Annotated in this window: 47 protein-coding genes and 2 pseudogenes (2 of these 49 running past the window's edge); 9 read left to right on the forward strand and 40 right to left on the reverse strand. The window is 41.5% G+C overall.

All coding sequences use genetic code 11. The features are described 5' to 3' along the window. Positions 1-3,435, forward strand: the 3' portion of a protein-coding gene (locus SNAG_RS08230) for a G5 domain-containing protein (protein ID WP_096408336.1). It extends 2,151 nt beyond the left edge of the window; the window shows 3,435 of its 5,586 coding nt (coding positions 2,152-5,586); its start codon lies beyond the left edge, outside the window; its stop codon occupies positions 3,433-3,435. Between the two features lie 251 nt (positions 3,436-3,686). On the opposite strand, the gene pflB is transcribed toward SNAG_RS08230, so the two are convergent. Continuing rightward, the gene (gene pflB, locus SNAG_RS08235; protein ID WP_096408339.1) at positions 3,687-6,002 is read right to left on the reverse strand and encodes a formate C-acetyltransferase; all 2,316 of its coding nucleotides are present in this window, start codon (positions 6,000-6,002) and stop codon (positions 3,687-3,689) included. A 236-nt stretch (positions 6,003-6,238) separates the two neighbouring features. Here pflB and dinB point away from each other — a divergent pair, with 236 nt between their 5' ends. From dinB to SNAG_RS08250, 3 genes are all read left to right on the forward strand, one after another. Beyond that, complete coding sequence (dinB, locus tag SNAG_RS08240) at positions 6,239-7,300, forward strand: DNA polymerase IV (RefSeq protein WP_096408342.1); 1,062 nt, start codon at positions 6,239-6,241, stop codon at positions 7,298-7,300. A 424-nt stretch (positions 7,301-7,724) separates the two neighbouring features. Continuing rightward, positions 7,725-7,853, forward strand: coding sequence for a hypothetical protein (locus tag SNAG_RS09975; RefSeq protein WP_269456854.1), 129 nt, complete (start codon positions 7,725-7,727; stop codon positions 7,851-7,853). A gap of 296 nt (positions 7,854-8,149) precedes the next feature. Further along, complete coding sequence (locus SNAG_RS08250) at positions 8,150-8,782, forward strand: TetR/AcrR family transcriptional regulator (protein WP_096408344.1); 633 nt, start codon at positions 8,150-8,152, stop codon at positions 8,780-8,782. A gap of 155 nt (positions 8,783-8,937) precedes the next feature. Here the strand turns inward: SNAG_RS08250 and SNAG_RS08255 are convergent, their stop codons facing one another. Both SNAG_RS08255 and SNAG_RS08260 read right to left on the reverse strand, forming a co-directional pair. Further along, a complete protein-coding gene (locus SNAG_RS08255) occupies positions 8,938-9,783 on the reverse strand; it encodes an undecaprenyl-diphosphate phosphatase (protein ID WP_096408346.1) in 846 nt (281 codons plus the stop codon). Between the two features lie 59 nt (positions 9,784-9,842). After that, positions 9,843-11,738 (reverse strand): DUF2207 domain-containing protein, encoded by a 1,896-nt coding sequence (locus SNAG_RS08260; RefSeq protein WP_096408349.1) that lies wholly within the window; start codon positions 11,736-11,738, stop codon positions 9,843-9,845. A gap of 130 nt (positions 11,739-11,868) precedes the next feature. On the opposite strand from SNAG_RS08260, the gene SNAG_RS08265 reads away from it, so the two are divergent. Both SNAG_RS08265 and SNAG_RS08270 read left to right on the forward strand, forming a co-directional pair. Next, complete coding sequence (locus SNAG_RS08265) at positions 11,869-13,431, forward strand: ABC transporter substrate-binding protein/permease (RefSeq protein ID WP_096408351.1); 1,563 nt, start codon at positions 11,869-11,871, stop codon at positions 13,429-13,431. Continuing rightward, the gene (locus SNAG_RS08270) at positions 13,431-14,171 is read left to right on the forward strand and encodes an amino acid ABC transporter ATP-binding protein (RefSeq protein ID WP_096408354.1); all 741 of its coding nucleotides are present in this window, start codon (positions 13,431-13,433) and stop codon (positions 14,169-14,171) included. The genes SNAG_RS08265 and SNAG_RS08270 overlap by 1 nt, the downstream gene beginning before the upstream one ends. Positions 14,172-14,261: 90 nt before the next feature. Here the strand turns inward: SNAG_RS08270 and SNAG_RS08275 are convergent, their stop codons facing one another. From SNAG_RS08275 to SNAG_RS10065, 17 genes and pseudogenes are all read right to left on the reverse strand, one after another. Then, a complete protein-coding gene (locus SNAG_RS08275) occupies positions 14,262-14,477 on the reverse strand; it encodes a capsule biosynthesis transcriptional regulator (RefSeq protein WP_001130031.1) in 216 nt (71 codons plus the stop codon). A 106-nt stretch (positions 14,478-14,583) separates the two neighbouring features. Continuing rightward, the gene (locus tag SNAG_RS08280) at positions 14,584-15,480 is read right to left on the reverse strand and encodes an SPFH domain-containing protein (protein WP_000242872.1); all 897 of its coding nucleotides are present in this window, start codon (positions 15,478-15,480) and stop codon (positions 14,584-14,586) included. A 77-nt stretch (positions 15,481-15,557) separates the two neighbouring features. Continuing rightward, positions 15,558-16,808, reverse strand: coding sequence for a threonine ammonia-lyase IlvA (gene ilvA, locus SNAG_RS08285; RefSeq protein WP_096408356.1), 1,251 nt, complete (start codon positions 16,806-16,808; stop codon positions 15,558-15,560). Between the two features lie 78 nt (positions 16,809-16,886). Then, entirely contained in the window at positions 16,887-17,909 is a 1,023-nt protein-coding gene (ilvC, locus tag SNAG_RS08290; protein ID WP_000290689.1) for a ketol-acid reductoisomerase, read from the reverse strand. Positions 17,910-18,000: 91 nt separating this feature from the next. Further along, positions 18,001-18,477: an acetolactate synthase small subunit gene (gene ilvN, locus SNAG_RS08295; protein WP_001253812.1), complete on the reverse strand. Its 477-nt coding sequence runs from the start codon at positions 18,475-18,477 to the stop codon at positions 18,001-18,003. After that, positions 18,470-20,170: an acetolactate synthase large subunit gene (locus SNAG_RS08300; RefSeq protein WP_049536788.1), complete on the reverse strand. Its 1,701-nt coding sequence runs from the start codon at positions 20,168-20,170 to the stop codon at positions 18,470-18,472. Before SNAG_RS08300 ends, ilvN begins: the two co-directional genes overlap by 8 nt. A gap of 322 nt (positions 20,171-20,492) precedes the next feature. Then, positions 20,493-22,574 carry an elongation factor G gene (fusA, locus tag SNAG_RS08305; RefSeq protein ID WP_075565740.1) on the reverse strand — a complete coding sequence of 694 codons (2,082 nt, stop codon included), beginning with the start codon at positions 22,572-22,574 and terminating at the stop codon, positions 20,493-20,495. Between the two features lie 277 nt (positions 22,575-22,851). Continuing rightward, the gene (rpsG, locus tag SNAG_RS08310) at positions 22,852-23,322 is read right to left on the reverse strand and encodes a 30S ribosomal protein S7 (protein WP_004250722.1); all 471 of its coding nucleotides are present in this window, start codon (positions 23,320-23,322) and stop codon (positions 22,852-22,854) included. 19 nt (positions 23,323-23,341) lie between these two features. Further along, entirely contained in the window at positions 23,342-23,758 is a 417-nt protein-coding gene (gene rpsL / locus SNAG_RS08315; protein WP_001142333.1) for a 30S ribosomal protein S12, read from the reverse strand. A gap of 317 nt (positions 23,759-24,075) precedes the next feature. Further along, positions 24,076-24,675 carry a response regulator transcription factor gene (locus SNAG_RS08325; RefSeq protein WP_096408359.1) on the reverse strand — a complete coding sequence of 200 codons (600 nt, stop codon included), beginning with the start codon at positions 24,673-24,675 and terminating at the stop codon, positions 24,076-24,078. A gap of 1 nt (position 24,676) precedes the next feature. Next, complete coding sequence (locus SNAG_RS08330; RefSeq protein WP_096408361.1) at positions 24,677-25,774, reverse strand: sensor histidine kinase; 1,098 nt, start codon at positions 25,772-25,774, stop codon at positions 24,677-24,679. A 4-nt stretch (positions 25,775-25,778) separates the two neighbouring features. After that, the gene (locus tag SNAG_RS08335) at positions 25,779-26,513 is read right to left on the reverse strand and encodes an ABC transporter permease (RefSeq protein ID WP_096408364.1); all 735 of its coding nucleotides are present in this window, start codon (positions 26,511-26,513) and stop codon (positions 25,779-25,781) included. Between the two features lie 12 nt (positions 26,514-26,525). Continuing rightward, positions 26,526-27,401 carry an ABC transporter ATP-binding protein gene (locus SNAG_RS08340; RefSeq protein WP_096408366.1) on the reverse strand — a complete coding sequence of 292 codons (876 nt, stop codon included), beginning with the start codon at positions 27,399-27,401 and terminating at the stop codon, positions 26,526-26,528. Beyond that, positions 27,388-27,582, reverse strand: coding sequence for a hypothetical protein (locus tag SNAG_RS08345; protein ID WP_096408369.1), 195 nt, complete (start codon positions 27,580-27,582; stop codon positions 27,388-27,390). The genes SNAG_RS08340 and SNAG_RS08345 overlap by 14 nt, the downstream gene beginning before the upstream one ends. Next, the gene (locus SNAG_RS08350) at positions 27,579-27,785 is read right to left on the reverse strand and encodes a hypothetical protein (RefSeq protein ID WP_096408371.1); all 207 of its coding nucleotides are present in this window, start codon (positions 27,783-27,785) and stop codon (positions 27,579-27,581) included. The genes SNAG_RS08345 and SNAG_RS08350 overlap by 4 nt, the downstream gene beginning before the upstream one ends. Positions 27,786-27,896: 111 nt before the next feature. Beyond that, complete coding sequence (locus SNAG_RS10060; RefSeq protein WP_443031043.1) at positions 27,897-32,375, reverse strand: hypothetical protein; 4,479 nt, start codon at positions 32,373-32,375, stop codon at positions 27,897-27,899. Positions 32,376-32,387: 12 nt separating this feature from the next. Continuing rightward, a pseudogene (locus SNAG_RS10065) lies at positions 32,388-38,165 on the reverse strand (YSIRK-type signal peptide-containing protein); the annotation flags it as partial. A 283-nt stretch (positions 38,166-38,448) separates the two neighbouring features. Here SNAG_RS10065 and SNAG_RS08360 point away from each other — a divergent pair. Continuing rightward, positions 38,449-38,733, forward strand: a pseudogene (locus SNAG_RS08360) (transposase family protein); the annotation flags it as partial. Positions 38,734-38,816: 83 nt separating this feature from the next. On the opposite strand, the gene SNAG_RS08365 reads toward SNAG_RS08360, so the two are convergent. The 10 genes from SNAG_RS08365 to SNAG_RS08410 all read right to left on the reverse strand — a co-directional run bounded on the left by SNAG_RS08365 (position 38,817) and on the right by SNAG_RS08410 (position 47,661). Beyond that, a complete protein-coding gene (locus SNAG_RS08365; RefSeq protein WP_096408376.1) occupies positions 38,817-39,368 on the reverse strand; it encodes an SP0191 family lipoprotein in 552 nt (183 codons plus the stop codon). 10 nt (positions 39,369-39,378) lie between these two features. Continuing rightward, on the reverse strand, positions 39,379-41,043 hold the full coding sequence (locus SNAG_RS08370) for a DAK2 domain-containing protein (RefSeq protein WP_096408379.1): 1,665 nt from the start codon (positions 41,041-41,043) through the stop codon (positions 39,379-39,381). A gap of 2 nt (positions 41,044-41,045) precedes the next feature. Then, positions 41,046-41,411 carry an Asp23/Gls24 family envelope stress response protein gene (locus SNAG_RS08375; protein ID WP_000216432.1) on the reverse strand — a complete coding sequence of 122 codons (366 nt, stop codon included), beginning with the start codon at positions 41,409-41,411 and terminating at the stop codon, positions 41,046-41,048. A 152-nt stretch (positions 41,412-41,563) separates the two neighbouring features. Beyond that, positions 41,564-41,752, reverse strand: a complete 189-nt coding sequence (rpmB, locus tag SNAG_RS08380) for a 50S ribosomal protein L28 (protein WP_001140948.1) — start codon at positions 41,750-41,752, stop codon at positions 41,564-41,566. Between the two features lie 105 nt (positions 41,753-41,857). Next, the gene (locus SNAG_RS08385; protein WP_061407284.1) at positions 41,858-42,532 is read right to left on the reverse strand and encodes a LiaF transmembrane domain-containing protein; all 675 of its coding nucleotides are present in this window, start codon (positions 42,530-42,532) and stop codon (positions 41,858-41,860) included. A gap of 5 nt (positions 42,533-42,537) precedes the next feature. Then, positions 42,538-42,984, reverse strand: coding sequence for a LytTR family DNA-binding domain-containing protein (locus SNAG_RS08390; RefSeq protein WP_096408382.1), 447 nt, complete (start codon positions 42,982-42,984; stop codon positions 42,538-42,540). A gap of 113 nt (positions 42,985-43,097) precedes the next feature. Further along, positions 43,098-43,601: a phosphatase PAP2 family protein gene (locus SNAG_RS08395; RefSeq protein WP_096408384.1), complete on the reverse strand. Its 504-nt coding sequence runs from the start codon at positions 43,599-43,601 to the stop codon at positions 43,098-43,100. Positions 43,602-43,696: 95 nt separating this feature from the next. Then, a complete protein-coding gene (locus SNAG_RS08400) occupies positions 43,697-45,457 on the reverse strand; it encodes an ABC transporter ATP-binding protein (RefSeq protein WP_096408387.1) in 1,761 nt (586 codons plus the stop codon). Further along, a complete protein-coding gene (locus SNAG_RS08405; RefSeq protein ID WP_096408389.1) occupies positions 45,447-47,216 on the reverse strand; it encodes an ABC transporter ATP-binding protein in 1,770 nt (589 codons plus the stop codon). The genes SNAG_RS08400 and SNAG_RS08405 overlap by 11 nt, the downstream gene beginning before the upstream one ends. Then, entirely contained in the window at positions 47,200-47,661 is a 462-nt protein-coding gene (locus SNAG_RS08410; RefSeq protein WP_096408392.1) for a MarR family winged helix-turn-helix transcriptional regulator, read from the reverse strand. Before SNAG_RS08410 ends, SNAG_RS08405 begins: the two co-directional genes overlap by 17 nt. A gap of 190 nt (positions 47,662-47,851) precedes the next feature. On the opposite strand from SNAG_RS08410, the gene SNAG_RS08415 reads away from it, so the two are divergent. Then, entirely contained in the window at positions 47,852-48,556 is a 705-nt protein-coding gene (locus SNAG_RS08415; protein WP_096408394.1) for a CD20-like domain-containing protein, read from the forward strand. A 47-nt stretch (positions 48,557-48,603) separates the two neighbouring features. Here SNAG_RS08415 and SNAG_RS08420 read toward each other — a convergent pair whose 3' ends face one another. Then, positions 48,604-49,320, reverse strand: coding sequence for a YebC/PmpR family DNA-binding transcriptional regulator (locus tag SNAG_RS08420; protein ID WP_096408397.1), 717 nt, complete (start codon positions 49,318-49,320; stop codon positions 48,604-48,606). Between the two features lie 96 nt (positions 49,321-49,416). Further along, positions 49,417-50,787 (reverse strand): MATE family efflux transporter, encoded by a 1,371-nt coding sequence (locus SNAG_RS08425; RefSeq protein ID WP_096408399.1) that lies wholly within the window; start codon positions 50,785-50,787, stop codon positions 49,417-49,419. Between the two features lie 109 nt (positions 50,788-50,896). Between SNAG_RS08425 and SNAG_RS08430 the strand changes: the two genes are divergently transcribed. After that, positions 50,897-51,451 (forward strand): GNAT family N-acetyltransferase, encoded by a 555-nt coding sequence (locus SNAG_RS08430; RefSeq protein WP_096408402.1) that lies wholly within the window; start codon positions 50,897-50,899, stop codon positions 51,449-51,451. Between the two features lie 49 nt (positions 51,452-51,500). Here SNAG_RS08430 and recA read toward each other — a convergent pair whose 3' ends face one another. The 8 genes from recA to rpoC form a co-directional block, all read right to left on the reverse strand. Then, a complete protein-coding gene (recA, locus tag SNAG_RS08435) occupies positions 51,501-52,649 on the reverse strand; it encodes a recombinase RecA (protein WP_096408404.1) in 1,149 nt (382 codons plus the stop codon). Between the two features lie 54 nt (positions 52,650-52,703). Further along, the gene (locus SNAG_RS08440) at positions 52,704-53,960 is read right to left on the reverse strand and encodes a competence/damage-inducible protein A (protein ID WP_096408407.1); all 1,257 of its coding nucleotides are present in this window, start codon (positions 53,958-53,960) and stop codon (positions 52,704-52,706) included. A 71-nt stretch (positions 53,961-54,031) separates the two neighbouring features. After that, the gene (gene lytR / locus SNAG_RS08445) at positions 54,032-55,072 is read right to left on the reverse strand and encodes a glycopolymer--peptidoglycan transferase LytR (RefSeq protein ID WP_096408897.1); all 1,041 of its coding nucleotides are present in this window, start codon (positions 55,070-55,072) and stop codon (positions 54,032-54,034) included. Positions 55,073-55,076: 4 nt separating this feature from the next. After that, positions 55,077-55,598: a GNAT family N-acetyltransferase gene (locus SNAG_RS08450; RefSeq protein ID WP_096408409.1), complete on the reverse strand. Its 522-nt coding sequence runs from the start codon at positions 55,596-55,598 to the stop codon at positions 55,077-55,079. Further along, positions 55,588-56,031: a tRNA (adenosine(37)-N6)-threonylcarbamoyltransferase complex ATPase subunit type 1 TsaE gene (tsaE, locus tag SNAG_RS08455; protein WP_096408412.1), complete on the reverse strand. Its 444-nt coding sequence runs from the start codon at positions 56,029-56,031 to the stop codon at positions 55,588-55,590. Before tsaE ends, SNAG_RS08450 begins: the two co-directional genes overlap by 11 nt. A gap of 83 nt (positions 56,032-56,114) precedes the next feature. Beyond that, a complete protein-coding gene (locus tag SNAG_RS08460) occupies positions 56,115-56,738 on the reverse strand; it encodes a hypothetical protein (RefSeq protein ID WP_096408900.1) in 624 nt (207 codons plus the stop codon). A 134-nt stretch (positions 56,739-56,872) separates the two neighbouring features. Continuing rightward, positions 56,873-57,292 carry a nucleoside-diphosphate kinase gene (gene ndk / locus SNAG_RS08465; protein WP_096408414.1) on the reverse strand — a complete coding sequence of 140 codons (420 nt, stop codon included), beginning with the start codon at positions 57,290-57,292 and terminating at the stop codon, positions 56,873-56,875. A 110-nt stretch (positions 57,293-57,402) separates the two neighbouring features. Then, positions 57,403-57,671, reverse strand: the 3' end of a protein-coding gene (rpoC, locus tag SNAG_RS08470; protein ID WP_172842404.1) for a DNA-directed RNA polymerase subunit beta'. Its footprint extends 3,397 nt past the window's final position; 269 of the gene's 3,666 nt are visible here — the last part of the coding sequence; its start codon lies off the right edge, out of view; it ends in the stop codon at positions 57,403-57,405.

Consider the following 57,671-nt stretch of genomic DNA (forward strand, 5'->3'; position numbering starts at 1 on the left):
TTGATTAAGATGATTAACTCTTCTAATGACAATATTAAGGGAACAGCTACATTATCTGATACAAGTAAATTTGCAAACGGATTGGGATATGGTTCTGGTTCCATCAACATTAGTAATAATAAAGTCGAGCTTGAAGAACTTTACGGTGATCCAAATAAAGATTTATCTGCTATTACAATCGCTGAATCGACTAGTAATTTTAATGTCGCAGATAAAAATATTCGAGCTAACCAAGATAAGTTCCGCGGATCTGTTGTTTTCCAAAACAATGACATTAAAGTCAAAAAAACTTTCATGAGTACTAGACCTGGCATCATCGGAAAACAAAAGACAATGCCTATTATTTCTATTACAACAAATGCGGAGGGCGTTCTTTTTAAAGACAATAATCTTGACTTTGGGGAAATCACACAATCTTTAGCTAAAAATGCTGCAACACAAACACCATTAATTAGCTTAAACGGAAATAACGGAACTTTAGTGCAACCAGGATTAGGATTTGGTATTAATACAACTCGTACTCCAAGTAACCTCCCAAATACACTGAGTCGAACTCAACCTCTAGCTTTTATTGGTAATGATATTAAAATTTCTAATATTAGTTATGCTAACAATGTCGATTTACCAATTCGTGTATTAGAAACGAACAATCTCGTCCGATATACTGAAAATAATACCTTCACTTCTGACTCAGAAATTACAGTTTCTACTACCGATACAAAAACCGATCCACTTGGCAATGCGATCTATAAGCCTACAACCGAACGCCTCACTCCAAACAAGGAAAAGAATAACGCTCAATTCAATATGGGAGTCAGCCGTTTTTCAACAAGTTCTCCTAGCTTAGTCAATAGTTCAGAAGAGACTGTTCCATATGAAACAATCTACGTTAATGACAAGACCATCGCTGCTGGAACAAGTATTGAAAAAACTCCTGGGGTAACTGGGAAGAAAATTGTAAATACCTATGCAACTAGCGTTGATAACTCTGCTTATGAGAAAACAAGTGGAACCAATATCATGAACTACGGTCTCAGAAATTACTACGAGACAACAAATATTCGGGAAGCGACTGATAATGATCGCATTCCGGGATTGCTTCGAGCAGACTATACAACGACAGATGGCAAAATTATGACAGCCACTAAAACTTATAGTTACACTGATACTAAAAAACAAACTCAAACAACTGAGATGACTTATCGCTACGAAAACCTTCCAATTGGTTTGAAGAACGATACGCAGTATACATTTACTGATGAAAATGTAACTACGGCACCGCAAAATCGTGTTGTCCATGTAGGTACACGAACTTCCAAAGCTATTGGAGCATTTGATCAGTTTGATGTCGATTTCGAAACAGAATATGTAAACGATGATACTATTCTAGTCGGTGATACTGTCATCAAAACTCCTGGTGTCAAAGGAATCCGTACTGTTTCTTATCGAGAAACCCGTGATAATGATACAAATGATCTAATTTCAAGAGAACAAGTTTCTGATAGTATCACTACTAAACCTATTAAGCAAGTCGTACTTGTGGGAACAAAACCACTTACTAGAACTGCTCAAAGAACTGAGAAACAGGATATTGATTTTGAGATCGTTAAAGTTCCTTCTGACAAGCTATTTGTTGGTGAAGAAGAGATTCAAACCCCTGGTGTTAAAGGTACTAGAACTATTGTTCATGAAGATACTATTGACAACCGAAACAATACTGTGATCTCGTCTCGTGTTATCTCTGACGAACAAACCGAACCTGTTAAACAGATCGTACTTGTGGGAACAAAACCACTTACTGTAACTACTCAAAGAACTGAGAAACAGGATATTGATTTTGAGATCGTTAAAGTTCCTTCTGACAAGCTATTTGTTGGTGAAGAAGAGATTCAAACCCCTGGTGTTAAAGGTACTAGAACTATTGTTCATGAAGATACCATTGACAACCGAAACAATACTGTGATCTCGTCTCGTGTTATCTCTGACGAACAAACCGAACCTGTTAAACAGATCGTACTTGTGGGAACAAAACCACTTACTGTAACTACTCAAAGAACTGAGAAACAGGATATTGATTTTGAGATCGTTAAAGTTCCTTCTGACAAGCTATTTGTTGGTGAAGAAGAGATTCAAACCCCTGGTGTTAAAGGTACTAGAACTATTGTTCATGAAGATACTATTGACAACCGAAACAATACTGTGATCTCGTCTCGTGTTATCTCTGACGAACAAACCGAACCTGTTAAACAGATCGTACTTGTGGGAACAAAACCACTTACTGTAACTACTCAAAGAACTGAGAAACAGGATATTGATTTTGAGATCGTTAAAGTTCCTTCTGACAAGCTATTTGTTGGTGAAGAAGAGATTCAAACCCCTGGTGTTAAAGGTACTAGAACTATTGTTCATGAAGATACTATTGACAACCGAAACAATACTGTGATCTCGTCTCGTGTTATCTCTGACGAACAAACCGAACCTGTTAAACAGATCGTACTTGTGGGAACAAAACCACTTACTGTAACTACTCAAAGAACTGAGAAACAGGATATTGATTTTGAGATCGTTAAAGTTCCTTCTGACAAGCTATTTGTTGGTGAAGAAGAGATTCAAACCCCTGGTGTTAAAGGTACTAGAACTATTGTTCATGAAGATACCATTGACAACCGAAACAATACTGTGATCTCGTCTCGCGTCATCTCTGACGAACAAACCGAACCTGTTAAACAGATCGTACTTGTGGGAACAAAACCACTTACTGTAACTACTCAAAGAACTGAGAAACAGGATATTGATTTTGAGATCGTTAAAGTTCCTTCTGACAAGCTATTTGTTGGTGAAGAAGAGATTCAAACCCCTGGTGTTAAAGGTACTAGAACTATTGTTCACGAAGATACTATTGACAATCGAAACAATACTGTGATCTCGTCTCGTGTTATCTCTGATGAACAAACCGAACCTGTTAAACAGATCGTACTTGTGGGAACAAAACCACTCAATCGAACAGTTCAGAGAACTATTGAACTTTCTATCCCTTATGGTATTCAATCTATTTATGATGATACATTAGCCAATGGAACAAAAATGATTGTAGCCCCAGGAAAAGCTGGTCTTCGTACAATCATTATCGAAGAAGTTTTTGATGATAAAGGACAGATTATTTCTAGCAACATTCTCTCTTCTACAGTTACAATTACACCTACTGATGAAATTGTAAGAGTAGGAACAGCTGCTACTACTCCAAATAATACTGACAAATTAAGTCAAGATAGTCAACAAAACCATGCAAATACTGGACAATCTACTGTTGATAATTCCAAAGTATTACCAAATACAGGAACAGAAAACAATCACTCTGTAGCAGTAACTGGTGCGTTAGCTCTATTTGCAGCCTTAGGTCTTACACTATTCAAACGTAAAGAAGATAACGACTAAAGTATATGTCATTTACTCTTCAAGCTAGATAGTATATTTAAAAAAAGGATTGAAGTCTATATTTTGTAGAATTCAATCCTTTTTAGTCAATTCTATGACACCAGCAGTAAGGCAGAAAAAGCCATACTTTATATAGAAGTAATTTGTCTCTTCTCTCTGAGAATAAAAACTATAATATTCCTTGTTTTAAAATTATCAAAACCTCAGTAACAAAAAAAACTAGCCCTATGGCTAGTTTTTTTTATACTATCTTAGAGCAATGCATCATCCATTGAAAGAACTTCGTGGAAGACACGTTGTGTCAATTCAGTTTTTTGTTCTGGAGTGAGGTATTTAGTGTTTACACAGTATCCAGAGATACGTACGATAACGTCTTCACCTGACATGATTTTTTCGTAAACATCGTTCAAGTCCATAACGTTCAAGTTAACGTGTTGTCCACCGTTTTCGAAGTAACCATCAAGGATTGTTACCAAGTTATCCACTTGTTCGTCACGAGTCTTACCAAGAGCACGAGGTGAAACTTGAGTTGTCAATGAAATACCGTCAGCTGCGTAACCAAAGTCAAGGCTAGCAAGTGAGTTCAAGTTTTGCAACCATCCACCTTTAGCTTTGTTAGATGGGTTAGCACCTGGTGAGAAGAATTCAAGTTTAGACAAGTTCACAGAACCATCTTCGTTGAGGTATACACCTTTGTGGACTGGTGAGTTACCAGTTTGTTTAGAGTAAGCAACGTTAGATGTGATAGTCAAGAGTGATACTGTAGCTTCAGCGTCTTTGTATAGCTTGTGGCTACGTAGACGAGTTGTGTAAGCTTCGATCAACCATTCTGCCAATTCGTTTGAACGTGGGTCATCTTCACCCCAACGTGGGTATTCACCGATTGTTTCATAATCGTAGATGTAGCCATTTTCGTCACGGATTGGTTTAACTGTAGCGTACTTAATAGCTGACAATGTATCAACTGTGTTAGCAAATCCACAGATACCGAATCCCATGTTAGCACGTTGTTTAGTTGGCAAGAAGGCCATTTGAACAGCTTCATAGTTGTACTTGTCAGTCATGTAGTGGATGATGTTCAAAGCATCTACGTAAGTGTCAGTCAACCAGTCAAGAGATTTTTCGAAGTTGGCTTTAACTGATTCGAATTCAAGAACTTCGTCACGGATAGGATCGATGTCAAATACTTTGTAGTCTTTGTGAACATCGTCGTAACCACCGTTCAAACCAGTAAGAAGGGCTTTAAGAACGTTTACACGAGCACCGAAGTACTGGATGTTATGGCGTTGATCTTCATTTTCTGGGTCAAGTGGAGATACACAACATGAGATACAGCTCATTTCACCGTATCCGTCTTTAGCCATTGTTGTTACACCTTCGTATTGGATAGAAGAGTGTTTGTGGCTCATGTGCATACAGTAGCGACGGAAGTTGTAAGGCAATTTGTCAGTCCAAAGAACTGTCAAGTTTGGTTCTGGTGAGTTACCGATGTTGTCAAGAGTGTTCAAGAAACGGTAGTCCATCTTAGTAACACGGTGACGACCGTCGTTACCCATACCAGCCATAGAAGTTGTGATGAAGGTTGGGTCACCTGAGTACAATTGGTCATAAGCTTTTGTACGAGCAAATTTAACTGTACGAAGTTTCATAACGAAATCATCAACGAACTCTTGGATTTCTGATTCAGTAAATGTACCACGAGCAAGGTCACGTTCTGCAAAGATGTCCAATACGATTGGCACACGACCTAGAGATGTAGCGGCACCATTAATCACACGGCAGACAGCCATGAAAGCGATATTAACCCATTGGATTGCTTCTTTCACGTTCATCGCTGGTTTGCGAACATCAACCCCGTAAAGGTCACCCAAGCGAACAACTTGTTGCAATGCTTGGTATTGAAGGTTGATTTCTTCACGAAGACGGATTGTTTCTTCATCGATTTCTTCGATTGAGTTCCAATCGTTTACTTTTTCTTGCATCAAGTAGTCTGCACCATAAAGAGCAAGACGTGCGTAAACACCGATGATACGTCCACGTGAGTATGCATCTGGAAGTCCCGTTACAGTGTGAGCGTGGCGAGCACGACGGATGTTTGAAGTGTAGGCACGGAAGATACCGTCGTTAACTGTTGTTACATATTTAGTGAAGATTTCGTGAACAGCTGGATCTGGTTCGTATCCATTTTCTTTCAAAGTAGTTTCAGCCATACGGATACCACCTCTTGGCATGAAGTTCAATTTGAAGAGTTCATCGTTTTGGATACCGAAGATAACTTCGTTTTCTTTGTCGATAAATCCAGCAGGAATATCAGCAATAGATGTTGGACGAGTGTCCATTGGGAAACGAGTTTCTTCGTAGTGAGCCTTAGTTTCTTCTACAATCTTTTTGATGTGAAGTGAACGTTCTGTTGGTCCAGCAAGGAAGCTTTCATCACCATCATAAGGTGTGTAGTTAGCTTGAACGAAGCGAGAAACGCTTGCTTTTTCTTTCCAATCTACGCCTTTGAAGCCTTCCCAAGCTTTATCAAAAATGTCTTGTGCTTCAACAACTGTCTTAACAACCATGTTAATGTCCTCATTTATCTTTCTAGTAACAGCCATCTGTTACATTCATGAGTCAAGTATACCATACAGTAACCGATTTCAACAAGGGAAATCAGGCTTTTATGTTACTTTCTTTTCTAATACAGTCTATTTTTAGACACAATCTGTATTATATTTTTGAAAACAGGATTACTCTTTTCCATTTTTTCAGAAAAAAAGGTATAATGAATAGAAAATGACGCTAGAAAGGTGCAATAATGCTCATATTTCCATTGATCAATGATTTGTCAAGAAAAATCATCCACATCGACATGGATGCCTTTTTTGCTGCGGTGGAAATACGAGACAATCCTAAATTAAAAGGAAAACCTGTCATCATTGGAAGCGACCCTAGACAAACTGGCGGTCGAGGAGTCGTTTCTACCTGTAGCTATGAGGCACGAGCCTTTGGTATTCACTCTGCCATGAGTTCTAAAGAAGCTTATGAGCGTTGTCCCCAAGCCGTCTTTATCTCCGGGAATTATGAGAAGTATAAGGCAGTTGGACTTGAGATTCGAGCTATTTTTAAACGCTACACTGATTTGATTGAACCCATGAGTATCGACGAAGCCTACTTGGATGTGACAGAAAATAAACTCGGTATCAAGTCAGCTGTTAAAATAGCTCGCCTCATCCAACAAGATATCTGGCAGGAACTGCACTTGACTGCTTCTGCTGGCGTTTCCTACAATAAATTTCTAGCTAAAATGGCTAGTGATTATCAAAAGCCACATGGTTTGACAGTGATCCTCCCAGATCAGGCTGAGGATTTTCTCAAACAAATGGACATTGCTAAATTTCACGGTGTGGGCAAAAAAACAGTTGAACGCCTTCATGAAATGGGCATTTATACTGGTGCAGACTTATTGGATGTCTCAGAAGTTACTTTAATTGATCGCTTTGGCAGACTTGGTTATGATCTTTATAGAAAAGCTCGTGGTATTCACAATTCTCCAGTCAAGTCCAATCGCATCCGCAAATCAATCGGGAAGGAGAAAACCTATAGTAAGATTCTCCAGGATGAAGAAGATATCAAAAAAGAGCTGACTCTTCTCTCTGAAAAAGTAGCTCACAATCTCAGCAAGCAGGACAAAGCTGGAAAAATCATTATCCTAAAGATTCGTTACACCGACTTCTCCACCCTGACTAGACGAAAAAGCCTTCCACAAGCAACACAGGACGCTAGTCAGATTTCTCAAACTGCCCTTCAACTCTACGAAGAGCTAGCTGAAAAAGAAAAAGGTATCCGTTTACTAGGAATTACAGTGACAGGATTTTAAATCCTTGAGGGGATTCATTGGTTTAAATCAAATGAGGTTGGAACAAAAGTGTTTCAGCCTCATTCTGTTTTAAAAATAATTCCTAATTCAAGAAAGTCTCTTCCTCTTATTCCCTCTCTCTTTTATTAGAAAACTGAATGCTTTTAGGAGTTATAGTTTAGTTTGATGTCCTACCGCATTTGTCCAAGGATATATACTTGGACTACAATATTTTTTGACTTTATTAATGAAAAGGGGCAGTTGGTTTTAATTAAGTATTAACTCAAACACTTAAAACTAAAAATGTGAGATAGATTTCAAATAGTTCCTAGTAAAAAAACTTTTTCTCATAAGTGTTAGCTATTGACACCTTCATTTTTATTTGTTAAACTAGAAAATATAAAAAATACCGTCTGGTCGGTTTTTTTAAAAGAAAGGACTTAACATGAAAAAAACTATGCTAGAAAAAACAATCGATTCTATTGAAAAACAAAATCAACGAGTACGTCAACAACAAATACGTCATCACGAAACCATTCAAAAGCAAATAAAACTGCAAAAAAAAACGGTTTGATCGATTATCACAAGGAGAGAGTGGTATCCGACATTCTCGTTTGGGAGTGAAATGTGGGTATGCTACAATCACTGGTGGGCTCATCACTACTTTGTTTAGTCCTTGGAATGGTTTAGGAATAATGACCATCGGTGGGATTACAGTCCTCTCAAACTTGTATCACATCAAACGCATAGAAGCAAAATTAAAAAAGTAGAGTGGTTTTCTTAAGAATGAGACTTGTTAGACTGCTCAAATATTACCTTTTCTTCTTTTTTTGATAAAATAAATCTAATATAACAGAGAGAAGGAACCCAATGGTCGCAAAAACAGAAAAATCTCAAGCAATGATTGAAAAAATTTTATCAACGGCTACACAGCTTTTTATTCACAACGGCTATGAAAAAACAAGTGTACAAAATATAGCGCAAACAGCTAGTATTTCAAAAGGAGCTATTTATCACCATTTTCAATCAAAAGATGAAATTTTTTTTGCAGTTTTAAAACAGCGTTATCAATTGATGGAAAAGGAATTGCTAGACTGGCTTGAATCCACCAGTCATTTAACTGGAAGAGAACAGCTCAAAGAAATCTTTCAGTTTTGTTTAAAAAGTCAGAAAACTAACTACGAAATGTTGAATCACGCGCCTCTTGATGCAGAGTTCATGCTGACTATTATCCGTTACAATCTGCGTATAGGAACTCCCCTTATTGCAGATATTATAAAAAAAGGAATAGAAGATCAGTCCATTCAACCCATCCCCTTCCCTAATGAAGCGGCCGAGACAATCTTGCTTTTGACTAACTTTTGGGTAGAAGGAAGTATTTTTGAAAATTCTTCCGAAAAAATTGTCGATCGGATCTATTTTTTACAATTTATGCTTCAATCCATCGGACTGGATATTTTTGATGAATCTTTGATCCAAGAAATTTTAAGTCAATCAAATTAAATACAATCTTTTCGTTTACTTTTAAAACCGTAGACAAACGTCGGGCAAGGCGACATAATAAGGTAATATAAAATAAACTAAACGATTATAAAAAATAGGATAGTTCCCCAAATGTTTTTTTTTGGCGAACTATCCTATTTTATTCTATTTTCAACTTATACAAACAAACGCACAAAACTATAGAGCAACAAGACACTACCGAGTACAATACGGTATTTCCCAAAGAGTGTAAAGTCGTGCTTCTTCACATAGCTGGTCAAGAAACGAATAGCAACCATGCTGACCGCAAAGGCTACTCCCATAGCAACCAAGAGCAAGAATAGTTGACCAAAACTCAAAAGTTGACCTGCTTTAATAAATTTGAAAATCTTTAAAGCACTGGCTCCGAACATAACAGGAATTCCGAGATAGAAGGTAAACTCTGTTACGACAGAGCGACTTGTTCCATTCAACAAACCACCGACGATAGTGGCTCCAGAACGGCTTGTCCCTGGGAAAAGGGCAAGGACTTGGAAGAGTCCAATGTAAAGAGCTGTTTTATAAGGCAACTTGTCTAACTCTGTTACTGTTGGTTCAATAGCTTGCGCCTTATTTCGTTTTTCAAGATAGATAAAGGCAACCCCAAAGATAATCAACATGATTGCAACTGAAACCATGTTATGGAAGTTGGCATCAAACCAATCATCTAGTTTAAAGACCAATAGCAAAGGCAAGGTCGCAACGAAAACTTTTGACCATAATTGCCAAGTTCGACGAACTTCGACCTTGGTTTTACCAGGTTTGAAAGGATTGAGCTTGTTAAAGTAGATTACCACAACTGCTAAAATAGCACCGAGCTGAATGACAACATTAAACATGGACATGAAGGCTTCATTTTGGTCTTTAAACTGGATAAACTCTTGCGCTAGGATTAAGTGACCAGTACTTGAAATTGGCAACCATTCTGTAATCCCTTCAACAATCCCAAAAAAGATGGACTTCAAAATTTCAATAAAATACATGCATTACTCCTTTTTCTGTCCTCTATTATAACATAATTTCGGATCTTGCGATACATTTTTTAGAAGGCGCCAATACTACCACCGCCTCCGCCTCCTGAGAATCCTCCGCCTGAAGAACCACTTCCAGAAGATACAGAATAATTGCTCGCTGTATTTGCGACAGTTGTGTATTGCTTGATTTGTGCAGTTGAGGCATGGAACTGTGCGTGCCAACCATAGGCTATATATAGATTCAAATCTTGATTTTCTAGTTGAATATGACGTACTTTCATTAACTTGCTCACCTTCTTGGCATAACCAAAGAGAGTCGCATAGACCAGTAGACGATTCCAAACAACGATACTCTCCAGCTCTGCCTGATCCAGATGGGCAATATCACGAAGCATATTTTCAAAACTCGTCCAAAGATAGAAAATCTCCGCCCCTTCTTCTGTTAGAACTCCATCACGATAAGTTCCTCGCATCGCAAAATGAACCCAGAAACTGGTCCCTAATCCTGTCAAACCTAAGATTAGAAACGGAACTGAAAAGAAGCCATGTGTTTGCCAGCTATAGTAAAAGAAAAGCAATCCACCTAGAGCCGTTATGGCTGAACAAACTCGCATCCCGAGAGCAAGACGGCGTTCCTCACTTGTCAAGGGACGATAGTAGCTTGGGATACGAAGTACATGAACCTTATCCTTGACACAAGACTGAATGCGTTGAAGTCTTCTTTCAAAGGAACGTTTGAGGCGCAATCCTGTTTCTCGGATATGTTTTTCATCTGACTTTTTAGCTCCATGGTACAAGCCAGATGAGACTTGGTAATCAGGGAACAAATCCGAAATAGCTAATTCCTTCTTATTCGATAGGGTCATGCGCAGGCATTCCTTCTCAAAATTGGATAAGCCTTTTTCACTGATAATTCGTAGATAAGGTTCCTCGTCACCTTGGAAAATAGATAAATGACCTCGATCTACTAAATCCAACAAGGTTGCCTGAATCAGACGTTCAAAAGTAAATTTGCCAAAACCTGATTTGTTTAGGGGATTGACTTCCTCTAAGGAAGTTGAATACACTACTTCTGCTAGAACCATTGGAGGCAAATCCATCGGCGGCTCATAAAGCCTGTGGTCTTTTGGAAAGACCTTTTTAATGGTCGTACTTTGACGAAACATTCTATAAAAGATCGGAATTGGAAGTAAGAGACTCATAAAAATGACTGGGAAGACCCATTTCATCATAATCTCACTTTGCGCTTTTTCTGTCGCTATATTGCTTTCAATTCGATTAAAATCCGTTAAACGTTCTTCCTCTAATCCTTGATCTGGAGCTCCTGCAAAAGCACTTCTCGGCCAGTAAGCATGTAATTCGATCTGTCGCTTTCTAGGAAGGTCTTTCATTTTGATATGATAGAGATTATTAACTTTTTCAACACTAGAGTCCCTTAGGAGTTGGCCTGCATGAAAATAGAGTTTCTCCGCTGGATGGTCCGAGCTGACCTTGAACTCAATCTCTTTGATGTCTCCAGTACTATCTGTCAAGGGTTGCCAATTTAGCTCTGCGATATCCTTATATAAGAAGAGAAGGTTTGATAGTTTCCAGGTAACCGTCACCCGAACCGTATCCCCAGCATAGCCAGCATTGTAAATTTTTACCTTGTAGCCATCCTCTTCCTCCATAGTATAGTAGGAAATATTTTGCACAATTTTTCCATTTTTAGAGACCTGAACGGTCGGGTCAGGATCAATAGCAAATCCTTTTGGCATTTTCCCAGCTTTGCCGAGTCCAACTAACTGACCATTATAATCGTCTCCAAAGCGGTAGGTGATTGTTTCCTTAAAAATTGCAGTATTATCTGCATGAATATTCAAATCACCCTGGTAGGATAAGACATCAAAGTCTACCGCAAAAACCAAACTTGGAATAAATAATAAACAAGTAAGTAGCAGAGTCAGTAGCCATCTTTTCTTCATAACAATTTCCCTTTCAATCTTTTCCCTATTATATCATTTTTTATAAGTAAAGGCTTACTTGTATTGAAAATCTCACTATTTTTAGATACAATAGAGAGAAGTCATTTTTAGACTAGAAATAGGAGAAAACATGAAAAAATTATGCTTATCTGTGCTTGCTAGCCTAGCCCTCACACTGGGACTAGTTAGCCAGGTCCAAGCCGATGAATATCTACGCATCGGGATGGAGGCAGCTTACGCCCCTTTTAACTGGACCCAAGACGATGATAGTAATGGCGCTGTCAAAATTGATGGTACCAACCAATATGCCAATGGCTACGATGTCCAAATCGCTAAAAAGATTGCCAAAGACTTAGGTAAGGAGCCTTTGGTCGTTAAAACCAAGTGGGAAGGACTTGTCCCAGCCCTTACTTCTGGCAAGATCGATATGATTATTGCAGGTATGAGCCCAACGGCTGAACGCAAACAAGAAATTGCCTTTTCAAGCAGTTACTATACCAGTGAACCTGTTCTATTGGTCAAAAAAGACTCTGCCTATGCCAATGCCAAATCTTTGGAAGACTTTAACGGAGCAAAAATCACTTCTCAACAAGGTGTTTACCTTTATGATCTCATTTCACAAATCCCAGGCGCTAAAAAAGAAACTGCTATGGGCGACTTCGCTCAGATGCGCCAAGCTCTGGAAGCCGGTGTCATTGATTCCTATGTTTCTGAACGACCTGAAGCACTGACCGCTGAGTCTGCCAACGCTAAGTTCAAAATGATCCAACCCCAACCAGGTTTCAAAACTGGCGAAGAAGATACAGCTATTGCCATTGGTCTTCGCAAAGACGATAGTCGCATCAGCCAAATCAATGCCAGCATCGAAACCATTTCTAAGGACGAACAAGTAGCTCTCATGGATCGGATGATCAAAGAGCAGCCAGTAGAGGCGACAACAACAGAGGAAGAAAGTAGTTTCTTTAGCCAAGTCGCTAAGATCCTTTCTGAAAACTGGCAACAACTCTTGCGTGGTGCTGGTATCACACTCTTAATCTCCATTATCGGAACCATCACAGGGCTCATTATCGGGCTTGCAATCGGAGTCTTCCGTACAGCACCTCTATCTGAAAACAAAGCCATCTATGGCTTGCAAAAGCTACTTGGCTGGATCCTCAATGTCTATATTGAAATTTTCCGTGGTACACCAATGATTGTTCAATCTATGGTTATCTACTACGGTACAGCGCAAGCTTTCGGTATCAACCTTGACCGCACACTAGCTGCTATCTTTATCGTTTCAATCAATACGGGTGCCTACATGACAGAAATCGTCCGTGGAGGTATCCTAGCAGTTGACAAGGGACAACTTGAAGCCGCAACCGCTCTTGGTATGACCCATAATCAGACCATGCGCAAGGTTGTCCTACCTCAGGTCGTTCGCAATATCTTACCTGCTACGGGTAATGAGTTTGTCATCAATATCAAAGATACCTCTGTACTGAATGTTATCTCTGTGGTAGAACTCTACTTCTCTGGTAATACTGTGGCCACCCAAACTTATCAATACTTCCAGACATTTACAATCATTGCCGTGATTTACTTTGTCCTCACCTTCACAGTGACCCGTATTCTACGCTTCATCGAAAGACGTATGGACATGGATACCTACACTACAGGTGCTAATCAAATGCAAACGGAGGACTTGAAATAATGACTCAACCCATTCTTGAAATTAAACACCTCAAAAAATCCTATGGACAAAACGAAGTCTTAAAAGACATCTCTCTGTCAGTCCACAAAGGAGAGGTTATCTCCATCATCGGGAGCTCAGGAAGCGGAAAATCAACCTTCCTACGTTCGATCAATCTACTTGAAACACCTACTGAGGGGGAAATTCTCTACCGAGGAGAAAACGTCCTTGCAAAAGGCTATGACCTTACTCACTATCGTGAAAAACTCGGTATGGTTTTCCAGTCCTTTAACCTCTTTGAAAACCTCGATGTCCTCGAAAACACTATTGTCGCCCAAACGACTGTCCTCAAACGAGAACGCTCTGAAGCTGAAAAAATTGCCAAAGAAAATCTTGAAAAAGTTGGCATGGGTGAACGCTATTGGCAAGCCAAACCAAAACAACTCTCTGGGGGCCAGAAGCAACGTGTAGCCATCGCTCGCGCCCTCTCCATGAATCCTGATGCCATCCTCTTTGATGAGCCAACATCTGCTCTGGATCCAGAAATGGTCGGTGAAGTCCTTAAAATCATGCAAGACCTGGCTCAGGAAGGATTGACCATGATTGTCGTAACCCACGAAATGGAATTCGCCCGCGATGTTTCTCACCGTGTCATCTTTATGGATAAGGGCGTCATTGCTGAAGAAGGCAAACCAGAAGACCTCTTCACGAACCCTAAAGAAGAACGGACGCGCGAGTTTCTTCAGCGCTATCTCAAATAAGATAAAAGACTGCATAAAGAATGCAGTCTTTTTTAGTAATTAGGAAAAAGAAAGACAGATCCGCTTTAAGAATCTGCCTGTAAGCGTGGTTTAATCTTCAAATTTTTCATGATTTTTTTCATAGAAATCAATTAAACCTAGGGCTGTTTCAAATGAAATATTTTTAACTTTTGCGCGACCTTGTGCTAGAGCAATGATAGACATTTCACGAGCGTTAGTTTCCTTAGAGATACGGTAGCCTGTGATTTTCTTATCACGAACCCAGCCAACAACTGCTTCTACTTTTTCAAAGTTTGACTTAGCCATGTTCTTCTCCTAAATTATTCTTTACAATACTTAATTGTATACGTTTTTATTTTGTTTGTCAATAAAAAAACATATATTCGTCCAAACTATAATATTCTGCATATTTTTATTTGGCTTTTAAAGCCGATAATATATGAGTTCTTATGTCCTCAACTCCATTAGGATTCGCTGGTAGGAAGATTGTATTATTACCCTCTTTATCTGCAAAATTATTCAACGTATCTAAGTACTGGTTCGTTAATAGGATCGACATGATTTGTTCTTCAGTTAGTTCGACATTGGCTCCTTTTAACTCTTGGATAGAATCAGCAAGTCCGTCAACAATCGCTTTACGCTGCTCTGCAATCCCTACCCCATGTAGGCGATCTTTTTCTGCTTCTGCTTCTGCTGCGGTCACGATCTTAATCTTATCTGCTTCAGCAAGTTCTTGCGCTGCAACTCTTTTACGTTGTGCAGCATTGATTTCATTCATTGATTGTTTTACTTCAGCATCAGGTTCAACCTTAGTAATCAGCGTTTTGACAATGATATACCCATATGTAGACATTTCTTCTGCTACTTGTTTTTGAACTTCTAATGCAATTTCATCTTTCTTCTCAAATAACTCATCTAAAGTTAACTTAGGTACAGATGAACGTAAAGCATCTTCGATATAGGATTTAATCTGAGCTTCTGGACGCATCAATTTATAATAAGCATCCGTAACGTTGTTTTCATTAACTCGATATTGAGTAGCAACATTCATCGTCACAAATACATTATCCTGCGTCTTAGTTTCTACAACGATTTCACTTTGCAACAATCGTAGTTGGACTCTAGCCGCAATCCTATCAATTCCAAAAGGAGCTCGTACATGAATACCACTATTACTCAACTTTTGGTATTTACCAAAGCGTTCAATAATAGCGACAGATTGTTGCCGTACTACATATACAGAACTAATTACAATCGCTGATACTATCAGCACTAGAAAAAATAGAACAAGTAAAACATGTAAAACCATGGGAATCTCCCCCTTTCATCACCCTCATTATAGCACCATCATATTAATTACGCAAATAATATGATAATAATTTTATTTTACACTAACATATTATACAAAGTCTCATTCCCATTCAAATTAATATAAGATGGGTCAAACTTTTCCATCCGATGAATCAAGCCATTATAATCATGCTTATCCGCAAGAGCAATCCCAATCAAGACTGGCCCTGTCCCCTTGCTGGCCCGTTTGATATACTCAAAACGAGTAATATCATCATGTGGTCCCAAGATATCATTTACAAACTCTCGGAGAGCTCCTGGACGTTGTGGGAAATTGACTACAAAGTAATGCTTGATGCCATCATAAATCAAGGCACGCTCTTCCATTTCTGGCATACGGTTAATATCGTTATTGCCTCCAGAAATGATACAACAGATTGTTTTGTCTTTGATATAGTCTGATAAAACTTCCAAGGCTGCAACGCTGGCAGCACCGGCTGGTTCGGCGACAATCCCTTGCTTGGAATAAAGATCAATCAAGGTCTCAGAAATCAAGCCTTCATCCACTCCTATAAGAGTTTCAACATTCTGACGTGTCGCTTCATAGGTCAACTGTCCAACTTTCTGTACAGCTATACCATCAGCAAACTTGTCGATTTCTTTTAATTTAACTGGCTCTCCAGCTTCAAAAGCAGCCTTCATCGAACGGGCACCATTGGCTTCAACACCAATGACTTCCATTTCCGGATTTGTTTCCTTGATATAGGTAGAAACTCCCGCAATCAGACCTCCACCACCGACTGGAACGAGAACAGTGTCAAAGTCGATTGACTCTTTCCGAGCATCTTCTAAAATTTCATAGGCAACTGTTCCTTGCCCTGCCTGAACTTGGACATCATCAAAAGGATCGATAAAGGTTCTATTTTCTGAAACAGTGAACTCTTGGGCTGCCTTTGCCGAAGCGTCGAAAGTATCTCCGACCAATTTGATCGTCACATAGTCACCTCCAAAGAAGCGAACTTGCCCAATCTTTTGTTGAGGCGTTGTGATGGGCATAAAAATTGTCGCAGGAATTTTCATCTCCTTACAAGTGTATGCGACACCTTGAGCGTGATTCCCCGCCGATGCACAGACCACACCACGCCCACGTTCTTCTTTTGTCAACTGTGAAATGGCATAATAAGCTCCACGAATTTTAAAAGAGCGAACTCGTTGCGCATTTTCCTTTTTCAGATAGATCTTAGCTCCATACTTTTCTGATAAATAATGATCATATTCCAGTGGTGTATTCACTACTACACCACTTAAAACTTTGTGGGCTTTCACCACATCTTTTGCACTTAGCATGTCTCCTCCTCAAATACTTCACAAGGTAAAAAGCGAGTCAGGTACCCCCCAACTCGCCTTCTGTCTTTATTCTAAGAATTAGTTATAGATTTTGAAAGCATCATCATCGTTTTTACCAACGAATGGCATTGCTTTACGTAGTTCTACACCAACTTTTTCAATTTCAAGATCTGCAGCTTGCTCACGGTAAGCAGTCAATTTTGGACGACCAGCCTTGTAGTCATTGACAAAGTCATTGGCAAACTTGCCATTTTGAATATCTGCAAGAACAGCCTTCATGTTTTCTTTGACTTGGTCAGTAATGACACGTGGACCTGATACGTAGTCACCAAACTCAGCAGTGTTTGAGATAGATTGACGCATTTTCTTAAATCCACCCTCATAGATCAAATCAACGATGAGTTTCATTTCGTGAAGAACTTCAAAGTAAGCCAATTCTGGTGCATAGCCAGCTTCTGTCAAGACTTCGAAACCAGCTTCCATCAAAGCAGTCAAACCACCGCAAAGAACCGCTTGTTCACCAAAGAGATCTTCTTCTGTTTCTTCCTTGAAGCTTGTTTCAAGAAGACCAACGCGTGCTGAACCAACACCCTTAGCCCAATCCATAGCGATATCTTTGGCATTTCCAGTAGCATCTTGGTAAACTGCGTAAAGGGCTGGAACACCAAAACCTTCTTCAAAGGTACGACGTACCAAGTGACCTGGTCCCTTAGGCGCACACATAAAGACGTCTACACTCTCTGGCGCTTTGATAAATTTGAAGTGAATGTTAAAGCCATGAGCAAATCCAAGTGCGTTACCAGCTTCCAAGTTTGGAGCTACTTCTTCAGCATAAAGGTCTGCTTGGATTTCGTCTGGTGCCAAAATCATAATCACATCAGCCAACTTAGTCGCTTCTGCTACTGTATAAGTGTCAAAACCGTCTTCTTTGGCTTTATCAAAAGATTTACCCGGGCGCACACCGATGATCACATCGTGTCCTGTATCACGCAAGTTTTGCGCATGAGCATGACCTTGTGATCCATACCCAATTACGGCGATTTTTTTACCGTCAAGTGCTGCTACTTTTACATCTTTTTCGTATTCCATTTGTACTGCCATAGTTTTTCTCTCTTTTCTATTATTTATTGCCTTTTAGACTTGTTTAACAAATTTAAGTTGTTTTCTTATACTCAATGAAAATCAAAGAGTATTAGTCGCGGGTAAATCCAGTTGCTCCCGTACGAGCAATATTCCTAATTCCATAAGGACGGATTACTCGCAAGAGTGCCTCACTCTTTTCAGCATTTCCCGTCATCTGGATCGTAATCGAGCTTGGAGCCACATCCACCACCGTTGCACGGAATGGTTGAATAATAGCCAAGATTTCTGCACGCTTTTCAGCAGGCGCAGACACCTTCACCAAGATAACTTCTCTTTCCAAGTGAGGTTTATCTGTAATATCCCGAATGCGAATCACATCGATCTGGCGGTTGAGCTGCTTGATGATTTGCTCGACCTCATCATGAGAAGCCACATCAATGATGATGGTAATCCGTGAAACGTTTGGATCCTCTGTTGCACCGACCGAGATACTCTCAATATTGACCTGACGGCGAGAAAGGACACCCGTAAAACGGTTGAGTACTCCTGAGCGGTTTTGTAGTCTTGCTGTTAACATTCTACGCATGGAACTTCACCCCCAACATCTCATGATTGCTCTTCCCAGCAGGTACCATCGGTAAAACCTGTTCCTTACGAGAAATATCCACCTCGATAAACATCGGCACATCCTCCAGAATGACCTCTAGATCCTTCTCTATCGTCTCTGGATTATCAAACTTGTAGTTTTTGATTCCGTAAGCTTGTGCCATTAGCTGGAAGTCAGGAAGAGTATCAAAGACTGACTCGGAAGTTCTACCCTCATAGAAGGATTCCTGCCACTGACGAACCATTCCTAGTGAGTGGTTATTTAGCATCACGACCTTAATAGGTACCTTGTAAATGTTTAGGATGGCTAGTTCCTGGTTGGTCATTTGGAAGCCACCATCACCGACAAAAAGAACTACTTCTTTTTCCGGATTGGCAATCTTAGCTCCGATAGCTGCAGGAACTCCAAATCCCATGGTACCCAAGCCACCAGATGTGACCAATTGGCGTTCATTCTGATATGGGTAATACTGGGCTGTCCACATTTGGTGTTGGCCAACGTCAGTAACGACAATAGCATCGCCATTCGTCAACTCACCGATGCGTTCAATGACTGCCTGCGGTTGAACCACACGTTCTTTCTTATCATAAGAACGAACACGGTTCTTGTCCTTGGTGACTTTGTCAATCCACTTTTCAGTATTGTTATGAACAGTTGGTTCTGCTAGTAGCATCTGCAAGGCTTTCTTTGCGTCCCCAACCACTGGAATGTCTGCACTAATAATCTTACCAATCTCTGCTGGATCAATATCGATATGAGCAACCTTGGCATTTTTAGCAAAGGTCTTAGGATTTCCAGTCAGGCGGTCATCGAAACGGCAACCAATACTAATCATAAAATCTGCCTCGGTCATGGCAATATTAGCTGCGAAAGAACCATGCATGCCTCCCATTCCGAGGAAGAGTGGATGACTTGTTGCAATTGTACCTTGTCCCAAAAGACTGGTAACAACTGGAATTTGATAGCGTTCAGCAAATTCATTCAGTTCTTTAGAAGCTTCTGCATAGCTGATACCGCCACCTGCCAACAAAACAGGTTTCTTAGCCTTAGACAATTGTTTCAAGATTTTCTTGATTTGCATGTCATTTGGTTCTATCGTCGGTTGATAACTTGGTAAATGCACTTCGGGCGAATAGATGAAGTCTGTTTCAAGAGCCGATACATCCTTAGGCAAGTCAATCACGACTGGACCTGGACGACCTGTGGTCGCGATATGAACAGCTTCCGTAATGATACGAGGAATGTCAGCCGTCTCACGAACTTGGTAATTGTACTTGGTAATGGGCATAGTAATACCGACAATATCCGCCTCCTGAAAGGCATCCTTCCCAATTCCCGCTCGAGCGACTTGTCCAGTAAAGACCAAAAGGGGAACGCTATCGCTCATGGCATCCGCAATCCCTGTAATGGCATTTGTTGCTCCTGGTCCACTTGTGACGACTGCGACACCCAACTTTCCAGTTGATTTGGCATAACCTTCAGCTTCGTGCAAACAGCCTTGCTCATGACGACCTAAAATGTGACGAATACCTTTGAAATTATAAATCGCATCATATAAAGGCAAGACAGCCCCACCAGGATAACCAAATATGGTATCAATTCCTAAATCATGGAGGGTTTCCAAAACTAGGTCCGATCCCGTCTTAGGAGCGTCTAAACTGATTTTCTCCATTGTTCCCCTTTCTCTTCTCTTAAAAATAGCTTGTTACTATCATACCATTTTTTCAAATATTTTCAAGACAAAAGTATCAATTTTCTGAATTTTCTATCTAAGAGTGTATTTATGAATGTTTTTCTAATTTTTATTAACAATTTAAACAAAATCGGATTCTTTATTAACTTTCATTTATTAACTTTCTCTATTTTCTTAGTAAATAGACTTTCTAAAATCCTTACTAGATTTCTTTCATTTTGCAAATATAGACATACAAGATGCTTGAGAAAGGCATAAAAAAGGAAGCCAGCAAGTGACTTCCTTCTAGAGCGAGGACTGATTAGTCTTCACCTTTGTTTTTCTTAATGATTTCTTCTTGTACTGACTTAGGTACATCTTCGTAGTGGTCGAATACCATCATGAAAGTACCACGTCCTTGTGATGCAGAACGAAGAACTGTTGCGTAACCGAACATTTCAGCAAGTGGAACGTAAGCACGAACGATTTGGCTGTTACCGTGTGCTTCCATACCATCTACACGTCCACGACGAGCAGTTACGTGACCCATAACATCACCAAGGTTTTCTTCTGGAACAGTGATTGTTACAAGCATCATTGGTTCAAGGATAGCTGGTTGTGCAGTCTTAGCAGCTTCTTTAAGTGCAAGAGATGCAGCGATCTTGAAGGCAGTTTCAGATGAGTCGACATCGTGGTATGAACCATCGTAAAGCTTAGCTTTAACGTCAACCATTGGGTAACCAGCAAGAACACCGTTAGCCATAGATTCTACCAAACCTTTTTCTACCGCTGGGATAAATTCACGAGGAACGACACCACCGACGATTGCGTTTTCGAATTCGAACCCTTTACCTTCTTCGTTTGGAGTAAATTCAATCCATACATCACCGAATTGACCTTTACCACCAGACTGACGTTTGAAGAATCCACGTGCTTGAGTAGAAGCGCGGAATGTTTCACGGTAAGATACTTGAGGAGCACCTACGTTCGCTTCAACTTTGAACTCACGACGCATACGGTCAACAAGGACGTCAAGGTGAAGCTCACCCATACCAGAGATAACTGTTTCACCAGTTTCAACGTTAGTTTCAACGCGGAATGTTGGATCTTCTTCAGCCAATTTTTGAAGGGCGATACCCATCTTGTCTTGGTCTGCTTTAGATTTTGGTTCAACCATCAATTGGATAACTGGTTCTGGAACGTTGATTGACTCAAGAATGATTTTGGCTTTTTCATCTGTCAATGAGTCACCAGTTGTAGTGTCTTTCAAACCAACGGCAGCAGCGATATCACCTGAGTATACAGTGTCGATTTCTTGACGGCTGTTAGCGTGCATTTGAAGGATACGTCCGATACGTTCACGTTTACCTTTAGATGTGTTCAATACGTATGAACCTGACTGAAGAACACCTGAGTAAACACGGAAGAATGTCAAACGACCTACGAATGGGTCAGTCATGATCTTGAAGGCAAGAGCTGAAAATGGCTCTTCATCAGATGCTGGACGAGTTTCTTCTTCTTCAGTATCTGGGTTGATACCCTTGATCGCTGGGATATCAAGTGGGCTTGGAAGGTAGTCGATAACCGCATCAAGCATCAATTGAACACCTTTGTTCTTGAAGGCTGAACCACACAATACTGGGAAGAATTCAACGTTGATAGTCGCTTTACGGATACCAGCTTTCAATTCTTCGTTAGTGATTTCTTCACCTTCGAGGTATTTCATCATCAATTCTTCGTCAGTTTCAGCAACTGCTTCAACCAATTTTTCACGGTATTCTTGTGCTTGGTCAAGGTATTCAGCTGGAATATCTTCTTCAAGGATATCTGTACCAAGGTCGTTAGTATAGATTTCAGCTTTCATCTTGATCAAGTCGATGATTCCACGGAAGTCATCTTCAGCACCGATTGGCAATTGAATTGGGTGTGCATTTGCTTGAAGACGGTCATGAAGTGTGCTTACTGAGTAAAGGAAGTCAGCACCGATTTTGTCCATTTTGTTGGCAAATACGATACGTGGAACTCCGTATTCAGTTGCTTGACGCCAAACAGTTTCAGTTTGAGGCTCAACACCTGATTGTGAGTCAAGAACTGTAACCGCACCGTCCAATACACGAAGAGAACGTTGTACTTCGATTGTGAAGTCCACGTGTCCTGGTGTGTCGATGATGTTTACGCGGTGGTTGTTCCATTGAGCTGTTGTCGCAGCAGATGTGATAGTGATACCACGTTCTTGCTCTTGCTCCATCCAGTCCATTTGTGACGCACCTTCGTGAGTTTCACCGATTTTGTGGATTTTACCAGTGTAGTAAAGGATACGCTCAGTTGTAGTTGTTTTACCGGCGTCGACGTGAGCCATGATACCGATATTACGAGTTTTTTCAAGTGAAAATTCGCGTGCCATGAGGTTTTTTTCTCCTATTTTTTTAATTTCTAATCTATTATAACACGATTTTAATAAAAACGGATAGGCAGGACCTACCCGTTCTCAATGTTTATCTCGTTTTTGTTGGTTTCAACTTGTATACAAGTTGAATTGAACTCGGGCTAAAAGCTCAAGTTAACTGATTCGAACTCGAGCGAGGCCCGGTGCAAAAAAGATAAACTGCTTTGTGTTCACGGAACACTGCATCAGTTTCCTATTTTTGCCTTGGGCCTTTGCCGCTCTTAGTATCATTTTATTACCAACGGAAGTGTGCGAAGGCACGGTTAGCTTCAGCCATACGGTGAGTGTCTTCACGTTTCTTAACTGCTGCACCAGTGTTGTTCGCAGCGTCCAAGATTTCTTTCGCAAGACGGTCTTGCATTGTGTGTTCACCACGAAGGCGAGCGATGGTTACCAACCAACGAAGTCCAAGTGTTGTACGACGTTCTGGACGAACTTCAACTGGGACTTGGTAGTTAGATCCACCAACACGACGTGCACGTACTTCAAGTACAGGCATGATGTTTTCCATAGCTGTTTCAAATACTTCAAGTGCATCGTTACCAGTAGCTTCTTTGATTTGCTCAAAAGCACCGTAAACGATTGAAGCAGCTGTACCACGTTTACCGTCAAGCATAACGCGGTTGATAAGACGAGTAACTAATTGTGAATTGTAAAGCGGATCTGGCAATACTTCACGTTTTGGAGCTCTATTTTTACGACTCATTTCTCTTTATCCCCTTTCCTTATGCTTTTTTCGGACGTTTAGTACCGTATTTAGAACGGCCTTGTTTACGATCGTTAACACCTGCAGTATCAAGTGCACCACGGACGATATGGTAACGTACCCCTGGAAGGTCTTTTACACGTCCACCGCGAAGAAGCACCACGCTGTGTTCTTGCAAGTTGTGTCCGATACCTGGGATGTAGGCAGTAACTTCGATAAGGTTGCTCAAACGTACACGAGCGAATTTACGAAGGGCAGAGTTAGGTTTTTTAGGTGTCATTGTTCCAACACGAGTTGCTACACCACGTTTTTGTGGTGAAGAAACGTTTGTTTGAACTTTTTTATGACTGTTGTAACCAACGTTCAAAGCTGGTGATTTAGATTTTTCTACTTTTGATTTACGCGGTTTGCGAACCAATTGGTTAATTGTAGGCATCTACATTCTCCTGTGTTTTTTTATTTTTGGTGATGATACACTTGGTGACAGCTATCATCTGTGTGTACTTTTGCAACATTTGTCAGCACGTCCCTGTACACTTTTGAGAGACCAAAAGTAAAAAGTACCGTCTAATATTGTAACACATTTTTTCTATCCTTGTCAATATTTTTTTCGTTTTTATTCTGATCTTTTATCTCTTTGACACTAGTTCTAACCGCTTTTCTAAACCAAAAAGGAGGCAAAATTGCCTCCTCCTTTCTTGTATGGATTTCCTTCAATTTAGCAATCATTTGAGTTGTTTTTTATCTTTCTTATCAAAGCCAACCAGATTCTTTTGCAATGTTGGCTGCATCTGTTCGATTGCCTGCATCTAGTTTGGAAAGAATATTGGTAACATAGTTTCGGACGGTTCCATTTGATAGATAAAGCTGATCTGCGATTTCTTGGTTAGACAAGCCCTGAGCGATTCCTTTTAAAACAGCGATTTCTTGCTCTGTTAACGGATTGGGGTGCGTCATCACCACTTCCATCAATTCAGGTGAATATTCCTTACGTCCTTCAAGAACAGTGTGCAAGGTTTGCATGAGGTCTGCAATGCTTCTTTCTTTCAAGACATAGGCATCCACACCAGCCTTAATCGCGCGTTCAAAATAGCCAGGGCGCTTGAAGGTTGTCACCACAACTACTTTTGTTTCTATCTTTTCTGCTCGAATCCACTCCAAGACTTCGAGGCCTGTCTTAGCAGGCATTTCTACGTCAAGGATAGCGATATCTACAGACTCCTTTTCTAAGAGTTGGATTGCTTCTTGCCCATTCTTGGCTTGTAGGACAGACTCCACATCCGCTTGAAAGGCTAACAACTGGCACATGGCATCTCGCAACATACTTTGGTCTTCTGCAACAAGTAGTTTCATCTTAGTTTCTCTCCTTATAAGGTAGTCTAACCTGCACTTCAGTCGGATGTTTCTGACTGATCACCTTTACTTCTCCTGAAAAAGGAAGGACACGGTCTCGAACGGTATGGAGCTCATCCCCTTTTAGAGAAGCAAAGCCACAGCCATCGTCTCTCACTGTTAGAATGAGTTCTTTCCCAGTTCGTTCTAATTTCAAGTAAGCTTTGGATGCTTTGGCATGTTTGATGATGTTGGTCACTAACTCAAGTAAAATCATGGAGGCCGTTGATTCTAATTCCTGAGTTAGGCTAGCTGTATCTAGTTGGTGATCGATTTCTGTTTCAATTCCTGCAATTTCCAGCATTTTTTTAACAGTCGTAAATTCGGAAGCAAGGGTTCTAGTTTTAAGATTTTCAATGATGGTACGGACTTCATTCATGGATTCCTTACTGATCTGATGAATTTCTTTTAATTCTTTTTCCACTTGAGGATAGGCCTGCATTTGAAGAAGTTGGAGGGCAAGATCCGTCTTCACACTCAACATAGCAAAGGTATGCCCCAGACTGTCATGGAGATCCTGACCAATACGACTGCGTTCATTTTCAGCCAAGAAAAGACTGAGCTTGGCATTTTGTTTCATCTTTTCTTCTTTTATCTGTTCAGATACCTGAATCCGATAAAGACCAAAGGTCATTGCATCGGAAAAGATAAAGGTCACCAAGAAAAAGAGTAGCTGCCAGGGACTAACATGATTGACCATATAGATTCCGGTCAGAATGAACGGTTGCAGGACAATAAAACTGACAAAGCGCCAAGAGTGAAAAGAAATCTCATCCAGCTCATAAATAAGGAGATTGGATAAATAGAAGATAAACCAGGTGAAACCCGAACTCAGCCAAACCGATGTATAAAAAATGTAGGCAAGCATGATCCACCAAGCCATCCACAGCACAGTGCGACTCTGACTGGCTAAAACCGAATAGAAGGCAAGTACAAATAGTAGGGTCCATAGCAAGGTTAAAAGCGGGTAATCTCCAACGATGACACCCGCTATAGGAAAGATGATAAACACTATTGAAATATGAAACATATAATGAATGTTTTTAAATTTTTCCAACATAGATTTATTTTACCTCGATCCGTTTTTTCAGTTGGATTACCAATACACCAAAGAAAACTGTATAACCTAGTACAACCAAAGCAGAAAGAATATTAAATTCATGGTGCTCCAAATAAGTAGAGACAACCTGCATCAGTTGATAGGTTGGAGTCAGTTTTCCAATAGATTGGAGCCATTCTGGGAAGGAATTCAAAGGAAACCACAGTCCACCTAGGACAGCCAAAGCAATATAGGCAATATTTCCAATAACCGTCATCAGTTGAGCACTGGGAAGCAAGCTCACCAAGACACCCATGCTGATAAAGACCACGCTTCCGACCAGTAAAATAACACCAATCACCAACCAGTCAAGCCAAGGCAGAGTCACTCCGCGGACAAAATGACCAACCGAAAAGACAACTATAATTGATAACAAGAAAGTCAGCAGAGTACTGAACAGTTTTGATACATAATATTCTACCATAGATACCGGAGAATGTTGAATCAATTTTTGCCAGTTGTTTGTCTTATCAGACTCGAGTGTGCTAGGGATACTGAAAAAGGCGCTTGACATGATACTAAAGAGAGTCATGGCAAAAAGATAGGCTTGAAGAACAATTTCTGGAACATCTGACCCTGACATCATACCAGAAAAGATAAGGTAAAACACACTTGGAAGTCCGATGGATAGCAAGTAGTAGACGGCTTGCCGTTTCATCAGAATGATTTCCACTTTCATGAGACTTGTCATATTTTTCATCGTCAATCTCCTTTAGTCTTGAGTCGTTTCGAAGATACTGTCTAAGAGAGTTCGATTGCGAACTTCAATTTCTTCGATCGTGCAGCCCTGTTCTTGCAAGGCTTCCCATACCTGGCTGGCTTCTTTGGTTGTGAAGGAAAGAGCATTTTGCTTGATTTCAATCTCTTGAACCATAGTCAAGGTACTAACAAAATCCTGATAGGTTAGAGGCACCGTAAAGTGTTTTTCTTGTTCTTCACCACGCATGGCATAAGGCGTCGTGTCACGAATCAATTCTCCCTTGTGTAGGACCAAAATGCGGTCAGCCGTATGTTCTACCTCTTCGATATAGTGAGAAGAATAGACAATGGTAACACCATTTTTCTTTAACTGATTGACAATTTCCCAAAAATGCTGACGTGTCGAGGTATCCATGGCAGCAGTTGGCTCGTCTAAAAATAGAATTTTCGGACGACCTATTAGTGTCAACACAAAAGAGAACAAACGTTTTTGCCCACCAGACAACTTGCCCGCTAGCTGATTTTTCTGCTTATCTGAGAATCTCAGCAAGTCATCAATTTCTTTGTCTGAAAGACTGTCGGGATAAAGTGACTTGAAAAAAGATAGAAGTTCTTTCACTTTCAAGCTTTGGACAACTGCATTTTCTTGGGGCAAGACAGAAATAAGCTGTTTTAATCGAGGATCTGTTGGTGCAAAGCCTTGAATGGCGACCCGACCTGAGCTCATGAACTTGTCACCCAAGAGGCAATCAATCAAGGTTGTTTTTCCTGCTCCGTTAGGCCCGATCAAGGCGACACATTCACCATCGTTGATTTCAAAAGAGATGTTCCGCAGGATTTCCTTGTCTTTTATTTTCTTACTCAATTTCTCAACTTTAATCACAGTCATGAGATTCTCCTTTCAACCACTTCATTCCCATAGGGAAAACAACGAAAATCATTAATCCAAAACCCCAAGCACCACGAATGAATTGGCGAAGCAAGGTTTGGTCAAACCAACCAGTAAACATTTCCACTAACCATACCAAGAGTGACAGGCCGATAAAGAAATAGATGATTGCTTTTTTCATTCCTCAAACTCCTTTTTCACATCTCTGACTAATTTCAAACCTTCTCTGACAAGCCAAGACATTATCCCAAAGCCAGCAAAGAGCTCCCAAGGAAAATGATAGAAATCCTTGTCCAATCCTGAAAACATGAGATAGGTCATAACTCCTGCTGCTACCAAACTCACTGCGACAATCATTTTATTTTTCATTTCTTCTTCCTCCATTTCATACTTCAATTATAGTCTTTTGAAGTTGGCGGAGCTAGATGCTTCTGTCACTAGGAAATATGACAAATGTCATAAAAAAAGAACCGATTTCTCGGTTCTTAAAAATGATTAGTCTGATTCATCGTTTCGTTTCTTTTTACCTAGCAATCCAAGTGTCATGACACCTGCTAGGGCTGTCAGAATTCCTAGATTTTTCAAACCATCTTCTTGACTTCCTGTATTTGGAAGTTGATTTTTTTCTACAGAGATGTTTTGAGTCAATTGATCTGGTTTCGAATCAGCTACTGAAAGTTCTTTTTTATCAGAAGGCTTCACTTGCTCTGGAAGTTCTACTACTGTTGGAGTATAGAATCCTGAAAGGATCTTTCCATTGCGATCTTTACGGATCACTTTTACACCTTTGGCTTGTCCTACAAAGTCTGCCTCAGGAGTAAATGTGACGGTGCCATCTGGCGCAATCGTGTAAGTTCCTTCACCTGGAACGACTTTTTCAGTTGTTCCATCTTCAAAGGTTGGCGGAACTGTCAGATCGACATCACCTGTAAAGTTTGGTTTACCAGTCTGAGTTTGACCTTTAAGACCTTCTGATGTCGCATCACTCACTTGTGTTTGTCCAAGGACAGTTGGTGTATAGTGAGTAGTAACTACATTTCCATACATATCCAAACGTTTCACAACCAATCCTTTAGCTGTACCAACAAAGTCTGGTTCTGGAGTAAAGGTAATCTTACCATCTTTATCAATTGTATAACTTCCTTCACCCGGAACAACCATAGTCGTGCTACCATCCTCAAATATTGGTGGAACTGTACTATCGATATGTCCTTCAAACGTTGGGGTTGCCACTTGTGGTTGGCCTTTTGCTCCTGTAGAAGCCGTGTCATGACCAGTAGATGGATCTACAACTGTTGGACGATAAGTCGCAGTAACTGAGGTACCATTCTTATCCTTACGGACAATCGTTACGCCAGTTCCTTTTCCTACAAAATTAGCTTCTGGAGTGAAGGTGACGGTGCCATCTGGTGAGATAGCATAAGTTCCTTCACCTGGAATCACTTTTTCAGTTGATCCATTTTCAAATGTTGCTGCCACTGTTTCATCGATTGGAACAAGCGGATTACCACCTTGGAAGCTTGGAGTTCCTGTTTGAACAAGCCCCTTAATGTTAACTGAAGAAGTATCTTTACCAGTTGGTGTTACTTTCGTAAACTCTGGGCTGTAAGTCGCAGTGACTGGGGTGCCATTCTTATCCACACGCTTCACTGTAACTGGAGCTGGGTTTCCAACAAACTGTTTATCTGGAGTGAAAGTTACAGTTCCGTCTGGTGCAATCGTGTAAGTTCCTTGACCTGGAATAGATTTCTCTTTGCTTCCATTTGCGAAGGTTGGCTCTACTGTTTCATCGATTGGAACCAGTGGGTCACCACCTTGGAAGGTTGGGGTGCCGGTTTGTGGAAGTCCTTGAGGACCTGTGCTGGTTGCACCGGTTCCAGTTGGGGTTACTTTCGTAAACTCTGGACTGTAAGTTGCAGTAACTGGGGTGCCATTCTTATCTACTCGTTTCACTGTGACTGGATCTGGGGTTCCGACAAACTGCTTGTTTGGTGTGAAGGTCATTGTTCCGTCTGGCGCAATCGTGTAAGTCCCTTGACCTGGAATAGATTTCTCTTTGCTTCCATCTGCGAAGGTTGGCTCAACTGTTTCATCAATTGGAACCAGTGGATCACCACCAGCAAACGTTGGAGTCCCGGTTTGTGGAACACCCTGAGGACCTGTGCTGGTTGCGCCAGTTCCTGTAGGAGTGACCTTAGTCACTGTTGATGTATAAGTCGCAGTAACCTCTGTACCGTTCTTATCTACACGTTTGACTGCGACTGGAGCTGGAGTACCAACATATTGTTTTTCTGGCGTAAAGGTGATAGAGCCATCTGGATTGATGCTGTATTCACCTACACCTGAAACGGTTTTCGTTGACTGTCCATCTTCGAAAGTCATTGGTTTCGTATCATCAATTGGAACCAATGGATTCCCTTCTGTGAAGGTTGGGGTACCTTTTTGCGGTTGACCTTGGATACCATTTGAAGTGGCGTCCGTTGAAGTTGGGATTACTTCTTTCACCACCGCTTGGTACTTGACAGTAACAGGAGTGCCGTTGGCATCCACACGAGTCAATTCAAGCTCTGGTGTTTCACCCTTGAACTGCTTATCTGGGGTGAAGGTCACCTTGCCGTCTGCGTCCACTTCGAACTTACCAACATTTGGCACTTCCTTCACAGCTGTTCCATTGTCAAATAGTGGAGTCGAATCTGCTGGGAATGGAACCGAGTCATGACCTGGGGTGAAGGTCACTTTACCTTCTTGAACCTGACCTTGCAGACCCTCTGTCTTATCTCCCGTACCAGTTGGTGTTACTTTCGTGAACTCTGGACTGTAGGTCGCAGTCACTGGAGTGCCATTCTTATCCACACGTTTCACTGTGATTGGATCTGGGTTTCCGACAAACTGCTTGTCTGGAGTGAAGGTTACAGTTCCATCTGGCGCAATTGTGTAGGTTCCTTGTTCTGGAGTCACTTTTTCCTTGCTTCCATCTGCGAAGGTTGGCTCAACTGTTTCATCAATTGGAACCAGTGGATCACCACCAGCAAACGTTGGAGTCCCGGTTTGTGGAACACCCTGAGGACCTGTGCTGGTTGCGCCAGTTCCTGTAGGGGTTACCTTAGTCACTGTTGGGGTATAAGTCGCAGTAACTGGGGTACCATTCTTATCCACACGTCTGACTGTGACTGGAGCTGGAGTACCAACATATTGTTTTTCTGGCGTAAAGGTGATAGAGCCATCTGGATTGATGCTGTATTCACCTACACCTGAAACGGTTTTCGTTGACTGTCCATCTTCGAAAGTCATTGGTTTCGTATCATCAATTGGAACCAATGGATTACCTTCTGTGAAGGTTGGGGTACCTTTTTGCGGTTGACCTTGGATACCATTTGAAGTGGCGTCCGTTGAAGTTGGGATTACTTCTTTCACCACCGCTTGGTACTTGACAGTAACAGGAGTTCCGTTAGCATCCACACGAGTCAATTCAAGTTCAGGTGTTTCACCCTTGAACTGTTTATCAGGAGTAAAGGTCACCTTACCGTCTGCGTCCACTTCGAACTTACCAACATTTGGCACTTCTTTCACAGTTGTACCATTGTCAAATAGTGGAGTTGAAGCTGCTGGGAATGGAACCGAGTCATGGCCTGGAGTAAAAGTCACTTTACCTTCTTGGACCTGTCCTTGCAGACCTTCTGTCTTATCACCTGTACCAGTCGGTGTTACTTTCGTAAACCCTGGACTGTAAGTCGCAGTGACTGGAGTTCCATTCTTATCAACGCGTTTAACCGTTACTGGATCTGGGTTTCCGACAAACTGTTTGTCTGGAGTGAAAGTTACAGTTCCATCTGGTGCAATCGTGTAGGTTCCTTGGCCTGGAATAGATTTCTCTTTGCTTCCATCTTCAAAGGTTGGATCGACTGTTTCATCGATTGGAACCAGTGGATCACCACCTTGGAAGCTTGGAGTTCCTGTTTGTGGAACACCCTGAGGGCCTGTGCTGGTTGCACCTATTCCAGTTGGAGTCACCTTAGTAAACTCTGGACTGTAAGTCGCAGTAACCGGAGTGCCATTCTTATCCACACGTTTCACTGTGATTGGATCTGGACTACCTACAAACTGCTTGTCTGGAGTGAAGGTTACAGTTCCATCTGGTGCAATCGTGTAAGTTCCTTGACCTGAAATAGACTTCTCTTTGCTGCCATCTGCGAAGGTTGGCTCTACTGTTTCATCGATTGGAACCAGTGGATCACCACCTTGGAAGCTTGGAGTACCAGTTTGCGGAAGACCTTGAGGACCTGTGCTGGTTGCACCTATTCCAGTTGGAGTCACTTTTGTAAACTCTGGACTGTAAGTCGCAGTGACTGGGGTGCCATTCTTATCTACACGTTTCACTGTGACTGGATCTGGGTTTCCGACAAACTGTTTGTCTGGTGTGAAAGTTACAGTTCCATCTGGTGCAATCGTGTAAGTTCCTTGTCCTGAAATTGTCTTCTCTTTGCTGCCATCTGCGAAGGTTGGCTCTACTGTTTCATCGATTGGAACAAGTGGATCGCCACCTTGGAAGGTTGGAGTTCCTGTTTGTGGAACACCCTGAGGGCCTGTGCTGGTTGCACCTGTTCCAGTTGGAGTCACCTTAGTAAACTCTGGACTGTAAGTAGCAGTAACTTCTGTACCATTCTTATCTACACGTTTGACTGTTACTGGATCTGGTTTGCCGACAAACTGCTTGTCTGGAGTGAAGGTTACAGTTCCATCTGGTTCAATCGTGTAAGTTCCTTGACCTGGAATGGATTTCTCTTTGCTGCCATCTGCGAAGGTTGGCTCGACTGTTTCATCGATTGGAACCAGTGGATCACCACCTTGGAAGCTTGGAGTGCCTGTTTGTGGGACACCTTGAGGACCTGTGCTGGTTGCATTAGTGCTGGTTGGAACAACTTCTTTCACTACTGCTTGGTACTTGACAGTAACAGGAGTTCCATTGGCATCCACACGAGTCAATTCAAGCTCTGGTGTTTCACCCTTGAACTGCTTATCTGGAGTGAAGGTTACAGTTCCGTCTGCTTCTACTTCGAACTTACCAACATTTGGCACTTCCTTCACAGCTGTTCCATTGTCAAATAGTGGAGTCGAATCTGCTGGGAATGGAACCGAGTCATGACCTGGGGTGAAGGTCACTTTACCTTCTTGAACCTGACCTTGCAGACCCTCTGTCTTATCTCCCGTACCAGTTGGTGTTACTTTCGTGAACTCTGGACTGTAGGTCGCAGTCACTGGAGTGCCATTCTTATCCACACGTTTCACTGTGATTGGATCTGGGTTTCCGACAAACTGCTTGTCTGGAGTGAAGGTTACAGTTCCATCTGGCGCAATTGTGTAGGTTCCTTGTTCTGGAGTCACTTTTTCCTTGCTTCCATCTGCGAAGGTTGGCTCAACTGTTTCATCAATTGGAACCAGTGGATCACCACCAGCAAACGTTGGAGTCCCGGTTTGTGGAACACCCTGAGGACCTGTGCTGGTTGCGCCAGTTCCTGTAGGGGTTACCTTAGTCACTGTTGGGGTATAAGTCGCAGTAACTGGGGTACCATTCTTATCCACACGTCTGACTGTGACTGGAGCTGGAGTACCAACATATTGTTTTTCTGGCGTAAAGGTGATAGAGCCATCTGGATTGATGCTGTATTCACCTACACCTGAAACGGTTTTCGTTGACTGTCCATCTTCGAAAGTCATTGGTTTCGTATCATCAATTGGAACCAATGGATTACCTTCTGTGAAGGTTGGGGTACCTTTTTGCGGTTGACCTTGGATACCATTTGAAGTGGCGTCCGTTGAAGTTGGGATTACTTCTTTCACCACCGCTTGGTACTTGACAGTAACAGGAGTTCCGTTAGCATCCACACGAGTCAATTCAAGTTCAGGTGTTTCACCCTTGAACTGTTTATCAGGAGTAAAGGTCACCTTACCGTCTGCGTCCACTTCGAACTTACCAACATTTGGCACTTCTTTCACAGTTGTACCATTGTCAAATAGTGGAGTTGAAGCTGCTGGGAATGGAACCGAGTCATGGCCTGGAGTAAAAGTCACTTTACCTTCTTGGACCTGTCCTTGCAGACCTTCTGTCTTATCACCTGTACCAGTCGGTGTTACTTTCGTAAACCCTGGACTGTAAGTCGCAGTGACTGGAGTTCCATTCTTATCAACGCGTTTAACCGTTACTGGATCTGGGTTTCCGACAAACTGTTTGTCTGGAGTGAAAGTTACAGTTCCATCTGGTGCAATCGTGTAGGTTCCTTGGCCTGGAATAGATTTCTCTTTGCTTCCATCTTCAAAGGTTGGATCGACTGTTTCATCGATTGGAACCAGTGGATCACCACCTTGGAAGCTTGGAGTTCCTGTTTGTGGAACACCCTGAGGGCCTGTGCTGGTTGCGTTCGTTCCTGTAGGGGTTACTTCTTTCACTACTGCTTGGTACTTGACTGTAACAGGAGTGCCGTTGGCATCCACACGAGTCAATTCAAGTTCTGGTGTTTCACCCTTGAACTGTTTGTCTGGAGTGAAGGTTACCTTACCGTCTGCGTCCACTTCGAACTTACCAACATTTGGCACTTCTTTCACAGTTGTACCATTGTCAAATAGTGGAGTTGAATCAGCTGGGAATGGAACAGAATCATGACCTGGGGTGAAGCTGACTTTACCTTCTTGGACCTGACCTTGAAGGTCTTCTGTCTTATCACCTGTACCAGTCGGTGTTACTTTCTCAACAACTGGGGTATAGGTCGTTACAGTCGACTCTCCATTTTTATCCACCACTCCAACTCGAACTGGAGTTGCTGGACCATAGAAGGTTTTCAGTGGAGTAAAGACAATTGTTTTATTTACAAGATCTAAATCGTACGTCCCTTGGTTGGCAATGGTTAGCGAAGTTACCTTTTGTCCATTCTCATCATAAAGAAAGACACTGCTTTGGACTAGGTCAACGGATTTCTTTGCTCCATTAATGGTTGTTGTCCCTTTTGTAAAGTGGACCTCGCTCTCGCTTGCTCTATCCTCATCAAATCGAATCGTTGCTGCTTGCTTCTGCCCTTGAAGGCCTTTAGATTTCGCTGCACTTGCTGAAGGGACAACTGGAAGTGGAACATAATACACCACCCGATACCAGGTAAATTCTTTTTCCAACTCTTCATCTCTAGGATCATCCGCGGTCAATAAATATTCATCGAGAGCTCCTTCTCCCGACATTGTGTTTGCATCAATATCCTCTCTTGGATAATAGCCAGGAATTTCAGGAGAAATCACTTGAGACCAAGTTTGGTCTGCAGACCAGGCTGAGTATGTCACACCAGCTGTCGCATCATTTGGTTGCCGTTTCGCCAAAACCTGGTCAATTCTCTTCGTTCGAGTAAACGAATGAGTCTCAACATGCTTTGGAGCAAGGAGTGATAAATCAGTATTGTTTGTTTTTTTGAGATATTCATAATCAATTTCGCGAGTTACACGAACAGTTTCGGATAGTTCTGTTATCTTGTGTCTAAACTGAAACTTGAATTGTTTTGGACTAGCCGAGTCACCAAAGGTATGATCTGTAAAATCGTTACTGATCAGTTCATATCCTGCATCTTCCAATTCCTTAATTCGACGAGCAGGATCATAAGAAATTGGTCCATTAGGTTTGCCTACAACTGTGTCTACCTGTCCTAGTTGCACTTCCTTAGACGGATCATTTACATCCACAAAGGTGAAACTTGCAGATGACAGTTTGGTGGACATTTGGATTGAAACATTATTGGACTCAGTGTACTTGGAACTACCATTTGCCAGAGCCGAAGAAAGATAAGCTGTAGCACCTGGGGCAGTATCTTGCCCGATAACTGCTCCATCGATAGGAAACTGAACCCTGCTTCCAGCAGCAACCGGAGCAGTCGAATGCCAACGAACTGCACGAATCTCTGACCAATCCGACACTTGGTCTGCTGTGAGCCATTGTGAAGCACTAATTTCTGCAGCAGTGCCCGCAGTACGACTATATTGAACTTCCCAGCCTGAAGGTGGTGTTAAAGCTTTTGTCAAACTCACTGTAAATTGAGAACCACGATTTCTGGATTCTAGCTGTTTATCACCTTTCATCGGCAAGGATGACAAAACATAAACGTCTGAAACAGGCTGTTTCGCTGCGTTTTTATAGGTCACTCTGAAATCAATCTCATCGCCAGGATAGTGCTCTTGGGTATTATAGGCAAAGTGCTGATCTGTCGCTCTTTTCACTTCAGAGTAGACACCGCTCGCTTCTGAAGCCTGTACGATCACATTGAAGTCATGAGAGGTCGAATTTTTCGAAGTAACAGTAATGCCATCTAGTTCTCCTAAGTCAAAACCATTCTGAGCTTGAACATCAGGAAGTTCTTCATCCCAGAAAGCAATTGCTTTATAGGTATAGGTCCCATTTGGAATCGTCTTGTTTTCCAATTTCAAAAGCGATGGAGGCATAGGGGAGTCTGGAGTTCCCTTTACTTGAGCATAGTAGAGAGTTTTCCCAGTATCTTTATAATTATAATAGACCTTAAAATTAGGGTTTCCACTAAAGTTTAATTGAGGGTCAGCCAAATAGGCTAAATGGTAAACTCCCGTCAAGTTTGCGAAGTTCTGAGTAGATGTATTTCTACCTGCAGTAGTTGTGATAAAATCTTCCTTAAAACCAGAAGCATCTGTATGTCGATTGAAAACATCTGTTCGGGCTCGCCCAATCATTGAAATTTGCTGAACAACACGCGTCAATTCGGCTGAAGCCGTTTGAGAGAAGGAAACAGTGTTGCCAGTATTCTTAAAAGTGAAATCCGTTCTAGAATCCAACTTACTAATCGTCGAATCTTTATAGAGACTTTCCCAATTATTAAATCGTGTTTTTGTCTGGAAAAAAAATGCCGAAGTATCATTGGTTGAGGACTTCCTCATCTTGATATTTTTAAACTTGTACTCCAGTTCCTTCACATCTTGCTCTTCCGTCAATCGTAGACTACGGGTGTTACTATTAAAAGTACCTAATAACTCACCTGTAGCTTTATTGTATACTTCTACGGATGCGTCCGGTGAAGAGAAAATTTCATTCCATTGACGCTCCTCAATCACGTTTACTTCCCGATAAGACTCTCGTGAATCCTGTATTTTATGGGTGACCGTATAGTCATTGATAGGATAATCTTTTTCAACCTCTGCGACTGATGAAAGTCGAACATTAGAACGGTATTCTGTTTCACCATAAGAACGAATCATCTCCGAGTCAGACTGATTATAGTGTCTAAATTCAAAGAGAGAAGACTCTGGCTGGTCTGTTTTTTGAACCATGAGAGTATAAGGCAAAACGACCGTATTTTGATAGCTAGTCCCATCTGCTTTTGTATAGATACCCGTCACAGTTAGGTTTTGCGCTTTTCTATTAATATCTGCTACTTTGGCATTCTTTAACTTGAAAGAAATTGGAATGAGCTTGTTTTTATTGTTGTTAATATCTTGAAGCGGATTATTTGCTCTATTAATAGTCAGATGGTAACCCGTCGCATCGGCAGTCCATCCTAGAGCTTTGGCTTCATCTGTCAGCTCATAGCCTTCTTTTAACTCTATATTATAGGTATAGGATGTGACAGGATCAATAATATGCCCACCGACATCACTAATCCCCATACCATTGATCATACGACCATCAAAGACACCATTCCCATAGTTGAAGTAATCATTTCTTGCCGTATTATTCTTAGGATCTTTCGCACCATTAAATAGATAGTAGGATACAACCGCCGAATCTTCGTCAACAATACCATCGTTATTTCGATCGTAGCCAATGACCTGATTGTTAGACATTGGTGTCAGACCCCCTACACCGTTTTCTAAGACTTTCCACGTGTGTTCAATGCTTCCAAGTTCTTTGAGGACATTGCCATTTTTGTCATAGAGCTTAGCAGTGGCGGTCACTTTATGGTCCGGCCCAATGGCTTGGACAGCACCTCCCCAGTTCTGAGTCAAAGGATCTATCTGAAAAGTATAGACGAAGTTATAGTTTGCTCCACCTCTCAGATTCGTAGGTTCTATCTTTAAATCCAAATCCCCATTATTCTTTTCTTGACTGAACTTTACACCACCGACTGGAGAAGGAGTTAATTTAATCGCCTTACCATTTTGGAAATGAATTTTAATATACCCACCAGAATAGTCTGCTTCGTGTCCAGTAATACTAAATGTCAAGGATTCACGGACACTATCTACTGCGTGGATATCTTTGATTGGCGAATGAGCTGTAAATGCTGCATTGACTTCATCTAATGACCTCTTGCGTCTAGAAGGAATTTTCCCATTAGAACTCGTTTCTTCTTTGCTTTTCTGCTCAGTTTGAGTTGGTTCTAGAGATTGCTCTTTCTCCTTATCTAATGAAGGCTTACTTTCTTCCTTCGTATTGTCAACTTGTGAAACTGTTTGACCCTGAGCGACTGATTCAGATGCTTCTGTTTTGGACGACACAGCTTTATCCTTCAAGGCCTTAACTGCCTCATCCTTTTTCATCTCTTTTTGAGGCTCAGAAATGACTTCCTGTCCATTCTCAACACTTTTTTCCTTCTGTTGAATTTCCGCCTGCGTTTGTTGTTCCTTATTGTTGACTTGAGCTTCATCTGCTTGCACTGGTGAAGTAGCCATCACCATAAAAGTTCCTAGCAATACCGAACAGGTCCCAACACTTAACTTTCTAATTGAAAAGCGGGAAAAAGATTGATTAAAAATTTTTTTCTTCATCATTTCTCCTTTATATTCATACTTAATCTAACATAACAGCTTTATCATTATAACCTATCGTAATTAGAATTTCCAATAGAAGGTTTGTTTCAATATAAATTTATTGGTAGGTCAACTTGCATAGAAAAAGGAAGCTGTCAGTTCAGCTTCCTTCTGTTATTTTCGGCTCTATAATATTTGTAGTGGGTAAATCCCCTATGGATATCATGGAGCCTATTTTGTTGTAGAAAAAAGTCCCATAAGATCTATAATGAAAAGCAACCAAACCATCATTAGAAAGAATCATATGGAACAATTACATTTTATCACAAAACTACTCGATATTAAAGATCCTAACATCAAGATTGTGGATATCATCAATATGGATATACACAAGGAAATCATCGCTAAACTGGACTACGATGTGCCAGATTGCCCTGATTGTGGAAGTCTGATGAGGAAATATGACTTTCAAAAACCGTCTAAAATTCATTACCTTGAAACGACTGGTCTGCCTACTAGAATTCTCCTGAAAAAGCGTCGTTTCAAGTACTATCAGTGCTCAAAAATGATGGTCGCTGAAACTTCTCTACATCTTAGCTTTTCTTCAACCCACTACAGTTGATAAAGAACCTTTTTTTGGAGATAAGGGACTATTGTCCCAGCCTCTTTCGTTTATTCTTCTCTAAATCCTTGTAACTTTAAACCAGCAATCAGAGTATTCGGTTTCTTAAAGTCTTCTACACTATCCTCAAGCGATTTAAAGAAATAAGTCTTTTTAACTCTATCCATATCTGCTTTCTCAAGGTCAAGATCGATAACTATTCTCATCTTTTTATTATCGGTGATAAAATATTCAACCTTAACACCTGGCTCGTCCTTGATTTCAAGATACTCTGGAGAGCTTTCCGCAGCTTCGCGAAAGACTTCTTGAAATTCTTCCAGAGTAATTTCTGCAGGAATTTCCTCTCCAAATTCTCCCAACATATCCATCTTGTATCGTTTTACAACATCTGTGTAAACTAAAGTCAGAGTAACATCGGAGTTATCAATTCTTCCTTTGAGAACTTTGGTCGTTTCCTTGATTTCTTCTTTCACCTGACTTGACTTTGTAGATGAATCAACCGAACTTGCTGTACTACTTGAATCTGTTTTTGCGGTGTTGGTTTGACCACAGCCAGCAAGAGCAAGTAACGCCGCAAAAACTAATCCTAAAACTTTCTTCATTCAAAGTCTCCTATTCCACACTGAAAAGATATGGATATACAGGTTGTTGACCTTGGTGAATCTCTACTTCAACATCTTCGAATTCTTCTGCGATTTCTTGGGCGATTTGGTTGGCCAATTCTTCACTTCCATCTTCACCGACATAGAAAGTCACAATTTCACTATCTTCGTCTAGCATGTGTTTCAATGTTTCAGTCAAAGTTTGATGCATGTCCGGGTTTGACACGAGGATTTTCCCATCTACCATACCAAGATTGTCATTTTCGTGAATTTCCAAACCATCGATAGTCGTGTCACGAACGGCTGTTGTTACACTACCGCTGATGACATCACCGAGGGCTGCAGTCATACGTTCTTTGTTTTCTTCGATAGACTTGCTTGGATCAAAGGCAAGAAGACTGGTCAACCCTTGAGGAAGGGTACGAGCTTCTACCACTACTGCTGGTTGATCCAATACCTCTGCAGCAGATTGGGCCGCCATGAAGATATTTTTGTTGTTTGGCAAGAAGATAATGTTGCGAGCATTGACCTGTTCAACAGCCTTGATAAAGTCTTCTGTTGAAGGATTCATCGTCTGACCACCTTCAATGACATAATCCACACCTTGGGCACGGAAGATATCTGCTAAACCTTGACCAGCTACTACTGCGATAAGGGCGTATTCCTTCTCTTCAGCTGGCTTGCTGACTTGAGCTTCTTTTTCTACTTGAGCTTCGTGTTGGTTGCGCATATTATCTACTTTAACCTTGACCAAGCTACCATATTTAAGGCCTTCTTGCATAACAAGACCTGGATCTTCTGTATGGACGTGGACTTTGACGATTTCATCATCGTTGACGACAAGAAGAGAATCCCCTAGGTCATTCAAGTAGTTGCGGAATTCATCATAGTCAAAATCTTTGGCATAAGTTGGACCTTGTTTAAGGGCAACCATAATCTCAGTACAGTAACCAAAAGTGATATCTTCTGTTGCGACATGTCCAGCTACTGACTTGTGGTGTTCAGCATTGATCATTTCACCCATATTAGCTGGAGTTGCTACAAAGTCCTCAGACGCACTGTATTCACCAGTAAGAGCTGATAGGAAACCTTCGTAGATGAAGACCAAACCTTGACCACCTGAGTCCACAACACCAACTTCTTTCAAAACTGGAAGCATGTCTGGTGTTTTGGCAAGAGCTGTTTTAGCTCCTTCCAAGGCTGCACGCATGACCTCAACAGCATCATCTGTCTGTTCCGCTTTTTTCTTGGCACCAATGGCAGCACCACGAGAAACTGTCAAAATAGTTCCTTCGACTGGTTTCATAACGGCCTTGTAGGCTACCTCGACACCAGATTGGAAAGCAAGAGCCAAGTCTTGACCTGTTAACTCGTCTTTATCTTTGATAGCTTGAGAGAAGCCACGGAAAAGTTGAGAGGTGATAACTCCTGAGTTTCCACGCGCACCCATCAAGAGCCCCTTTGCAAGAATGCTCGCCACTTCTCCAACTGTGGAAGCCGGCTTGTCTGCTACTTCTTTAGCACCATTTTCGATGGTCATTCCCATGTTTGTCCCAGTATCTCCATCTGGAACTGGAAAGACGTTTAATGAATTGACATATTCTGCTTGCTTATTCAAACGAGTTGATGCAGCCTGCACCATCTCTTGAAATAAGCTGGTAGTAATTTTTGACACGATTATTCTCCTACAACTTTGATATTTTGAATGTAGACATTCACAGTCTGAGCAGTAATTCCTAGTTGGTTTTCCAAACTAAAACGAACGCTCTCTTGGATGTTTTTTGAGACTTCACTAATCTTTGTTCCGTAGCTCAACACGGTATAAACATCAACTGCAATGCTGCCATCTTCGGCTGCTTTTACGACAACGCCTTTTGCATAATTTTCCTTACCAAGAAGGGCTTGGAAATTATCTTTGAGGGCATTTTTACTAGCCATACCGACCACACCAAAAATCTCAGTTGCTGCACCACCTACAACGGTTGCAATCACTTCATCTGTCAGTTCGATTTGACCATCTTTTGTATTAATTTTTACAGTCATTTTTTTTACCTCAAATTGTTGATACTCTATTTTATCATATTTCAGCCCAAGTGTAAAAGCAGAATGCTGTATCGGCGGATATTTACTCTATTTTTCAAATGGTTTTATACTTAGAGCAAAAGAAAAAGACCAGTTAGGTCTTTTCATTTTTATTAAACGCGTTCAACTTTACCTGATTTCAAAGCACGAGCTGAAGCCCAAACTTTTTTAGGTTTACCATCAATAAGAACAGTAACTTTTTGAAGGTTTGGTTTTACGGCACGTTTTGTTTGGTTCATCGCGTGTGAACGGTTGTTTCCTGATACAGTCTTACGACCTGTAAAGTAACATACTTTAGCCATTGTGTTTTCCTCCTATTAGATCTAATATAGCGGATGTGCTAGCACCACATACCGTACTATGTTATCACACTTTCTCTATTTTGGCAAGGGAATTAGGAGACTTTTTTATTTAACATAGACAACTCCAAGTTTACCAAAGGCCACTTCTCCACGAATAATCAAAGTTTTACTAGTCGGCGCTAGAGGAGCGTCCGCCTTAGCTGCGCCAAAGGATGTTTCTACTTTCAAGTCTACACGCCAGTGTTGTGGAACATAGACGGTTGCATTACCAAAAGCCACTTCGATATTCAGAGTAGCAAAATCACCTAACATCTCTGCATTATCATAGTAGATTTTTGCATCTCCAAAAGCGACTTCAACTTGGTCATCTACAAGATCTTGATCTTGTTTATAAAAGGTTCCACTACCAAAAGCGACTTCCTTATCTGTGACGACTGTTCGCTCACTGTTGTACCACCATTTTTTGCCGTACCAAAACTTACTTGAATGCGTCAGATAGCCAACTCCTAGCACTGCTAAGATACTAGCCCAAAACAAAGACTGGTTTGGAATAGGAAAAATGTTATAAAAATGATTCGCAATCATTAAGGCTACTAGAGCGGTAAAAACTGCTGATGTTAGATGACGACGAAGCAAAGCTTCAACTGATTGGTAAGCAAAAAAGGCAATACCAATCAAAGGCCATATTTTGCCATCCAAAGAAGGGATTCCAAAATTCCCTTGCAGCAAGATCCAAGCTGCTAAAACCAATAAAACAATACCAAATGCTTTCTTTTTCATGTTTTTTACCTCATGTTTCTTAGATTTTCTTTTAGGAGGGATTGGTAATGTCGTGAGACATGAACCTCCTTGTGCGTCTGATAAAAGGAAATGGTGCCCGTTCCTGAAAAGGACTTGTCCACTGAGTAAATCTGACGAATGTTTGCGATAGTCGACTTGGATACTCGGCTAAAATAGCGGGGCAGGATAGACTCTAACTCATAAAGCTTGAGTCGAACCTCGTAGGCTTCTTTCTGGGTGTGGGCGTAAATCTTGCTACCTTCTGTCTCAAAAAAGAGAATTTCTGCCAAGTCTAAGTAGTACTCACCCGTCCCCTTATAAAAGATCAACCTAGGAGCCTTGATTTCTTGCAAGAGTCGTTGCAAGTCCGCAATTTCATCTGTCAAAACAGGTGTCTTGATGACAATTTCAGTTTCTTCTAAATTGCCATCAACCTCAATTCGTAACTTCATCACATCTCCTTTCTGACTCTACTATATCAAAGCTAAGTTAGGAATACAAGGGCAAAAAAGCAAGTGGTCAATTTGAAGCAGTAAGTGGTTGTAGGACTAGCTTAACTTACATGTCAAAATAAGAAGAAAAGGAATCCCCACACCAGACCACAAGCATAGCCAACCAAGACATCCTTGGGATAATGAACACCACCTAGTACTCGGACCAAGGCTAAGACTCCTGAGTAAATAAGCAAGATCGTTCCGATCAAAGTCCAAGCATGGAAACAGGCCATGGAGATGATAGTTGCCGAAAAGACATGGCGACTAGGCATCGACTGTCCCGAACTATCCTTGTCAAGCAAGGGGGCGATGTCCCAAGTTTCGTAGGGGCGTGGGTGATTGATTTTCTTACGAAACAGGGACAAGATCACAAAACCTGTAGCGGGGACAAGCAAATAGACCCCAACTTGCTGACCAAATCCTAGCTGCAGGTAAGTAGTGACTAGCAAGGTCAGATAGACCAGGGGCATAGCTACTGTCATCAAACGATTGAAACTAAGCAATAGAAATAAAAGGGTGGGATGGCTAGTTAGTTTGGAGCTAAGGTTGCTATACCATTCTTGATAATTTTTCATGTATACTTCTCATTATCATTTTATTTTTACCTCTAGGTGAGGCGCTTGTCTTCTAGTATAGTGCAGAAAAAGAAGGCCGTCAAGCCTTCCGAGGTTTATTCTTCTGCATCATCTTCTGTAAATTGACTATTGTACAAGTCGGCGTAGAAGCCAGCTTGGGCCATCAGGTCCTCGTGATTGCCTTGTTCAATGATATTTCCATCTTTCATGACAAGAATCAAGTCGGCATTTCGGATAGTAGACAAGCGGTGGGCGATGACAAAGGAAGTTCGACCCTCCATCAAACGGTCCATGGCTTTTTGAATCAACTCCTCTGTACGTGTGTCGACTGAGGATGTCGCCTCGTCCAAAATCAAGAGTGGTGCGTCCTTGAGCAAGGCACGAGCGATAGTCAAGAGCTGTTTCTGTCCAACAGACAAGGTCACAGTGTCATCCAAAATAGTATCGTAGCCATCTGGCAAAGTCATGATAAAGTGGTGAATTCCCACAGCCTTGCTGGCTTCCATCATTCGTTCATCACTGATGTCTATCTGATTGTAGATGAGATTTTCTCGAATGGTTCCTTCAAAGAGCCAAGTGTCCTGCAAAACCATTGAAAAGGCATCGTGCACTTCTGAGCGCTTTATGTCCTTAGTATCCACACCATCGATACGGATACTTCCCTTATCAATCTCATAGAATTTCATCAAAAGATTGACAATGGTTGTCTTACCAGCCCCAGTCGGTCCAACAATGGCAACCTTTTGACCAGCATGAGCTGTCGCAGAGAAGTCATGGATGATGGTGCGTTCTGGTGTATAGCCAAAGGACACCTGATCAAAGACCACTTCACCTTTCATGTTGGTTAATTGTCTTTCCTTATGAGATTCATCTGCCATTTCCTCTTCATCTAGAAATTCGAAGACACGTCCCATGGCTGCGCTAGCCTGTTGAAGACTGGTAATTCCTTGGGCAATTTGAGAAAGGGGTTGAGAAAAGATACGCACGTAAGCCATAAAGGCAACGATAATCCCGATACTGATGTGCCCATTCAATGCCAAGGCTGCACCAACGATAATCACCAAGACGTAGCTAAAGTTTCCAATGAATATCATGATTGGCATCATAATTCCTGAAATAAACTGAGACTTCCAGATACTGTCATATAGACGATGATTTAATTTCGCAAATTCTTCTTTAGTGCTCTCGATAGCATTGTAGCTAGCCACCACATTATGGCCAGAGTACATTTCTTCCACATAGCCATTTACAGCTGCCAAATCCTGTTGCTGACTCTTAAAAAAGCCCTGTGACTTGCCCATAAAGACGGACACGAAAACGAAACCGATAAGAGTTGAAACAACTGTTACCAGTGCCAAAATCCAGTTCATGCCAAACATGGTAATCAAAACAGCAATCAACAAGAAACTAGCTGAGATAACTGTCCCTAGACTTTGGTTAAGAGACTGAGCTGCTGTATCCACATCATTGGTCACGCGCGAAAGGGTATCCCCTTGAGAATGACGGTCAAAATAGCCTAGAGGCAAGCGATTGATTTTTTCAGCGATAGCCTTCCGCAAACGTTGTGAAAAATGTTGGATACTAGTTGAAAAAATGTAGGCTTGTGTATAGTTAAGGATAATACCAAGTACATAAAGGATAACCAAAAAGCTAGCAATACTTGACACAGCCTCCAGGTCAATTCCAGTCATCAAGCCATCTGAGATTAAGTTGGTGATTTCTTTTATCTTGGTTGGTCCATACACCGTGATGATACTAGAACATACAGCCGCCACAACTGCGACTAGTAGGGGAAGTTGGAGACCTGCTAGAAAAGGTCTACACTGTTTCCATAAGGACATTTTCTTATTTTCCATGTTCCAATTCCTCCTTCGATAGTTGTGAATAGGCAATTTCTTGGTAAACTTCATTGGTAGCTAGAAGTTCCTTGTGGGTGCCTTGTCCCACGACTTTACCTTGATCCAAAACTATGATTAGGTCAGCATCCATAATGGTAGAAATCCGTTGCGCTACGATGAGCTTGGTCATGGATTGTGTTTTCTCTGCTAGTTCTTGGCGCAGGTTCCGGTCTGTCTTGTAGTCCAAGGCCGAGAAGGAATCATCAAAAATGAGAATTTCAGGCTTACGAGCCAAGGCGCGTGCAATGGCCAAACGTTGTCTTTGACCTCCTGAGAAGTTGGTCCCGCCTTGGGCCACTTCTGAAGCTAGGCCTGCTTCTTTATCCTCGATAAAGGTTTTAGACTGAGCCAATTCCAGAGCTTGCCACATAGCAGCTTCGCTTAGAGGACTTTCTTGACTCTGACCAAAGTCTAAGTTTCCCTTAACATCTCCAGAAAAGAGCACAGCTTTTTGAGGGATATAGCCGACTTTATTGCGCAAATCTTCCAAGTCGTAATCTTGCACATTGACACCGTCGACTAAGATTTGACCAGCTGAGACATCATAAAAACGAGGCAAGAGATTAACAAGTGTCGATTTCCCTGAACCAGTTGAACCAATAAAAGCAATGGTTTGCCCTGCTTCGGCTTTGAAAGTAACCTGTTCCACAACTGCTTCTGAGTTTTGAGAGTAGCGGAAGGTTACATCACGGAATTCCACTTGACCTTTCACAGAAGGGTTTGCCGTCTGTGGGTGACTAGGATTTTTAATAGAAGAATGCAGATCCAATACTTGATTGATACGCCCAGCAGAAACCAAGGTACGAGGAAGGACGATAAAGAGAGCACCCATGAGCAAGAAGCCCATTACGACTTGCATGGCATAGGACATGAAGACCACCATATCGCTAAAAAGGGGCAGACGTTCTGTCAAGCTAGCATCGTTGATGATATAGGCTCCAATCCAGTAAATAGCTAAACTCAAGCCACTCGAAATCCCCATCATAATGGGATTCATAATGGCCATCAAACGGTTGACAAAGAGATTAAGTCGAGTCACCTCATCATTGGCTTCTTCGAATTTCTTGTCTTGATAATCCTCAGCATTATAGGCACGAACAACTCGAATCCCTGTCAGACTTTCACGGGTGATGCTATTGAGTTTATCTGTCAACTTCTGGATGACAGATTGTTTTGGAAAGGCAAGAGTCATGAGAACAGTGGTCATCAAAACATTGACGATAACAGCAACCACTACTGCCCAGAGCCAGTATTCAGACTTGCCAAGGATTTTTCCAATGGCCCAGATAGCCATAATCGGCCCACGAGTAACCACTTGCAAGCCCATGGTAAAGAGCATCTGTACCTGGGTAATATCATTGGTCGTCCGAGTCAAGAGACTAGGAATAGAGAAACGTTTAATTTCTGTCTGAGAATAATCTAATACACGATTAAAAATATCACTACGTAGATGAGCCGTATAGGAGGCTGCAACACGAGCCGCAAAAAATCCCACTGTTACGGATGTTAGAAAGGCCAAAAGTGACAAGCCCATCATCTTAAGGGCTGGTGACCAAAGCTCTCCCAACTCCGTACCTGGTGTTCCAAGTAATGCTGTAATTTCTGAAATATAAGTCGGTACTTCTAACTCGAGATAGACCGAGAAACAGGTAAAAAGAACAGTCAGGAGAATCATGCCCCATTCTTTTCCTGTAATACGTTTAGCGAGTTTCTTCATTCTCTCCTCCTATCTTCTCAACATTTTCTTGCAACTGACCGAGAACCTTTTCAAAGATAACGAGATTCTCTTCGGAAATGCCTTCAAGTAAACTACGGTCAATTCGATCAAAGAATGATTTGATTTGATTTATTTGAGAGCGTGATTTTTCGGTCAAATGAACAAATTTTGCCCGTTTATCACTTGGACTCGTCTCCAACTCCACCAAACCATTTTGTACCATGCGCTTGACTAGATTACTCGCAACAGATTTGGTAATATTGAGTTCCTGCTCGATATCCTTAATCAGGACTAGTTCCTCTTTTTGTTCACAATGATCTAAAAAACGCAGAACCTGCCCTTGCGGTCCACCCATAAATTCAATGCCACATCGCTTGGCTTCCTTTTGCACCATGAGGTGAACCTGATGCCCAAAACGTTTAAAGACCAAAATTGGTTTATCCATATCTGCTTCCTCTCAAATAAAAAATAGTTCTCTTGAGAACAATTAAGTTTCCATGAGAACTATTTTATCATTTTCAGAAAAGATGTCAAGAAAAAAGTTTTCATGAGAACTATCCTGGTCAGAATTGACATTAGCAGATATTTTCTCTATAATAAGCACTAACTACTGTGGATTGATATCCATTCACTCGATGAAGGGAGAAAACTTTCAAATGAAACCAGAAGAACAAAAAGTTTTAGGGATTTTGGCAACCATTTTTGGAGCCATCGCACTTTTAGGATCCTGGATCCCGTTTATTAACTACCCATCGTTGTTCATCGGCATCGTCGCATTTATCTTGGGGATTATCGGCCTTATCGTTAACCTCAAAAAACGAAAAACAATGGCCATTATCGGAACAGCTCTATCAATTGCTTCTATTGTCCTTTTCTTTACAACCCAGATACTGTACGCTAATGTCTACAATGATTTTGTCAGGGAATTTAACCGCTCCTACAGAGAGGCCAGTGCCTCAATGGAACGCGAAGAAGAAAGTGACTTGACAGATGATAGCAGTGATTTCATCCCTGAAGAGGAGGAAGAGGATTCCTTCACTTGGACCCAAAAAGAGTTTGACGACTTAATCGAAGGTGACCTTGACAACAAAGGAAAAGGTGGCACCAACTACAAGGATATTATCAAAAAACACGGACTGCCAGACTCCGAGTTTGACTCCACTATCGGAGGTTATAATACGAGAAAAATCACCTATATCTCCATTGGTGACAAAATTAAGACGGTTACCCTAACTTTTGCAAAACAGGACAATGGACAGCTCCTGCTCGTCCAAAAACATGCAGTCGGTCTAGGTCTAGGGAAAAGCAAGCAACAAAACGATTCTGAAAGCAGAGTCTGAGCTCCAATATAAAAAGCGAACAGACTTAATAGCTGTTCGCTTTTCTATTAGAATCCATCCACATTGGTATAGATCTTTTGTACATCTTCGTCGTCTTCAAGGACGATGTAAAGTTTTTCAAAAGTTTCAAGGTCTTCACCTGACAACTCCACTTCTGACTGAGGAATCATCTCAAGTTCAGTCACTTGGAATTCTTCAATACCAGACTCACGCAAAGCAACGATAGCCTTGTGAAGGTCAGTTGGAGCTGTGTAAACAGTGATGGTTCCTTCTTCTGCTTCTACATCGTCTACATCGACATCTGCTTCAAGCAAGAGTTCAAAGATGGCATCCGCATCTTCACCAGCAAATACAATAACACCCTTGTTGTCAAAGAGGTAAGAAACTGAACCTGAAGCACCCATGTTTCCGCCATTTTTACCAAAGGCAGCACGGACATTGGCTGCGGTACGGTTAACGTTTGACGTCAAGGTGTCAACGATCAGCATAGAACCGTTTGGTCCAAATCCTTCGTAACGTCCTTCTGTAAAGGTTTCGTCTGTGTTTCCTTTTGCTTTATCAATCGCTTTATCGATAACATGTTTTGGCACTTGGGCTTGTTTAGCACGGTCGATAACAAATTTCAAAGCAGTGTTTGATTCTGGGTCTGGATCACCTTTTTTAGCTGCTACATAGATTTCTACACCAAATTTTGCATATACTTTAGAGTTAGCTCCATCTTTAGCCGTTTTCTTGGCTACGATATTGGCCCATTTACGTCCCATTAGGAATCTCCTTTTTTCACATTTTAATCTTTCTTATTATAACACAAGTTCATCTGATTTTCACTAGAGGAAATGGATTTTCTTTCGTAAATCCAGCTAGGATTGTTCCTTAGCTACCAAGATTTCCTTACCTTCTTTTATCAAGGGGTGACGGAAAAGAGAGAAGTAAAGTTGGATAGTCATGGCAACCCAGATAAGAGGTTCACAGAGGATGACTCCCCTATAGCCTGCCCAAGGGATAATCAAGACCACAAAAACGATTTTGCCGATTAGTTCGATAAAACTAGATACCAGAGGCAGGATTTTTTGGCCCAAGCCCTGCAAGCAATTGCGATAAATCAACAAGAGACTCAAAATCGGATAAAAGACTGAACTGATCTGCAAGTAGAGGCTACCATTTTCAATCAAGTAACCATCCGTTGAACTGGCCAAGAAGGAAATCAAGGTCGGACTAGCAAAAAAGAGAAAGATACAGACAAAGCCTGCCCAGGACATGCTCAGGCGACTGCCGATTCGAAGACCTTGAACAATGCGATCTGGTCGCTTAGCACCGAGATTCTGAGAGGCAAAGGTTGTCATGGCAGAAGAAATAGCCGTCATCGGAAGCAAAGCAAAGGCCATAATGCGTCGAGCCGCTGTTTGCGCACTTATAATCACGGCTCCAAAAGTATTGACAGAAGACTGTAAAATCACACTACCAATAGACACAATCGAACTCATCAAGCCCATAGCTAAACCTTGCTCCAAGAGATCCGCATACAAGCTCTTGTCCCATTTGAAATGTTTAAATTGTGGCAAGAGTTCTGGAACGCTTTTGCGGATATAATAAAAGCAAAGAACCGCTGATAACCCTTGTGAGATAATAGTCGCAAGTCCCGCAGATTGAACACCCAGTTGCAGTTGCGTAATAAAATAGAGATCGAGAACCACATTAGCCAGAGCAGAGAAAATCAGAAAACCAAGCGCAGCCAGACTGTCACCAATAGACCGCAACAAGCCTGCAAAAAGATTATAAGCGAAGCTGACTCCGACACAGGTCACAATCATGGAAATATATTGATAGGATTGGGGAAGGATTTCTGCAGGGGTATCTAAATATTGCAAGAGTGGATACAGACCGACAAAGCCCATCAACATAACAAAAATACTCAAAAGCCCTCCTAAAATCCAGGTTGCAGCAACCGCTTCCTTGATTTTGGTGAAATTACGAGCCCCATAATAGCGAGCAATGACAATCCCCATGCCATTTCCAACACCAAGCGTAAAGCCTATAATCAAGTCAAAAATGGCTGTAGTAGCTCCTACTGCAGCCAAGGATTCTTGGCCAAGGAAACGCCCAACAATCAAGACGTCAGCTGTATTATAAAGCTGTTGAAAGATATTAGACAGCAAGATGGGAAAGGCAAAGCTTAAAAGCGAAGGAAGGATTGGACCATTGACCAAATCCACTTTTCTTTTCTTATTCATAAGCCTATTATATCAGCTTTCTAGAGGAGCGACAAGGATTGCTTGGCTTTCTTGAAATCAATTGCCTACCGAGAGACAATTTGCTATAATCAAGAAAAGGGGGTCATTTATGAGTTTGACCAGTCAATTAATAACCGATGCATTTCCAGATCTTGATAAGGTTGAAAAGCTCAACAATGAAGCTTTCCCCGAAGAGGAACGCGTGCCTTTATCCGAATTTTTACGCTATCAGGATCGAGATGACGCCCACTTCTTTGCCTTTTATAACCAAGAAGAGTTTGTCGGATTTGCTTTTGCCATCTCCAATCAAAAAGCTTTTTATATCAGCTTTTTTGCCATCATGCCTCACCTGAGAAGCCACGGTTATTGGAAGGAAATCATCGAAAAGCTGACTGAGTTTTACCAGCGAACCATGTTGCTTGAAGTCGAGCGATTAGATGAAGAATGCGATAACCTGGAACAAAGGAAGGCTAGAATGGACTTCTATCGACAAAATGACTTTAAAACAGCCAACGATTTCCTTGAGTACGATGGTTTGAGTTTTGAAATCCTCTATCGTGGCGATCACTTTGACGAAGAAGCCTATCGTGACATCTTCCAGAAGTTGCAAGATGAACATTACTTTGACTTTCATATCGAATACAGACGCTTTAGTGATCATTAGTTCGTTTGAGTTAGATAAAAAAGTAGCAGAAAATCTGCTACTTTTATTTTTATTCTTCAATTTCGATTTCAAGATCATCGCCAAGGTCAAGCGTTACTTCTTGGTTAGAAGTTGCCTCCGCTACTGGACTATGATCAGAAGCTTCTTCATCTTCAATCAAGCCATATTGAACACGGACTTGATGGTCAATGGCGTCAAAGATTTCCGGATGATCTGCCAAGTATTTCTTAGCATTTTCAGATCCTTGCCCGATTTTTTCACCCTTGTAAGAGTACCAAGCTCCTGCTTTTTGGATGATATCAAGGTCACTTGCAATCTTCAAGAGCTCACCAGTCTTAGAAATCCCTTCTCCGTACATGATTTCAACAAAGGCTTCCTTAAATGGTGGAGCCACCTTGTTTTTCACGACCTTGATCTTGGTTTCCTTACCGACATTGGTATCTTTTTGGTCACCAGTTCCCTTGATTTGCGTACTTCCACGAACATCCAAACGGACTGAAGCGTAGAATTTCAGAGCACGTCCACCTGGAGTTGTTTCTGGGTTTCCAAACATGACCCCAACTTTTTCACGCAATTGGTTGATAAAGATGGCAATTGTTTTGGTCTTATTGATAGAAGCACCTAGTTTACGCATAGCCTGGCTCATCATACGAGCTTGAAGACCTACGTGGCTGTCTCCGATATCCCCATCGATTTCTGCACGAGGCACAAGGGCCGCAACTGAGTCGATAACGACTAGGTCAACTGCACCTGAGTCAATCAATTTCCCTGCAATTTCAAGACCTTGCTCACCTGAGTCTGGTTGTGATAAGAGCAATTCGTCAATATTCACACCAAGGGCTGCTGCATAGGCTGGATCAAGGGCATGTTCCGCGTCGATAAAGGCAGCGATACCACCTTCTTTCTGTGCTTGCGCAACAGCGTGAAGGGCAACCGTTGTCTTACCAGATGATTCTGGTCCATAGATTTCGATGATACGTCCTTTAGGATAACCACCTGAACCAAGGGCAATGTCAAGAGCCAATGAGCCTGAGCTCATCACTTGAACTTTTTGCTCCGCACGCTCACCCAAGCGCATGATTGAGCCTTTACCAAAGTCTTTCTCAATCAATTTAAGAGCATCGTTCAAGGCTTTTTCACGATCAGCTCCAAATTTTTTCCCGATTTCATCTAATTTTTTTGTTGGTTTTTTCGCCATTTTGTTCTCCTATATTCTACTGGTCCTTAGACCTATCTTTTATTATACCAAAATTTAGTCACTTAATAAAGCCTTGCGAACTAGGTTAAAGGCATGCATAACCGCAATATGACGAACATCTGCACGGCTCCGTCCTGCGATATTAGCCTTGATAACCTCTGTTCCTTTTGCATGCGCCAAGCCGATAAAGACGGTTCCAGCTGGATGCCCCTCTAGGCTATCTGGTCCTGCCACACCCGTCAAACTAACTCCGTAGTCAGACTGAGTCTTGAGACGTGCCTGCTCTGCCATTTTTCGAGCGGTAAACTCAGAAACGACCCCGTGTTCTTTCAGCTCTTGCTCGGAAATATCCAGCATCTTGGACTTTTCCTCTAGGCTGTAGGTGACAAATCCTCCATTAAAGATAGCTGACACACCTGAAAAGTCTGCTAAAGTAGCCTGAAAGAGGCCTGCCGTCAAACTCTCTGCTGCAGTAATGCTTTTCTGTCTGTTCTTTAGCTCTTCTACAACGACACTTGCTAGACTGGTTTCTTCCCCATATCCATAACAGATGTCTCGTAGAGAAATTCCCTCAAAAGTCTGGCGATCCAAGATTTGATTTTCTAGGATATCCAGTGCTTGATCAGCCTTTTCTTGACTAACTGCTTTTGTAGACAAGCGCAAGGTTACCTCTCCCGTTTTGGCATAAGGAGCCAAGGTTGGATCAGTTTGTTGGTCAATCAAGTCCGCCAAAATAGTCACCAACTGACTTTCACCAATCCCAAAGAAACGGAGCACTCGGGAATAGAGCTTAGCACCAGTCATTAACTTGGGTAAGAGCTGATTTAGGATCATGGGTTTCAACTCACTAGGAGGTCCTGGAAGAACCACGTAAGTCACGCCGTCAGCTTCCGACACTCCTCCGACAGCTAAGCCTGTCTCATTTGGCAATGGGGTTGCTCTTTCCACAATTTGAGCTTGCCTCTCATTATTGGGGGTTCGCGCATAGTCTGGTCTTTGAGCAAAAAAGTGATCGAGTTTTTCCTGGGCTTGAGGATCAAACACCAAGGCTTTTCCCAAAAATTTTGCCAGCGTTTGTTTGGTTAAATCATCTTCAGTTGGCCCCAAACCTCCTGTCAAAATCACAAGATTGCTACGTTGACTCGCAATCTCAAGCAAGGACAAAAGACGAGCTTCATTATCCCCAACAGCTGTTTGGAAGTAGACGTCTACTCCAATTTCTGCTAGCTTTTCTGATAAGAACTGGGCGTTGGTATTGACAATCTGCCCTGTCAAAATTTCTGTTCCTACAGCAATAATTTCTGCTTTCATTTTTCCTCCTACCTATCTATTCGGATTCTTTTTGAAAAAATCGCAGGAACTTTCCCACGATTTAATCTTTTTTATTCTGTTTCTTCGCTTGAAGCACTAGTACTTGATGAAGGTCCAGGTCGACCAAATGCCGTCTCGTAAAGAACAACATTGGTCTCCAACTCAGTCACTTCCTCTTTACCTAGTGAACGACGTAAAAGATTTTGCATTTCGAGCATATGTTCTGAGGTGACAATTTGATAAGAAATCCCCTGCAACTCAGCATCTTCCCCACGCAATTGATGCGTTTCGATATTCTTGAAGGAATCCTGATAGCCGAGCAATTGTGGAATACTCTTGGCTGAAAGATCGACGTTGGTCTGCATATTGTTGCTCAATGCTTTGAGGATGCCTTGATAGTGGCTCACACTGTTTAGGCTCAAAACTTTCTCAACGATTTTTTGAATGACTTCCCGTTGACGTTTTTGACGACCATAGTCTCCTTCAGGGTCTTGGTAACGCATCCGTGAATACACCAGGGCTTCCTCACCATTCAAGGTTTGTTCTCCAACACCAATGGAAATCTTATTAAACTCCTCTTGGTCAGCAATCGAAATCGGGAAACCAAGTGTATTGTTGACGGTGATTCCCCCAACTGCATCCACCAATTGTTGAAGACCTTGCATATTGACCATGACATAGCGGTCTATATGGATATTCATCATCTTTTGAATAGTAGAAATCGCCAGTTCCGCACCGCCATTGGCATAGGCAGCATTGAGTTTGGCTTCCTGAACTTGGCCGTTTCCAAGGTCAATCTTGGTTAAAATATCCCGTTCCAAACTCATCATAGTGGTTTTCTTTGTTTTGGGATTAACCGTTAAGAGAATCATAGAATCACTATTCCCCACCCATGGATCTGTACGTTCCACATTTCCCGTATCTACCCCCATCAAGAGGATGGTCAGAGGCTCAGTCGCTTCGATAACGTTGGTTTCTTCACCAATCTTTTTATAAGTCTTTTCACTCAAGGTTGCTGTTCCTTGTTGGAAAATGGTGTAACCATAAACCGCTACACCTACAACTGTTACTGCTAGAAAGGCTAGCACCATTCCAATTAATTTTTTGATCATCTCGTTATTCATCTATCAGTCTGCCCATAAGGCAAACATCTAAAAATGTCCCTTCTGCTAAATAGGCTCCTCTTTCTTGCAAGCCTTCTGTGATAAATCCCATTTTTGAATAGAGGTGGATAGCGGCCTCATTTCGTTTTTGTACACTTAGTTGTAAGCGACGCAAAACAGCACTCGATTTAGCCCACTCAATGCCTTCTTCTAGAAGTATGGTAGCCAAACCTTGGTTCCAAAATTTCTTTTGAATCGCCAAAAAAACATCTCCAATATGCCGAACCCTTACATGCTGATCAGCAGTGATATTCAAAACACCTGCAAGCTCATCATTCAGTAAGGCGAGGAGAGTAATTTGATTCTCTGATGCAGCTTGTTTTTCGATAAAAAGAGCCATTTCAGAAGCTGTCATCATGATACCATTTTCATCCAAACTGGTAAAATCTGTCTCTTGACCGACACAATCTAAAAATGCAATCAAGGCTGTAGCATCTGAAATCTCTGCCTCACGAATACACAACTCATACTCCATCTTGAAGCTCCTTGATGAGTTGTTCAGGCCGAGAGCCATGAGCTGTAAAATGAAGACAACGACCATCAGCTTCTTTCAAAATTTCCAACTCCAAGTAAGAATCTGGTAAATCTTCACCCAAAAGATGCCCCCACTCAATAACAGTCACACCACCACCAAAGAGAAACTCATCCAAGTCAATAGAATCAGCGTCCCCTTCGATACGGTAGACATCCAAGTGGTAAAGTGGCAAACGCCCTTCGTACTCTCTGACAATGGTATAGGTTGGACTTTTAATCATCTGACGGATATCCAAGCCCTTAGCAAGGCCCTTTGTAAAGGTTGTTTTACCCGCACCTAACTCTCCAGTCAAGATCAGAACATCGTCTTTTTGAAGCAAATGGCCTAATCTTTCTCCGAGAGCTAGAAGCTCTTCTTCATTTTTTGTGTGCATGCTACTATTATACCAAAAAGTTTTCTTTTGTGTGAATTTTCTTTATGGACTTACTATAACAATTTTGAAAGATTCTCCTCCACTTAAAAGAATACAACTATTGAAAAAACAAACAGGATATCCCGAATCAGGTGTCCATAAAAGGAGATTTCCCTTTGAATACATTTTGGAAAAAGGAAACGTGCGCATAGAAAACCAACACTGATATAAAGGAGAATCGAGGAAATCACTAAGGGATTCCTCAAGAAAACCATCGTAGCTAGAACGGAAATGACGACTGTTTTCTTTTTATTTAGGTGATTTTCTATATCGCGAAAAATTTTATCAAAAGGTAAGAAAATCAATAGATCTACTCCTAGCAAGAAAAAGAAGGAGGGTAAAAAGAGGTCAACCAATTCCTGCTGCAATTTGCTAGTGGTTTGGATGCTTTCTGAGAGAACCAGACAGGTTGCCAGAAGATTGACTACTAAAAGGAGGCAATAAACCAGACTCACTTTCTTTTGAACATGTAAAATACTATGTCTAGACTGGTCTGCTGTATGGAAATAATTTATCCCAGCACACAGAACAGAAAATCCTACTATCAAAATCAAAAAATAAGCATTGGTCTGTTTTAAAGATAAAAAGGATTCTTTCCATAATAGACAACTACTAAAACTAATCTGGATGACTGCAATCAGTAACAATAGGCGAATTGATTTTACCATTTCTTTTCCCTCCCTATATGGGATTATACCTTGTGAGGAGTTTGAAATGATTGTTTCCGCCTCAAGTGTTCTTTTTTTGTGCTCAACTGACCAAAAAACAGCTCTGTTGTACACAGAACTGTCCTTTTACCAGTCTAATCCTTAAACCAGAGAGCAATTTCACGTTTTGCAGAAGCTTCAGAATCAGATCCGTGAACCACATTTTGAATGGCTTGATTGTCTCCTGTCGCTCTAGCAAAATCTCCTCGGATAGTTCCAGGCGAGGCTTCTTCTGGACGAGTAGCTCCCATCATAGTCCGCCAGGTTTCAATCACTTTCGGACCTGATAGAATGCCAACCACTACTGGTCCTGAGCTCATAAACTGACGGATAGGAGGATAAAAACTTTTTTCAACCAAGTCTTGATAGTGTTGGTCAATCAAAGCTTCTGAAACTGTTGAACGCAACTCTAATTTTTCGATTTTGAAACCGCGCTCCTCAATTCTTTTAAGAACCTGACCAATCAGCCCTCTTTTCACACCATCTGGCTTAATGATAAAGAATGTTTGTTCCATATGGACACCTCCTTGGCATTTTAGTTCTTCTATTCTACCATACTTTATGAAAAAGTGGGAAAATTTTCTGAAATAAAACAAAGAGAACCCAAAGGTCCTCTTGTTTGCTTTTATTCTACTGTTTCTTCAACTTGGATTTCCACAGCTTCCTCTACTGGAGCAAGTTCTGTCTCTTCTTGTTCTGGAGCCAGATAGGCTGCTTCATTGATAGCTTGTGGTTCAAGGTTACGGTAGCGAGCCATACCAGTACCTGCTGGGATGATCTTACCGATGATAACATTTTCCTTGAGTCCAAGGAGATGGTCTTTCTTACCACGGATGGCCGCATCAGTAAGGACACGGGTTGTTTCCTGGAAGGAAGCCGCTGACAAGAAACTGT

Origin of the sequence: Streptococcus sp. NPS 308, assembly GCF_002355895.1 — a bacterium.
GTDB lineage: Bacteria > Bacillota > Bacilli > Lactobacillales > Streptococcaceae > Streptococcus.

Bases quoted from the DNA above. Each gene is read 5' to 3' on its own strand.
- SNAG_RS08270 (WP_096408354.1), top strand. From the start codon at position 13,431: ATGACTCAACCCATTCTTGAAATTAAACACCTCAAAAAATCCTATGGA.
- lytR (WP_096408897.1), bottom strand. From the start codon at position 55,072: ATGATCAAAAAATTAATTGGAATGGTGCTAGCCTTTCTAGCAGTAACA.
- SNAG_RS08440 (WP_096408407.1), bottom strand. From the start codon at position 53,960: ATGAAAGCAGAAATTATTGCTGTAGGAACAGAAATTTTGACAGGGCAG.
- SNAG_RS08340 (WP_096408366.1), bottom strand. From the start codon at position 27,401: ATGACTGTGATTAAAGTTGAGAAATTGAGTAAGAAAATAAAAGACAAG.
- SNAG_RS08415 (WP_096408394.1), top strand. From the start codon at position 47,852: ATGAAGGGAGAAAACTTTCAAATGAAACCAGAAGAACAAAAAGTTTTA.
- SNAG_RS08325 (WP_096408359.1), bottom strand. From the start codon at position 24,675: ATGAAACTACTTGTTGCAGAAGACCAAAGTATGTTGCGAGATGCCATG.
- ilvN (WP_001253812.1), bottom strand. From the start codon at position 18,477: ATGCGTAGAATGTTAACAGCAAGACTACAAAACCGCTCAGGAGTACTC.
- SNAG_RS08260 (WP_096408349.1), bottom strand. From the start codon at position 11,738: ATGAAGAAAAGATGGCTACTGACTCTGCTACTTACTTGTTTATTATTT.
- SNAG_RS08430 (WP_096408402.1), top strand. From the start codon at position 50,897: ATGAGTTTGACCAGTCAATTAATAACCGATGCATTTCCAGATCTTGAT.
- recA (WP_096408404.1), bottom strand. From the start codon at position 52,649: ATGGCGAAAAAACCAACAAAAAAATTAGATGAAATCGGGAAAAAATTT.
- SNAG_RS08410 (WP_096408392.1), bottom strand. From the start codon at position 47,661: ATGGATAAACCAATTTTGGTCTTTAAACGTTTTGGGCATCAGGTTCAC.
- SNAG_RS08405 (WP_096408389.1), bottom strand. From the start codon at position 47,216: ATGAAGAAACTCGCTAAACGTATTACAGGAAAAGAATGGGGCATGATT.
- SNAG_RS08250 (WP_096408344.1), top strand. From the start codon at position 8,150: ATGGTCGCAAAAACAGAAAAATCTCAAGCAATGATTGAAAAAATTTTA.
- SNAG_RS08300 (WP_049536788.1), bottom strand. From the start codon at position 20,170: ATGGAGAAAATCAGTTTAGACGCTCCTAAGACGGGATCGGACCTAGTT.
- SNAG_RS08385 (WP_061407284.1), bottom strand. From the start codon at position 42,532: ATGAAAAAGAAAGCATTTGGTATTGTTTTATTGGTTTTAGCAGCTTGG.
- ilvA (WP_096408356.1), bottom strand. From the start codon at position 16,808: ATGCTAAGTGCAAAAGATGTGGTGAAAGCCCACAAAGTTTTAAGTGGT.
- ilvC (WP_000290689.1), bottom strand. From the start codon at position 17,909: ATGGCAGTACAAATGGAATACGAAAAAGATGTAAAAGTAGCAGCACTT.
- SNAG_RS08255 (WP_096408346.1), bottom strand. From the start codon at position 9,783: ATGTATTTTATTGAAATTTTGAAGTCCATCTTTTTTGGGATTGTTGAA.
- SNAG_RS08275 (WP_001130031.1), bottom strand. From the start codon at position 14,477: ATGGCTAAGTCAAACTTTGAAAAAGTAGAAGCAGTTGTTGGCTGGGTT.
- rpsG (WP_004250722.1), bottom strand. From the start codon at position 23,322: ATGAGTCGTAAAAATAGAGCTCCAAAACGTGAAGTATTGCCAGATCCG.
- SNAG_RS08400 (WP_096408387.1), bottom strand. From the start codon at position 45,457: ATGGAAAATAAGAAAATGTCCTTATGGAAACAGTGTAGACCTTTTCTA.
- SNAG_RS08450 (WP_096408409.1), bottom strand. From the start codon at position 55,598: ATGGAGTATGAGTTGTGTATTCGTGAGGCAGAGATTTCAGATGCTACA.
- SNAG_RS08280 (WP_000242872.1), bottom strand. From the start codon at position 15,480: ATGGTTTTACATGTTTTACTTGTTCTATTTTTTCTAGTGCTGATAGTA.
- SNAG_RS08375 (WP_000216432.1), bottom strand. From the start codon at position 41,411: ATGACTGTAAAAATTAATACAAAAGATGGTCAAATCGAACTGACAGAT.
- SNAG_RS08425 (WP_096408399.1), bottom strand. From the start codon at position 50,787: ATGAATAAGAAAAGAAAAGTGGATTTGGTCAATGGTCCAATCCTTCCT.
- SNAG_RS08345 (WP_096408369.1), bottom strand. From the start codon at position 27,582: ATGAAAAAAGCAATCATCTATTTCTTTATCGGCCTGTCACTCTTGGTA.
- SNAG_RS08390 (WP_096408382.1), bottom strand. From the start codon at position 42,984: ATGAAGTTACGAATTGAGGTTGATGGCAATTTAGAAGAAACTGAAATT.
- SNAG_RS08330 (WP_096408361.1), bottom strand. From the start codon at position 25,774: ATGTTGGAAAAATTTAAAAACATTCATTATATGTTTCATATTTCAATA.
- SNAG_RS08265 (WP_096408351.1), top strand. From the start codon at position 11,869: ATGAAAAAATTATGCTTATCTGTGCTTGCTAGCCTAGCCCTCACACTG.
- fusA (WP_075565740.1), bottom strand. From the start codon at position 22,574: ATGGCACGCGAATTTTCACTTGAAAAAACTCGTAATATCGGTATCATG.
- tsaE (WP_096408412.1), bottom strand. From the start codon at position 56,031: ATGCACACAAAAAATGAAGAAGAGCTTCTAGCTCTCGGAGAAAGATTA.
- SNAG_RS08335 (WP_096408364.1), bottom strand. From the start codon at position 26,513: ATGAAAAATATGACAAGTCTCATGAAAGTGGAAATCATTCTGATGAAA.
- SNAG_RS08395 (WP_096408384.1), bottom strand. From the start codon at position 43,601: ATGAAAAATTATCAAGAATGGTATAGCAACCTTAGCTCCAAACTAACT.
- ndk (WP_096408414.1), bottom strand. From the start codon at position 57,292: ATGGAACAAACATTCTTTATCATTAAGCCAGATGGTGTGAAAAGAGGG.
- SNAG_RS09975 (WP_269456854.1), top strand. From the start codon at position 7,725: ATGAAAAAAACTATGCTAGAAAAAACAATCGATTCTATTGAAAAACAA.
- SNAG_RS08420 (WP_096408397.1), bottom strand. From the start codon at position 49,320: ATGGGACGTAAATGGGCCAATATCGTAGCCAAGAAAACGGCTAAAGAT.
- SNAG_RS08365 (WP_096408376.1), bottom strand. From the start codon at position 39,368: ATGAAGAAAGTTTTAGGATTAGTTTTTGCGGCGTTACTTGCTCTTGCT.
- dinB (WP_096408342.1), top strand. From the start codon at position 6,239: ATGCTCATATTTCCATTGATCAATGATTTGTCAAGAAAAATCATCCAC.
- SNAG_RS08350 (WP_096408371.1), bottom strand. From the start codon at position 27,785: ATGGAGGAAGAAGAAATGAAAAATAAAATGATTGTCGCAGTGAGTTTG.
- pflB (WP_096408339.1), bottom strand. From the start codon at position 6,002: ATGGTTGTTAAGACAGTTGTTGAAGCACAAGACATTTTTGATAAAGCT.
- rpsL (WP_001142333.1), bottom strand. From the start codon at position 23,758: ATGCCTACAATTAACCAATTGGTTCGCAAACCGCGTAAATCAAAAGTA.
- SNAG_RS08460 (WP_096408900.1), bottom strand. From the start codon at position 56,738: ATGGTAAAATCAATTCGCCTATTGTTACTGATTGCAGTCATCCAGATT.
- rpmB (WP_001140948.1), bottom strand. From the start codon at position 41,752: ATGGCTAAAGTATGTTACTTTACAGGTCGTAAGACTGTATCAGGAAAC.